Origin of the sequence: Pumilibacter intestinalis, assembly GCF_943193005.1 — a bacterium.
Classification (GTDB): Bacteria; Bacillota; Clostridia; order Christensenellales; family Pumilibacteraceae; genus Pumilibacter; species Pumilibacter intestinalis.
The window spans coordinates 1-57,671 of record NZ_CALPCH010000013.1; the positions used below are offsets into that span (position 1 = coordinate 1).

At 50.9% G+C, this 57,671-nt stretch carries 46 protein-coding genes and 1 rRNA gene (1 of these 47 running past the window's edge); 39 read left to right on the top strand and 8 right to left on the bottom strand.

Annotated elements, in window-relative coordinates:
• Nucleotides 1-65, top strand: a 16S ribosomal RNA gene (locus NFR55_RS07225); the annotation flags it as partial.
• Nucleotides 66-689: 624 nt separating this feature from the next.
• Here NFR55_RS07225 and NFR55_RS07230 read toward each other — a convergent pair.
• Complete coding sequence (locus NFR55_RS07230; protein WP_251547773.1) at nt 690-1,910, bottom strand: DUF3810 family protein; 1,221 nt, start codon at nt 1,908-1,910, stop codon at nt 690-692.
• Nucleotides 1,911-2,042: 132 nt separating this feature from the next.
• On the opposite strand from NFR55_RS07230, the gene NFR55_RS07235 reads away from it, so the two are divergent.
• From NFR55_RS07235 to NFR55_RS07310, 16 genes are all read left to right on the top strand, one after another.
• A complete protein-coding gene (locus tag NFR55_RS07235; protein ID WP_251547775.1) occupies nt 2,043-2,795 on the top strand; it encodes a lysophospholipid acyltransferase family protein in 753 nt (250 codons plus the stop codon).
• A 12-nt stretch (nt 2,796-2,807) separates the two neighbouring features.
• Nucleotides 2,808-3,509, top strand: coding sequence for a 5'-methylthioadenosine/adenosylhomocysteine nucleosidase (locus NFR55_RS07240; RefSeq protein WP_251547777.1), 702 nt, complete (start codon nt 2,808-2,810; stop codon nt 3,507-3,509).
• Between the two features lie 57 nt (nt 3,510-3,566).
• A complete protein-coding gene (locus NFR55_RS07245) occupies nt 3,567-4,262 on the top strand; it encodes a DUF421 domain-containing protein (protein WP_251547779.1) in 696 nt (231 codons plus the stop codon).
• Entirely contained in the window at nt 4,259-4,651 is a 393-nt protein-coding gene (locus NFR55_RS07250) for a DUF4363 family protein (protein WP_251547781.1), read from the top strand. Before NFR55_RS07245 ends, NFR55_RS07250 begins: the two co-directional genes overlap by 4 nt.
• 122 nt (nt 4,652-4,773) lie before the next feature.
• The gene (gene holA / locus NFR55_RS07255; protein WP_251547783.1) at nt 4,774-5,724 is read left to right on the top strand and encodes a DNA polymerase III subunit delta; all 951 of its coding nucleotides are present in this window, start codon (nt 4,774-4,776) and stop codon (nt 5,722-5,724) included.
• 134 nt (nt 5,725-5,858) lie between these two features.
• Nucleotides 5,859-6,413: a hypothetical protein gene (locus NFR55_RS07260; RefSeq protein ID WP_251547785.1), complete on the top strand. Its 555-nt coding sequence runs from the start codon at nt 5,859-5,861 to the stop codon at nt 6,411-6,413.
• On the top strand, nt 6,413-7,756 hold the full coding sequence (locus tag NFR55_RS07265; RefSeq protein ID WP_251547787.1) for a M28 family peptidase: 1,344 nt from the start codon (nt 6,413-6,415) through the stop codon (nt 7,754-7,756). The genes NFR55_RS07260 and NFR55_RS07265 overlap by 1 nt, the downstream gene beginning before the upstream one ends.
• 252 nt (nt 7,757-8,008) lie before the next feature.
• Nucleotides 8,009-8,305: a YabP/YqfC family sporulation protein gene (locus tag NFR55_RS07270; protein ID WP_251547789.1), complete on the top strand. Its 297-nt coding sequence runs from the start codon at nt 8,009-8,011 to the stop codon at nt 8,303-8,305.
• A complete protein-coding gene (locus NFR55_RS07275; protein ID WP_251547791.1) occupies nt 8,302-9,423 on the top strand; it encodes a sporulation protein YqfD in 1,122 nt (373 codons plus the stop codon). Before NFR55_RS07270 ends, NFR55_RS07275 begins: the two co-directional genes overlap by 4 nt.
• A gap of 339 nt (nt 9,424-9,762) precedes the next feature.
• Complete coding sequence (locus NFR55_RS07280) at nt 9,763-10,707, top strand: PhoH family protein (RefSeq protein WP_251547793.1); 945 nt, start codon at nt 9,763-9,765, stop codon at nt 10,705-10,707.
• A complete protein-coding gene (locus tag NFR55_RS07285) occupies nt 10,685-12,115 on the top strand; it encodes an HDIG domain-containing metalloprotein (RefSeq protein ID WP_251547795.1) in 1,431 nt (476 codons plus the stop codon). Before NFR55_RS07280 ends, NFR55_RS07285 begins: the two co-directional genes overlap by 23 nt.
• Entirely contained in the window at nt 12,115-12,591 is a 477-nt protein-coding gene (ybeY, locus tag NFR55_RS07290; RefSeq protein WP_251547797.1) for an rRNA maturation RNase YbeY, read from the top strand. The genes NFR55_RS07285 and ybeY overlap by 1 nt, the downstream gene beginning before the upstream one ends.
• Nucleotides 12,585-13,484 (top strand): GTPase Era, encoded by a 900-nt coding sequence (gene era / locus NFR55_RS07295; protein WP_251547799.1) that lies wholly within the window; start codon nt 12,585-12,587, stop codon nt 13,482-13,484. The genes ybeY and era overlap by 7 nt, the downstream gene beginning before the upstream one ends.
• 69 nt (nt 13,485-13,553) lie before the next feature.
• On the top strand, nt 13,554-13,721 hold the full coding sequence (locus NFR55_RS07300; protein ID WP_251547801.1) for a hypothetical protein: 168 nt from the start codon (nt 13,554-13,556) through the stop codon (nt 13,719-13,721).
• Between the two features lie 76 nt (nt 13,722-13,797).
• A complete protein-coding gene (recO, locus tag NFR55_RS07305; RefSeq protein WP_251547803.1) occupies nt 13,798-14,424 on the top strand; it encodes a DNA repair protein RecO in 627 nt (208 codons plus the stop codon).
• 65 nt (nt 14,425-14,489) lie between these two features.
• Nucleotides 14,490-15,407, top strand: a complete 918-nt coding sequence (locus NFR55_RS07310) for a C40 family peptidase (protein WP_251547805.1) — start codon at nt 14,490-14,492, stop codon at nt 15,405-15,407.
• Nucleotides 15,408-15,448: 41 nt separating this feature from the next.
• Here NFR55_RS07310 and proS read toward each other — a convergent pair whose 3' ends face one another.
• Both proS and NFR55_RS07320 read right to left on the bottom strand, forming a co-directional pair.
• Nucleotides 15,449-16,888 carry a proline--tRNA ligase gene (gene proS / locus NFR55_RS07315; protein ID WP_251547807.1) on the bottom strand — a complete coding sequence of 480 codons (1,440 nt, stop codon included), beginning with the start codon at nt 16,886-16,888 and terminating at the stop codon, nt 15,449-15,451.
• Nucleotides 16,889-16,996: 108 nt separating this feature from the next.
• Nucleotides 16,997-17,248, bottom strand: a complete 252-nt coding sequence (locus NFR55_RS07320) for a pro-sigmaK processing inhibitor BofA family protein (RefSeq protein WP_251547809.1) — start codon at nt 17,246-17,248, stop codon at nt 16,997-16,999.
• A gap of 109 nt (nt 17,249-17,357) precedes the next feature.
• On the opposite strand from NFR55_RS07320, the gene metK reads away from it, so the two are divergent.
• Genes metK through NFR55_RS07335 form a run of 3 tightly spaced genes read left to right on the top strand, consistent with a single transcriptional unit; the run spans nt 17,358 to nt 21,442 of the window.
• Nucleotides 17,358-18,551 (top strand): methionine adenosyltransferase, encoded by a 1,194-nt coding sequence (gene metK, locus NFR55_RS07325; RefSeq protein WP_251547811.1) that lies wholly within the window; start codon nt 17,358-17,360, stop codon nt 18,549-18,551.
• A complete protein-coding gene (recD2, locus tag NFR55_RS07330) occupies nt 18,552-20,783 on the top strand; it encodes an SF1B family DNA helicase RecD2 (RefSeq protein ID WP_251547813.1) in 2,232 nt (743 codons plus the stop codon).
• Nucleotides 20,780-21,442 carry a hypothetical protein gene (locus NFR55_RS07335; protein ID WP_251547815.1) on the top strand — a complete coding sequence of 221 codons (663 nt, stop codon included), beginning with the start codon at nt 20,780-20,782 and terminating at the stop codon, nt 21,440-21,442. Before recD2 ends, NFR55_RS07335 begins: the two co-directional genes overlap by 4 nt.
• Here NFR55_RS07335 and NFR55_RS07340 read toward each other — a convergent pair.
• A complete protein-coding gene (locus NFR55_RS07340; protein WP_251547818.1) occupies nt 21,434-22,276 on the bottom strand; it encodes a hypothetical protein in 843 nt (280 codons plus the stop codon). The genes NFR55_RS07335 and NFR55_RS07340 overlap by 9 nt on opposite strands.
• Before the next feature lie 5 nt (nt 22,277-22,281).
• Nucleotides 22,282-22,752 (bottom strand): hypothetical protein, encoded by a 471-nt coding sequence (locus NFR55_RS07345; RefSeq protein ID WP_251547820.1) that lies wholly within the window; start codon nt 22,750-22,752, stop codon nt 22,282-22,284.
• A gap of 173 nt (nt 22,753-22,925) precedes the next feature.
• Between NFR55_RS07345 and NFR55_RS07350 the strand changes: the two genes are divergently transcribed.
• From NFR55_RS07350 to NFR55_RS07400, 11 genes are all read left to right on the top strand, one after another.
• Nucleotides 22,926-23,174 carry a helix-turn-helix domain-containing protein gene (locus NFR55_RS07350; RefSeq protein WP_251547822.1) on the top strand — a complete coding sequence of 83 codons (249 nt, stop codon included), beginning with the start codon at nt 22,926-22,928 and terminating at the stop codon, nt 23,172-23,174.
• A gap of 15 nt (nt 23,175-23,189) precedes the next feature.
• On the top strand, nt 23,190-23,432 hold the full coding sequence (locus NFR55_RS07355; protein WP_251547824.1) for a helix-turn-helix domain-containing protein: 243 nt from the start codon (nt 23,190-23,192) through the stop codon (nt 23,430-23,432).
• Between the two features lie 16 nt (nt 23,433-23,448).
• Nucleotides 23,449-23,757 carry a helix-turn-helix domain-containing protein gene (locus NFR55_RS07360; RefSeq protein ID WP_251547826.1) on the top strand — a complete coding sequence of 103 codons (309 nt, stop codon included), beginning with the start codon at nt 23,449-23,451 and terminating at the stop codon, nt 23,755-23,757.
• 454 nt (nt 23,758-24,211) lie between these two features.
• Nucleotides 24,212-25,528, top strand: a complete 1,317-nt coding sequence (locus NFR55_RS07365) for a hypothetical protein (protein ID WP_251547829.1) — start codon at nt 24,212-24,214, stop codon at nt 25,526-25,528.
• Complete coding sequence (locus tag NFR55_RS07370) at nt 25,516-25,863, top strand: hypothetical protein (RefSeq protein ID WP_251547830.1); 348 nt, start codon at nt 25,516-25,518, stop codon at nt 25,861-25,863. Before NFR55_RS07365 ends, NFR55_RS07370 begins: the two co-directional genes overlap by 13 nt.
• Before the next feature lie 16 nt (nt 25,864-25,879).
• Nucleotides 25,880-27,511 (top strand): formate--tetrahydrofolate ligase, encoded by a 1,632-nt coding sequence (locus NFR55_RS07375; protein WP_251547832.1) that lies wholly within the window; start codon nt 25,880-25,882, stop codon nt 27,509-27,511.
• 3 nt (nt 27,512-27,514) lie between these two features.
• Nucleotides 27,515-29,137, top strand: coding sequence for a glutamine--tRNA ligase/YqeY domain fusion protein (locus NFR55_RS07380; RefSeq protein WP_251547834.1), 1,623 nt, complete (start codon nt 27,515-27,517; stop codon nt 29,135-29,137).
• Between the two features lie 23 nt (nt 29,138-29,160).
• The gene (locus tag NFR55_RS07385) at nt 29,161-30,042 is read left to right on the top strand and encodes an NAD-dependent epimerase/dehydratase family protein (RefSeq protein ID WP_251547836.1); all 882 of its coding nucleotides are present in this window, start codon (nt 29,161-29,163) and stop codon (nt 30,040-30,042) included.
• Nucleotides 30,035-30,673, top strand: coding sequence for an HAD family hydrolase (locus NFR55_RS07390; RefSeq protein WP_251547837.1), 639 nt, complete (start codon nt 30,035-30,037; stop codon nt 30,671-30,673). Before NFR55_RS07385 ends, NFR55_RS07390 begins: the two co-directional genes overlap by 8 nt.
• A 14-nt stretch (nt 30,674-30,687) precedes the next feature.
• The gene (locus NFR55_RS07395) at nt 30,688-32,484 is read left to right on the top strand and encodes an alanine--tRNA ligase (protein WP_251547839.1); all 1,797 of its coding nucleotides are present in this window, start codon (nt 30,688-30,690) and stop codon (nt 32,482-32,484) included.
• Nucleotides 32,481-33,191, top strand: a complete 711-nt coding sequence (locus NFR55_RS07400; protein WP_251547841.1) for a hypothetical protein — start codon at nt 32,481-32,483, stop codon at nt 33,189-33,191. Before NFR55_RS07395 ends, NFR55_RS07400 begins: the two co-directional genes overlap by 4 nt.
• 24 nt (nt 33,192-33,215) lie before the next feature.
• On the opposite strand, the gene leuS is transcribed toward NFR55_RS07400, so the two are convergent.
• On the bottom strand, nt 33,216-35,651 hold the full coding sequence (gene leuS, locus NFR55_RS07405; protein WP_251547843.1) for a leucine--tRNA ligase: 2,436 nt from the start codon (nt 35,649-35,651) through the stop codon (nt 33,216-33,218).
• A gap of 152 nt (nt 35,652-35,803) precedes the next feature.
• Here leuS and NFR55_RS07410 point away from each other — a divergent pair, with 152 nt between their 5' ends.
• Complete coding sequence (locus NFR55_RS07410; RefSeq protein WP_251547845.1) at nt 35,804-37,207, top strand: hypothetical protein; 1,404 nt, start codon at nt 35,804-35,806, stop codon at nt 37,205-37,207.
• A 23-nt stretch (nt 37,208-37,230) separates the two neighbouring features.
• On the opposite strand, the gene nrdD is transcribed toward NFR55_RS07410, so the two are convergent.
• Nucleotides 37,231-37,497: an anaerobic ribonucleoside-triphosphate reductase gene (gene nrdD, locus NFR55_RS07415; protein ID WP_251547847.1), complete on the bottom strand. Its 267-nt coding sequence runs from the start codon at nt 37,495-37,497 to the stop codon at nt 37,231-37,233.
• Between the two features lie 260 nt (nt 37,498-37,757).
• Between nrdD and NFR55_RS07420 the strand changes: the two genes are divergently transcribed.
• Genes NFR55_RS07420 through NFR55_RS07430 form a run of 3 tightly spaced genes read left to right on the top strand, consistent with a single transcriptional unit; the run spans nt 37,758 to nt 52,397 of the window.
• The gene (locus NFR55_RS07420; RefSeq protein WP_251547849.1) at nt 37,758-37,988 is read left to right on the top strand and encodes a hypothetical protein; all 231 of its coding nucleotides are present in this window, start codon (nt 37,758-37,760) and stop codon (nt 37,986-37,988) included.
• 28 nt (nt 37,989-38,016) lie between these two features.
• Complete coding sequence (locus NFR55_RS07425; protein ID WP_251547851.1) at nt 38,017-50,964, top strand: hypothetical protein; 12,948 nt, start codon at nt 38,017-38,019, stop codon at nt 50,962-50,964.
• Complete coding sequence (locus NFR55_RS07430) at nt 50,961-52,397, top strand: hypothetical protein (RefSeq protein WP_251547853.1); 1,437 nt, start codon at nt 50,961-50,963, stop codon at nt 52,395-52,397. Before NFR55_RS07425 ends, NFR55_RS07430 begins: the two co-directional genes overlap by 4 nt.
• Here NFR55_RS07430 and NFR55_RS07435 read toward each other — a convergent pair.
• Nucleotides 52,386-53,330 carry an AEC family transporter gene (locus tag NFR55_RS07435; protein ID WP_251547855.1) on the bottom strand — a complete coding sequence of 315 codons (945 nt, stop codon included), beginning with the start codon at nt 53,328-53,330 and terminating at the stop codon, nt 52,386-52,388. The genes NFR55_RS07430 and NFR55_RS07435 overlap by 12 nt on opposite strands.
• A gap of 219 nt (nt 53,331-53,549) precedes the next feature.
• On the opposite strand from NFR55_RS07435, the gene NFR55_RS07440 reads away from it, so the two are divergent.
• The 4 genes from NFR55_RS07440 to NFR55_RS07455 all read left to right on the top strand — a co-directional run.
• Complete coding sequence (locus tag NFR55_RS07440; protein WP_251547857.1) at nt 53,550-55,211, top strand: Na/Pi cotransporter family protein; 1,662 nt, start codon at nt 53,550-53,552, stop codon at nt 55,209-55,211.
• A 132-nt stretch (nt 55,212-55,343) separates the two neighbouring features.
• On the top strand, nt 55,344-56,375 hold the full coding sequence (locus NFR55_RS07445; RefSeq protein WP_251547859.1) for a hypothetical protein: 1,032 nt from the start codon (nt 55,344-55,346) through the stop codon (nt 56,373-56,375).
• Between the two features lie 13 nt (nt 56,376-56,388).
• Nucleotides 56,389-56,808 carry a hypothetical protein gene (locus NFR55_RS07450; protein WP_251547861.1) on the top strand — a complete coding sequence of 140 codons (420 nt, stop codon included), beginning with the start codon at nt 56,389-56,391 and terminating at the stop codon, nt 56,806-56,808.
• A gap of 80 nt (nt 56,809-56,888) precedes the next feature.
• Nucleotides 56,889-57,671: the start of a hypothetical protein gene (locus NFR55_RS07455; RefSeq protein ID WP_251547862.1), read on the top strand. 2,358 nt of this gene lie beyond the right edge of the window; the window shows 783 of its 3,141 coding nt (coding positions 1-783); it begins with the start codon at nt 56,889-56,891; its stop codon lies beyond the right edge, outside the window.

Below are 57,671 nucleotides of genomic sequence, written 5' to 3' on the forward strand. Positions count from 1 at the left end.
CGATGACTGGGGTGAAGTCGTAACAAGGTAGCCGTATCGGAAGGTGCGGCTGGATCACCTCCTTTTAAGGAACTCGCGAATAGAGCGAGTATACTTCAAGAAGAGAGGTTGGGGAAAGATAAAGTTGTTTAAGCCCAACCGAGTGTCAATTTGGTTTGCAAGAAATTTATTTCGTAAGTGTGCTTAAGTAAAGAGGACTGTCTGTTAACCGCGACAGTCCTCTTTTTTTGTGTTTTATGATTTGGTATGAGATTGCCGCGGGTGCAAGCACCCTCGCAATGACATATATTCTGCCGTATGAGATTGCCGCGGGCACACAGTGCCCTCGCAATGACATTGTGACCGCCCGTCATTGCGAGGAAACTTGTTTCCGAAGCAATCCCCTGCATGAGAAAACAAACAACACTTGTTCCATGACTGAGATTGCCGCGGGCACACAGTGCCCTCGCAATGACAGTGCGCTCGGCTAAGGACAATGTTTACCCGTCATTGCGAGCGTAGCGAAGCAATCTCCTGCATGAGAAAACAAACAACACTTGTTCCATGACTGAGATTGCCACGGGTGCAAGCACCCTCGCAATGACATATATTCTGCCGTATGAGATTGCCGCGTCGGGCAAAGCCCTCGCAATGACAGTGCGCTCGGCTAAGGACAAGGTTATCAATAAATGCCCTTGCAATGACGGCAATCAGCGCATTTCGTATATTGCGAAAAACATTTTTTGTACGCTCGAGTATTTCACGTCGTATATTATTTCTCCGGTGTCGGGATTGGTTTGACCCGTGTCCGATACCGAACCGTCGGTTACTTTGTCGGTGTAGCTGCCGCTTCCGTTTTCCGCGCCGTTGCTCTTTAAGAACAGGTCGTTTATAAAACCGCCTATCTTTTCAAAGGTGCGGTTGAGCCAACCGGCAAAACCGGGTTGCGCCGATTTGTCGTTCCAAAACTTAAAGGCGTTGCGTTGCTCGGTGAGTATTTGCGGCGCGAGGCTCTTTCTTATTTCCTCGTAGTCGGTCTTTATGCTCGAGTTTGCGTTCACGGCGGGGAGCAGTGCGGAAAAGCAAGAGAAATACCCGCAATATCTGAGGTAGTCGTCGTCCGACGAAAGCAGTATGTAATACGCTACGAAATTGGCTTCGCCCTCGCGCATAACGCCTTTGGCGTGCGCCATTTCGTGCGCCATGGTTTGCGCTATATCGCTGGGCGGAATATCTTTGTTAACCGTGGGTTCGCCGAGCGGCACGAAAGTTATGCCCGAAATGTTGTTGAGCGTTAAAAACCAACTGTTTATTAAGCCTTTGGCTTTTGGGGTGTAGGAGTAAAAATATTCGCCGTCCAGCCGCTTGTATTCGTTTTGCAGTTTTTCGCTTAGCTCGCGCACGGAGTAGGGCGAAATCACGTTGCCCGCGGAGTCGCGTTCGAATTTCAGGGCGAGCGCGTTGTAGTCGTTCGCAAAACAGCGCACCATTTCGGTTACGTCTTGCGGCTCGTACTCGGTTTGACTTTGCGGCACCGGCGCGGCGGGGCGGTAGTAGGGAAATCCCACCGTGAGAGTATAGAAATTAAACACCGAAAGGGCGCATATCACGGTTACGCACATCCATTTGAGCACAGCCGCGCACTTATTGCGAATAAGCGATTTTATCATGAGCACGAACAGCGCAATCGCGGCGATTATAACGGCTATCACGCAGAACTCGAAGAGTGAAAAAGGCAACGCCGAAGTTATGTGCCCTATAATAAAAATCCACGGTCGGGAAACGTAGCGGCACACGAAATCGGAAAAAGAAGACGAGAGCGTGCGTATCCACATAAGGAGAATAAGCGTGACAATAAGCCCGCCCGCAACGCTCGCCAAAACAATGAGTTCTTTTTTCTTTTTGCGCTCCATAAGATAAGTATACCGCATAAACGGCGCAATTGTAAAGAATTAGTATGAAATTTTCATGAAATGTTCGCTTTTCTATTGCCAAAGCATGTATAAGGTGTTATACTAAACTTAACTGTGCATATTCGATGCGCAGGTTGTAAGGGGAAGGTCATGCAAGAAAATAACGAGCAAACGCAGTCCGAGCAAAAGCAAGAATACGTTTGCAAATTGAAAACCAAAAAGCATTCGGTAGATTACACAACTTATAAATACTATAACAAAGACAGGTCGTTTAGACTGTTGAAATTTATGCACAGGGCAGTGTCTAACGTGTTTTTACGCGCATACCTGAAATGCTTTCACAGAGTAAAAGTTATAGGCAAACAAAACGTGGCGGCTCTCAAACGAAGGGGCGCGGTGATTGTGTCTAACCATATTCACCCGCTCGATATTCAGATGATATCCACGTTCGTGTTCGGAATGCGACCGGTGCACTGGCTCACGCTTTCGCGCAATATGGATTTGTCGGTGCGTTTCTTTATACAAAACAGCGGCGGTGTGCCCATACCCGACGACCGCGACCAAAAGAAGAGATGTTTTGCCGAAATGGGCGAGCTGTTGCGCGACGGCGGACTGTTGCACATTTGCCCCGAGGGCAGTTTGGTGGAACTGTGCGACGATATCCGACCTTTCAAAGACGGCGCGTTTAGGTTCGCGTTCGAAAATCGCGTGCCGCTCGTTCCCGTAACGCTCAGATTTGTGGCGTATAACCCCAAAGGCAAGAAATACAAATTTCCGCGCTTTATAATTGACGTTGCCGAGCCTATTTATCCCACCGTTCCGCAAGACGTGATGAAGCGCAAAGCGGAGCGCATAATGCGCGGCAAATGCAACAGGCTCATAGTAAAGCCCGAAAACGTATAACGGAGAAACGATTTGAAAACTTTGATAATGGGCGCGCTCGACGAGGAAATCGACGGCATATACGCCGCAATGAAAGACAGGCGCGAGCTTAAGGCGGGCGCGTTTACCGTGTATGGCGGCAAACTGTACAAAGAGGAAATACTGCTGTGCCGTTGCGGCATAGGCAAGGTGAATTCCGCGGCGGCTACGAGCGCGGCGCTTTCGGTAATAGGCGGCGTAAACCGAGTAATAAACACAGGCGTTGCCGGCGGCATAGGCAAGGGAATTAAGCGCGGCGACGTGGTGCTCGGCACGCGCACCGTTCAGCATGATTTCGACGCAACCGCCGACGGAAAACGCAAAGGGCAGATTGAAGGGTTCGACAGCGAATTTTTCGACGGCGATACATACATGCTTGAAAAAATGGAGCGCGCTCTCTCCGCCGAAAATATCCCTTATCACAAGGGCATAATAGCAAGCGGCGACAAATTCATTGCCGACAACGCGGTTGCCGGCTCTTTGAACGCAGAGTTCGGCGCGATATCGTGCGAAATGGAGAGCGCGGCAATTGCGCAGGTGTGCGCGCTCTACAAAGTGCCGTATCTTGCCATGCGTGCAATATCAGATAACGGCGACGAAGAAGCGGTGGAAAGTTTTTACGAGTTTGTACATAAAGCGGCGAACAACAACGCCCGAGCCATAAACAAGTTTTTCCGCACCGAGGCGGGATTGTAAAAGCGTTTTAACGCTTATTGTAATATTTACGGGAAAGATACGCAAACTACCGATATTATGTTGGTAGTTTTTATCAAATCTCTCATCACTTTCTTTTTGGTACTCATAGTGGTGCGGCTTATGGGCAAACGCCAGCTCGGTGAAATGCAGCCGTTCGAGCTTGTAATCACCTTTATTATAGCCGAGGTTGCTTGCATACCCATGAACGACCCGTATATTCCTTTTTACTACGGCATAGTGCCCATAATCACGCTCGGCGTGTTGCACCTCGTGCTCAGCGTGCTTGCGAGAAAGAGCATACTCGCACGCAAGATAATAAGCGGCAGGAGCGTTATCGCCATAGACAAAAACGGGATAAACTACGAAAATCTCAAGAAGATGAACGTGAACGTAAACGACCTTATCGAAGCGGTGCGCAGCAGCGGTTACATGGATTTTGCCGATATAGAGTACGCCATATTCGAAACCAACGGCAAAGTCTGCGTTGTGGAAAAGGAGTGCGACCCCACCCAACCCAAACCCGCGTATTTGCCGCTGAGCCTACTCGTGGACGGCAAGTTCGATAAAGAAAATCTCGAGCTTGCGGGCGCAACGGAACAAAAGATAACCGAGGTTTTTCTCAAAAACGGCATTAAAAATCCCAAAGAGGTGCTGTATACCGACGTTCGGCAGGACGGCACGCTATACGTAAGCCCCAAATACAAGAAATGTTTTACGCAGAAAATTTCCATAAAGGGCGGTGAAAACTGGTGAAAAAGCTGTTAATCATACTCGGATTTTTTGCGGTAATGATGGGATTTGCCGTTTGGGAAATAGTGGCTACGACCAACTTTTACAAAGAAACGGTGAGCATACTCGGCGAAATCGAGAGCAGTTTCACCGTGTATGCCGACTCGCTCGACTGCGAAGAAAATCTCGAAACGGTGCGCAAACTCGAAAAACATTGGGAGAGCGGTCGCCGACTCGTTCTCATGTTCGGCAATCACACCGTGGTGAGAAACGCCGACGAGCGAATAACCGCGCTCGGGGAATTCGCGCGGCAGAACGAGCACAGCGACGCCATGGTGAGCCTTAGGCAGGCGCAACGGTATATATCCGACTTAATGCAAGACGTTTACCCCGGAGCTACGAATTTATTGTAGCGATAACGCGAAAATTGCGGAAAACCTTTGTGAATAAACCGCAAGACTCCGAAAACGCCGCCAAAACGTTTGCAAAATTTTTTGCAATGGGTTACAATTAAAGGCAACGGGAGACGGAGAAATTGCTTTTCAGCGAATTAAAAAAACATTTGCGCACTGAGGATATTAAATCCGCTTATTACGTAACCGGCGAAGACGCATTTTTGACGCAGTCTGCGCTCAAACTTTTCCGTGCGCTCGCCGAGCCCGTGCCCGACTTTAATCTCGGCGAAATGGTTGCGCCGCAGTCCGCGGTTGCGATAGCGGAGGCTTGCGAGGGTTTGCCGCTCGGCGGCGACAGAAGGGTGGTCATAGTTACCGAGTTTGCCAAAACCGATATGACAGCATTACATAAATATCTCGACAATCCCTGCCCGAGCACCGTGCTCGTGTTTTGTTCCGAAAAGCCCGAAAACAACATGTCGAAACTTATGAGCAAGCTCGCCATAGTTGACTGCTCCAAACTCGACAGGCGAACGGTGCTCAGCTGGATAGCGGTAAGGTCGCGCGAGTACGGCTCGAGCATAACCGAGAGCGCGGCTCAAATGCTCATAGATTACTGCGCGGGCGATATGTCGCGCGTGTCGGCGGAACTCGGCAAACTGTGCTCGTACCGCTTAGACGGAGTTATAAGCGAAGACGACGTTGCCGCGCTTACCGCGCCCACGCTGGATTTCAAGATATTCGCGCTAAGCGAGGCTGTGGCGGCTCGCGACAGTAAGAAAGCCGCCGTTGTGCTCAAAAGTCTTACCGAAAGCGGAGCTTCGCCGGTAATGCTCATAGGAATGCTTTATTCGCATTTCCGCAGACTGCTTTACACGGCTATAACGCCGCAGTACGACCGCATGCCCGCCGACCTCGGAGTAAAGGAGTTCGCCGTTCGCAAAGGCAAAGAGCAGGCGGGAAAGTTCACGCCAAAAAAACTTAAGAAGATTTGCGACGGCTTGCAGGAAACCGACTTCGATATTAAGTCGGGCAGAATAACCGATAAAGTCGCGCTCGAGCTTACCGTGCTTCGTGCGCTTGCAATGTAATATCACGGGTTTTGTGTCAGAGATTGCCGCGTCGTCCTGCGGACTCCTCGCAATGACAATCTCATGCTGTAGACCCAAACGTCATTGCGAGCGAGTTAAACGAGCGTGGCAATCCCATCCATGAGAAAGGAGAGGTGAAAAATTTGGATTTTATAGACAAGAAAAAAATCAATAAGTATGTGGTGATACTTTTGCTCTTTTTGTCGTTCGGGTTTGCGCAGTGGCAACCGTCGCGCGGCATGCTCGCGTATATGTCTTATACATATCCCGAGCTCGGGCAACCCGCTTGGATATTCAACGATATCGTAGCGATTTTGCTCGGAGGAATTATTCCGCTTATCGTATACGAGGTTGTAACGGCGTTTGCGGCGCGTTTCGTTGCCGCGAAGAACGGCGGAGCGTCCGACGAAATGAAATACGCTCTCCGGTTTTTCTTTATAGCGGCAAATTTGATAATAGGCGCGGTTAAATTCGTGTACTACGTTTCTCCGCTCGTTACTGTGTGGGGAAACATAATAATAGATTTCGTAATCACTACAGCGTTTTTCTGCCTGTATTTGTGGTATTGCGCGCGCAGATACGTGCCCAACACCCGCTGGGGCGCGATGCTCTTGAGCGTGGGCGGCACTTATCTTATAGTGGAAGCAATACTCACCGTATTCGGTCTTGTTACGGGGGTGTTGCTGTAATGAAAAAGTTTGTTGCGATACTTTCGGTTTTCGTTTTGGCGGCATTCGTGCTTTGCGGGTGCGGCGGAAGCTTTACGGGCGGCGGCGCAAGCGAGAAGAAAACGCTTGTGAGCAGCGAAGATATAACTAAAAACATAGAGGAATTTTTGGGCGTGAGCGCGGGCGAACCCGACGGCAACGTGGGCAATCGCAAATCCACGAGCGAGTCGGAGCGAAAAGCCGCGGAAAGGCTGTACGAAAAGTATGCCAACGGCTCGGAGTATTCCGCGCTCGGCGTAACCGTGCTTTCCGAAACGGAATTCGAGCTTAAAATAAGCGGGCAGGATTACGCCTCGCAAAACGTGGAAATCGTTTGGGAAAATCCCAACGGCAAAGGCAAGCAGGTAATAATCGGCGCGAGTTACGACGGTAGTTACGGTCCTTACGACGAAAGCTCCTTAAAGCAAAAGGCGACGGGCGCGTTCGAGAGCGCAACGGGTGTGGCAACGCTCATGAGCGTTATAGACTACGTTGCGGCGAACGAAGCCGAGCTTTCGGCAAAAATCGATTTCGATATATCGTTTGTGTTCTTCGGTTGCGGCGCGTACAACTCATACGGAGCTTCGGTTTACGTTAACAAATATCTTTCGGCAAACGACCGACTCGACACCCTCGTTATGTTCGATATAGACCGTTTGGGCGGCGAAAACATGTATATGTATTCGGACGAAACCAAAACGGAGCACGAGAACTTTTTGCGCAACGTTGCGGACTCGTGCGGGCTTGCGTTCGGCACGCTTCCCGCAAACATGCCCATAATAGAGGGCGTGTATATAGAGGACGTGCATTACGCGCATTTCGGAATGTTCGGCGACCAAGCGCCCTTTTTCCAAAAGGATATTCCCGCGATTAAATTCTTCAGCGGCTATTACGGCGGCTTCAATCTTTCCGACCTCGAAATGAGCGGCACGGTCAACATTGGCGGCACGGAACAAGACACATACACAAATCTCAAAGCCGAACGCCCGAAATACGCTGAGCAGGGGAGCGATACCGCCACGCTTATTATAGAGAGCATGCTTTCGAGCGGCTTTGCCGATACCATGACGGCGGCTCGCGCCTCTAAGTCCGATTACACGTTTTGGACCAAACCGCTTTGGGCTTATCTCACCGTAATATTCGCGATAATCGCGCTGTGCGTTTTGTTAATCGTGATTGTGAAACATTTCGAGAAAAAGTATCCGTTCGTGCCGCAGGTTAAGCGCATGAAAATAGCCGTGTTCGGCATGGATTACGAAACCAAAAACGACGAAGATATATTCATAGACATAAAAAAGACGGGCAACCCTTTCGACGGATACTGAGAGTTTCCCGTGTCATTGCGAGGGCACGCAGTGCCCGTGGCAATCTCTTGCATGGAACAGGTAAAGCCCCTATTGCTTTCTCATGAATGGGATTGCTTCGCTACGCTCGCAGTGACAATGTTGTCCCCGTGTCATTGCGAGGGCATTTATGCCCGCGGCAATCTCTTGCATGGAACGGGTAAAGCCCCTATTCCTTTCTCATCCCATATAAAGGAATGGCATACAACCCTAACCGAAACCATACAATAGAGTATGAGTTTTTTCGGTGAAATGGCAAGTGCGCTCGGGTTCGACGAAGCGCGGCTTGCTCTCGGTTACAATTACATAGTTTACAACGGCGAAGCGGTTTATATAGAGGGCGTAAAGCGTATTTTGCGCATAGACGAAAACGAAACCGCTTTTTCGGTGGCGGGCGGCGTGCTGTACGTGAGCGGAAAATCGCTAAACGTGGCGGATATATGCGGCGGAAGCGTAACTGTGCGCGGCGAGATATTTGCGGTGTACACCTCCAAAGCTCTCGAAAAGCAAAACGGCGGTGAAAAGCAATGAAACCCAACACCGTGCGCATAAAAGCCGAAGGATTTAACCGAACGCGTTTACTCGACGCGCTCGCGGGCAAAAATATAGAGATATTCGATTTTGCGAGCGGCGCAGAGTACCGCGAATTCGAGTTTTCGGTACGTAAAAAAGACCTATCGAAAACTTTTGCTATTTTGCAAGAACTGTGCTATAATTATAAAGTACAGGGTTTTTCGCGGTACGCGGCTATAGGCAAAAAACTGCTTTCGCGCCTCGGTCTTATCGTTGCGCTTGCGGTGTTTTGCACGCTTGCGGCGTTTTCGCGACTGTACGTTTGGCGCGTGGAAATCACGGGGAACGCCGCAGTTCCCGATAAAGTGATAGAAAACGTGTTGCGCGAGCACAATATAGCCGTTGGGAAAAGGCTTTCGAATTTCGATTCGGGAGAGCTTGAAAGCGCGGTGCGGAGCATAGAGGGCGTAAAGCTCGCTTCCGTCAGCCTTGTGGGAGCAACGGTTTGCGTGGAGGTGTTCGAGAGCGAACCCGTTTCTCCTCCGCTCGCTTACTCCGATACCGATATTTTATCGGAGTACGACGCCACCGTTACGCGCATAGTAACCCGCGAGGGCACCGCGCTCGTAGAGCCCGGCCGGCACGTGTTTGCGGGTGCGCCGCTCATAGGCGCGTACCGCACGGACGAGGAGGGCAACAAGATACCTTCGCGAGCGAGCGGCACGGTTTACGGCAAAGTGGCGTTTACAAAGAGCGTTGTGGTTGCCACGGAGCGTTACGAGCAAACTGCGGTTAAAACCGAGGAGTATGCTCTTATAGAGTTTTTCGGTCTTACCGTAGGCAAAAAGCCGCCGAGCGGCGCGGGCGTAATCATAACCGAACGCACCGAAAAGCTCAACGTGTTTTTGCCCGTTTCGATTAAGCGCGTTACCGTTACGCAAACCGAAATGCGCAAAGTTACCGTGCCCGCGGAAGAACTTGCTCAAAGAGTCGAAGACGAGTTTGTGTCGGAATTTATACACAGCCGCGTGTCTTCGGGGCTTACGGTTTCGCGCTCGGTACGCGAACTCGGCGGCGGCACGTACAGGGTGAGCGTATTTATTACCGCCGAAACGGTAATTTCAGGCGGCGCATAACCTACGTCTGCGCACTACGTGCTCAAGTGGGAGATTGGGCTGCTCACTGCGTTCGCTCGCAATGACAGGGGCACGTAACCGTCATTGCGAGGAGCATAAGCTCCGAAGCAATCCCATGCATTAGGAAAGTACAGTAACTGTACATGTTCCATGCCTGAGATTGCCACGCTCACTGCGTTCGCTCGCAATGACAGGAAAACGTAACCGTCATTGCGAGGAGTTGGGTTCTAATGTCATTGCGAGGAAACTTGTTTCCGAAGCAATCCCAAACATGAGAAAGATAAAAGAGGAAAAATATTTACGGCTAAAGTAAGCAAACAAATCGAATTCAATGCGGACGTGGCGTCGCTGTTCGGCGAGCTTGACGAAAACGCGCGTTTCATAGAAAAGGAATGCGGCGTATCGGTGGGGCTGGAGAACGGTTTCGTTACATTGAGCGGCGAGCGTGAAGGAGTTGACACGGCGGCGCGGCTGATAAACGCGCTCGGCGTTTTGGCGGGCAGGGGCGAGGAGATAGACCGCAGAGTTGTGGCGCACACGCTTTCGCTCGTTGAGAGCGGACAAGCCGACAACATAGACGAGGTGTACGGAGCGGTTGCGGCGGTTACGAACCGCGGCAAAAAGGTGCGGGTAAAGTCGCCCGGTCAACTCGGTTACCTTAAAGCCATTAAAGAAAACACCGTGGTTATAGCCATAGGACCCGCGGGCACGGGCAAGACTTTTTTGGCGGTTGCGCGGGCTGTGAGCGCACTCAGAGCCGGCGAGGTGCAAAAGATAATTCTTACGCGCCCCGCGATAGAGGCGGGCGAAAAGCTCGGCTATCTGCCCGGCGACTTGCAGATGAAAGTAGACCCCTATTTGCGCCCGCTGTACGACGCGCTCGAGGAGTTTATGGGCGAAAGCTATTTGCGCCTAATCGAGCGAGGCATACTCGAGATAGCTCCGCTTGCGTACATGCGCGGCAGAACGCTCAAGTCGGCGTTTGTGATACTCGACGAAGCGCAAAACACCACGCCCGAGCAAATGAAAATGTTTCTTACGCGTTTGGGCGAAGGAAGCAAGATGGTTGTTGAGGGCGACTCGACGCAGATAGACCTGCCCGCGGGGCGCAAAAGCGGACTGCTCGACGCCGCCGACAAGTTAACGGGCATAGACAAAATAGCGATTGTGCGGCTGGGCGGCACCGACGTAGTGCGCCACGAGCTTGTGCAAAAGATAGTAACGGCATACGAAAAAGCCGACAAAGGAGAAATTAAAGAAGATGGACAAAGCAATATCGGCTAAAAAGTCCCGAAGGGGCGCGATAGCGCGAGCGTTTTGCATCTATTTCGCCGCCTCCGCGGTGATAGTTACGGCAACGGTTTTGAAATTCGCCCTTATAGAACACATAAGAGACGATTTCTCCGTTCTCTCGTATATGCTGTTTTCGGCGGTTATAGCGATAATACTTTTGGGACACTTTTTGTACGTTGTGTGCTCGCGCCGCAAGTTGCTCGAAAATCGCCGCGAGTTCGGCGCGATATATGCGGCTATGGCGTTTACCGTAATAGCCAACGTGTACCTTGAAACGATAAATTCGTTCCTTATGCCCGCAATGTTGGCGGCGTTCGTTATATCGGCGTTGTCTAACGGGCGCGACGCCTTTTGCGCCAACATATTCACAAACGTGTTGATACTCTTTATCCTGCTTACGCAAAACCGCTTGACGGGCTCGGAAAACTACTACACCATAGTTTCCAAATTCGCGCAAGGACTCACGGCGGGCACTATAGTTGCTTACTGGCTCAGCGGCGAAACGCGCCGTTTCGGATTTATAATCAAAGGACTTATAGTGGCGGTGCTGTCGGTTGTGGCGGTGTTCGCGGTGGTTGCGGCGTTCGGAGAGCACACGCTCACCCTTGCCGATATCGCCTATCTTTCGGGCGGCACGCTCGGGCAGGTGTTCCTCGCCGTGGTGCTTCAGCCCATATTCGAAGCGATTTTCAATCTCGTTACAGATATGCGGCTCGTGGAACTTACCGACCACAACGCTCCGCTCGTAAAGCGGCTCAAAGAGGAAGCCCCGGGCACGTTCATACACAGCCTTGCCGTGGCGAACTTTGCCGAGGTGTGCGCCTCGGCGATAGGCGAGAACCCCTATCTCGCGCGTGCTTGCGCTTATTATCACGACGTGGGCAAGCTCATGAACCCGTTGCACTTTAAGGAGAACCAACCCGACGGCAACCCGCACGACGGACTGTTGCCCGAGGTGAGTGCGGAAATAATCCGCAGTCACTCCACCGAGGGCAAAAAACTGTGCGACGAATACCGCATACCGCCCGAGGTGTCGGACGTTACGGTAGAGCACCACGGCACTTTGCCCATTTACGTGTTTTATAACAAGGCGAAACAGCTCACCGACGGCGATGTGAACATAGAGGACTACAGCTATCACGGGCACACTCCCGTGTCTAAAATCGCGGCTATAATAATGCTGTGCGACAGCGGCGAGGCGGCGATACGCGCAATGGACAACCCCGACGCCGAGCGCGTAGACAACCTTTTGCGCAAGCTGATTTCGGACAGAATAAACGCGGGGCAGTTCGACGACTGCGATATCACTTTGCGCGACCTCGACGTTATACGCCGCACCATAATCGCCGCCTACGGCGGGCAGTTCCACAAGCGCATCAAGTACGGCGGGTTGAGCTGATGGGCGTTATATCTGTTAGCGGCGCGGAAGGAATATTCGAGCGCATAGCCGACGCGGCGAGCGACTATTTTTCGCTCGAGGGCGGTGCGGAAGCGGAGCTTGTTTTTTGCGACGAAGCCCGAATTCGCGAGCTTAACGCGAGCACGCGCGGCGTTGATAAAGTAACCGACGTGTTGAGTTATCCGCTCCTAACGCTCGAATGCGGGCGTTACGCGAGCTTTACGCAAAGCAATTTCCCGCTCGACACAAATCCCGAGAGCGGGAGAGTATCGCTCGGAAGCATAGTGATATGCGACTCGGTTGCGAAAAAACAGGCGGAAGAATACGGTCACGGCGAGGAGCGAGAACGGGGCTATTTGTTTTTACACGGGCTTTTGCATTTGCTCGGATACGACCACATAAAAGACGAAGACAAAGCTGCTATGCGCAAAGCGGAAGAAGACGTGCTGTTTAAGGCGGGAATAGAAAAATGTTAAGCGGATTTATAGCTATACTCGGCAAACCCAACGTGGGCAAATCGAGCCTTATGAACGCGCTCGTGGGCGAAAAGATATCCATAGTAACGCCAAAAGCGCAAACCACGCGCGACAAAATTCTCGGCATAGTAACCGACGAAAATTCGCAGATGATTTTCGTCGACACGCCGGGCGTGCACAAGTCCGAAACTCGGCTGGATAACTACATGAACAAGTGCATATCGTCCGCCGCCGAAGACGTGGACGCGGTTGTCATAGTGCTCGACGCGTCGAAGAGAATTACCGATTCCGACACGGCGTTTATAGAGAACAGGTTGCGTTCCGCCGTGCCCGTGTACGTGGTGCTCAACAAAACCGACCTCGCGCCGTACGAAAAGATTTATCCCGTGCTCGAGAAACTTTCATATCTTACTAAGGCGGACTCGAGTCGCAACGCGGTAAAAGAAATAATTCCCACCTCTTGCCGCAAGGGCAAAAACATAGACCTATTGAAAAGCTATCTCAAAAGCGAGCTAAAAGAGGGCGCGTGCTATTTCGAGCCCGACGATATCACCGACAAAAGCGAACGCTACATGATATGCGAGATAATCCGCGAAAAGGCGTTGCTGTTTTTGCAAGACGAGATACCGCACGGCATAGGGGTGTGTATTCAAACAATGACCGTATCGGGCGGCAGGGCGGAAATAGAAGCCGACGTTATTTGCGAAAAGGACAGCCACAAAGCCATAGTGATAGGCGAAAAGGGCGGCAAACTCAAAACCATAGGCGAGAGCGCGCGTAAGGATATAGAAAAACTGCTCGGCGCGAAAGTTTTCTTAAAACTGTTCGTGAAAGTGCGCGAGGATTGGCGCAACAAACAAAACGTGCTCAACGATATAGGTTACGGCATATAGGCTGCGGCGGCGCGTAACACGCATATTCGCGATATTATAAAGCCATACTAAAAGCGGAGGTAAGATATCGTGAATTCAATGGAAGACGAAGAACGCGACGTTATAATCGCTCCCGCAATCGTGCCGCCCGCGTCCGGCATAGCATGGCAGATGTTTACTCAAACGGGTTTGCCCGCTTATTACCTGCTTTACAGGGATATAGAGACGGGCGGGGAGGAACGCTCGCCGCTCGACTGACGGGCTTTAAGTAAGGGATTGCTTCGCTCACTGCGTTCGCTCGCAATGACATTTACACATAAAAAAGGGCAAACGAATGGAAGAAAAACAACTCGGCGGTATTTGCGTGGGTACGCGCGTTTGGAAAGACAGCGACAAAATGCTCGCTGTTTTTTGCGAGGACGGTTTTGTGTACAGCGTGCTTGCCCGCGGCGCACTCAAACCCAAATACAAACTTAAGTTTGCGGCGCAGTTGTTTTCGGCGTGCGATTACTTTTTGTGCGCGGGTAAAGCGGGATATCATATTTTGAGCGGCGCGACTTTCGGCGAACTGTCGTTGCTCGGCATATCGTCCGACCCCGAGGCGTATGCGGCGGCGTGCGTTGTGTGCGAGGCGGTGCAAAAAAGCGTGCTTTCCGAAAACAAGCGCATGTACGCCGAAACCGTGGCGGCACTCGGCGAGCTTGCGGCGGGTGGTTCTCGCTCCGATATCATAGTGTTGCGCGTGCTTATTGCGGCGTTTGTTTCAAACGGATTGGGCGCGGCGTTTCCCGAGGGAAGCAGGGGAGAACTGTGCAAAAGCGTTGCAACCGCGCAGGCGGGAAACTTATCCGAGCTTGATTGCGACAAAACCGAAATACGTGCGCTTATCAAGCAATACGCCCGCAAATTCGCCCTGCAGTTCGGTAAATTGAACAGTTTGGGCTTTTATCTGGGCGAATAAGATACATATATTTCCAAAGGGCGCGGGTATTGACACGCGCCCTTTTCATATGTTACAATCGCATCATGAAAAACAAATTGCTTTGCGTAATGATGTGTGTGTTTCTCAGCCTACCCGTTGCCGCATGCAAAGACGTTTCGAGCGGCACGAACATGCCCGACAAAATTCCCGACGATATAGTTACTCCCGTTATTCCCGACGAACCTCAAACTCCCGATATTCCCGCCGAGCCGGAAAATCCCGACGAACCCGACCTTCCCCAAAATCCTCCCGCGGCAAACCTGCCGAGCGTGCCCGAAGAACCGAACGTTCCCACGGTTACGCCGCCGGCACCGCAACCCGAAATTCCCGATTTAGACAAACTCGTGGTTTCAACGGTAAACGGATTGAATATACGTTCGGGCGCGGGCACGGGATACAAATCCATAGGAACGCTCGATAAATCGGATATGGCGATGCCCGTAAAAAAATCCGGTTCGTGGTACGAAATCCGCTACAAAAACACGGTAGGGTACGTATCCGAAAAGTACGTGGAACACAGGAGCTTTTCTCTCGGGTCGGATACTATCGAAAGAGTGATAGACGAGGGCAAAAAACTTCTCGGATTGCCTTATGTGTTCGGCGCACAGCGTTACCATTGGGGCAACGGAGTGAAAAACACAAACTACGACGGACTGAGTTACGACTGTTCCTCGCTCATGCAGTACATATTCAAAATCGGAGCAAACGTAAACTTGGCGATGACCTCTCGCGAACAGAGCGTGCAGGGCACGGCGGTATCCAAACAAAATATTCGCAGAGGCGACCTGTTGTTCTTCACCAACGCGTCGCGCGTAAACAAAACGGGAATTGAGCGCATAGGTCATGTGGCTCTTTACCTCGGTGACAACATAATACTTCATACCGCTTCCGACCACGCGGTGATAGAACCAATTTCTTCCACCCGTTGGGGCTACTACATAAACGCGAGAAGAGTGGTTTAATTGAAAAAAGGAACGCTTTGCGTTCCTTTTGCTTTCGGTTTTTAATATGCGCGTCCCCAGTATATTTTGTGTTTCGCTTTCTTGCCGCAACAAACGCATTTGTCGCCGACGGGGGATTGGTCGAACGGCATGTTCCTGCTCGAAGCCTGATACGTTTCTTTTATCTTGTCTTCGCAAGCTCTGTCGCCGCACCACATGGAAAGCGCGAAATTTTGGTTTTGCACGGCGTTGCCGAGTTCTTCCATGGTTTGCACCGTTTTTATGTGACTGTTGCGGAATTCGAGCGCGGCGGCGTACATGCTTTCGTGCACCTCGTCCAAAAGTTTTGCCACGGAGTCGGCAAGGTTATCTATGGAAACGGTGAACTTTTCGCCCGCCTTATCTCTGCGAGAAACTGTTACAACGCCGTTTTCTATGTCGCGCGGGCCTACCTCTATGCGGAGCGGTACGCCCTTCATTTCGTATTCGTTGAATTTCCAACCGGGGCTGTTGTCGGTATCGTCGAGTTTAACTCTTACGCCCGCTTTTGCGAGTTGAGTTTTGAGTTCCTCGGCTTTTTCCGTAACGCCGGGTTTGTGCGCGGCAATGGGGATTATAACGGCTTGAACGGGCGCAACGCGGGGCGGGAGCTTGAGTCCGCGTTCGTCGCCGTGTGCCATTATCACCGCGCCTATAAGGCGGGTGGAAACGCCCCAGCTCGATTGATGGGGGTGCTTGAGAACGCCGTCTTTATCGAGGAACTTTATATCGAACGCGCGGGCAAAGTTGTCGGTGAGGTAGTGGGAGGTTCCCGCCTGCAAACTCTTGCCGTCGAGCATCATAGCTTCTATGGAGTATGTGGCTTCCGCGCCCGCAAACTTTTCTTTCTCGCTCTTTTTGCCGGTAAGCATGGGAATGGCGAGCACGTTTTTGGCGAACTCGTCGTACACGTTGAGCATCTTTATAGTTTCTTCTTTGGCTTCTTCGGGCGAGGCGTGCACGGTGTGACCTTCCTGCCACAAAAACTCGCTCGTGCGCAAGAACGGGCGGGTGGTTTTCTCCCAACGCACTACGTTCGCCCACTGATTGATTAGCACGGGCAAGTCGCGGTAAGACTGTATCCACTTAGCGTACATATCGCCTATTATAGTTTCGCTTGTGGGGCGTATAACGAGTTTTTCGGGAAGCTCGTTTTCTCCCACGTGCGTTACGAGCGCAACCTCGGGCGCAAAGCCCTCCACGTGCTCGGCTTCTTTCATTAAAAAGCCGTAGGGGATAAGCATGGGGAAATAGGCGTTTTCGTGACCCGTTTCCTTAAACCGCTTGTCAAGCTCGCGCTGTATGTTTTCCCAAACGGCGTAACCGTAAGGGCGTATCACCATAGTGCCTTTTACCGGTCCGTAGTCTACGAGCTTTGTTTTCAAAACTACGTCGGTGTACCATTGGGGGAAGTTCTCGTGAATATCGGCTATTTCTTTTACGAATTCGTTAGCCTTTGCCATACCGTTTATGCTCCTTTTGCGCACAGTGCTTTTTTTGCGTTTATTTATATCGTATAAAACGATTATACTCAAAAAGCGGCGCGGTTGTCAAGCGAAGGGCGGAGGCTGTCACAAAAACAAAACTATTGCTATCACGAGCGCGGCTCCCGGTATGCCGAGCATGCCTACGATAAGCGCGTTAAACGGGTTGAGCGGAATATCGAGCGGCGTGAACACGGAGAGCATAACGAGCAAAAACGCGCCCGCGGCGGTGTTGAGCATAATGCGGAAAATACCCTTGATTTTGAGAGAGAACAGCCAGCCGCAGAAGAGCACGGCAAGCGCGCCTATAAAATAAGATAAAACGGTTTCGTAACTCATAATAAAGCTATATGCACGGCTTGTCTTAAAAAGTCCGCACGTGATAATATTTGTTGACGAAAATATATAAAAGTGATATCATATATCGGAAAAGGAGAGAATTGTTTTTATGGAAACCAAGTATAAACTCATAACCTCGGAGAGCGTAACCGAAGGACACCCCGACAAAGTGTGCGACCTCATAGCCGACACTATTTTGGACTGTGCGCTCGAACAAGACCCCGAGAGCCGCATTGCGTGCGAGGTTTGTTGCACCACCGGTCTTGTTATGGTGCTCGGCGAGTTTACAACCAACGGCTACATAGATATCCCCGCCGTTGTGCGCCGCACGGTTTCCGATATCGGCTACAATAACGCCGATTTCGGCTTCGATTCCAAGACCTGCGCGGTGGTAACGAGCATAAAGGAGCAGAGCGTCGATATATCCGCGGGAGTAACCGAAGCTCTCGAAAAGCGGCGCGACAGCCGCGACCCCGCCGACACGGTGGGCGCGGGCGACCAGGGCATGATGTTCGGCTACGCCACGAGCGAAACCGAAGAGCTTATGCCGCTTCCCATAACTTTGGCGCACAAACTCACCAAAGCCCTTTCCGACGCGAGAAGGAACGGAGATTTGCCGTATCTGCGCCCCGACGGCAAAGCGCAGGTAACGGTTGCGTACGACGGAAACAAACCCGTGTACGTTGATACCGTGGTGCTTTCCACACAGCACGACGAAAACGTAGAGCACGACGCTTTGGAAGAGGACGTGATAGAAAAGATAATAAAGCCCACGATAGGCGGAAAATACGTCACGCCCAAAACCAAATATTTCATAAATCCCACGGGCAGGTTCGTTATAGGCGGACCTGCGGGCGACAGCGGCGTTACCGGCAGAAAGATAATAGTTGATACCTACGGCGGCGTTTGCCCGCACGGCGGCGGCGCGTTCTCGGGCAAAGACCCCACAAAGGTGGATAGAAGCGCGTGCTACTACGCCCGCTACGTTTGCAAAAACATGGTTGCGGCGGGCGCGGCGGAGAAAATGGAGCTTCAGGTTGCATACGCCATAGGCAAGGCGCGACCCGTAAGCCTTTCCATAAACACGTTCGGAACGTCGGCATATTCGGACGAAGACCTTATAAATATAATAAACGAACTGTTCGATTTCCGCCCCTTGAGCATAATAGAAAACCTCGAACTTAAAAAGCCTATATACCGCTTTACCACCATAGGCGGGCATTTCGGCAAAAACGATATGACTTGGGAACGCACCGATAAGGCGGACAAAATTCGCGCCCGCTTAAAAGAAATAATATTGTAAATGATAATTTCGGGCGAGATAGACGAAGTACGTTTCCGAAACGAAGAAAACGGTTATACCATTGCCGTGCTCGATTGCGAGGGCGAGCCGCTCGTGTGCGTGGGGGCGTTTCCTCCCGTGTCCGAGGGCGAGTATCTCTCGCTCGAGGGCGATTTTACCGTGCACCCCAAATTCGGAAAGCAGTTCAAAGTTACGGCGGTGCAAGCTGTTCGCCCCGACACGCTCGACGGTATTGTGCGCTATCTCGGAAGCGGACTCATAAAGGGGATAGGGCCCAAAACCGCGCTTGCCATAGTGGACAAGTTCGGCAAAGAAACTTTTAACGTGATTACGCAAAACCCGCAAAGGCTCGCGTCTGTAAAGGGCATAAGCAAGCAAAAGGCGGACGAGATAGCGCAAAGTTATCTCAAGATAGAAAACATGCGGCAGGCAATGGTGTTTTTGCAGGGGCACGGCATACCGCTCGGAACGTCGCTCAAAATATTCAAACGCTACGGCGACGACACCGTGAACGCGCTTACGCAAAACCCGTATCGCCTTGTGGAAGACGTAGACGGCATAGGATTTATAACAGCCGACAAAATAGCCGCGAAACTCGGCGTGGAGCGCGACAGCGAGTACCGACTCCGCGCGGGAATTTTATATACCCTTAAAGAAGCGGCGGACAAATCGGGCAACACGTTTTTGCCGTACGGCACGCTCATATCCGAGGCTGCCGCGCTTTTGGGCGCGGACGAAAAGAACATAGAGAACACACTCGATACGCTCGCGGTGAGTCGGGCGGTAAAAACGGTGGAAACGGACGAGGGCGAAACCGCCGTTATGCTGTTGTCGGCGTACAGGGCGGAATACGGCGCGGCGCAAAAGCTCGTTACTTTGCTTTCGTCGGGGGATATGACCGAGCGCGACTGTTCGGAAGATATAGCCGAGTTCGAACGCGCAGAGAACATCAAACTGCACGAAACTCAGCGCAAGGCAATCGAGCTTGCGGCGGGCGGAAGCGTTGCGGTTATCACCGGCGGACCGGGCACGGGCAAAACCACGATAGTGAAATGTATACTTTCGGTGCTCGACAAGCGCGGAATTAAAACCGCGCTCATGGCTCCCACGGGCAGAGCGGCAAAGCGCATGAGCGAAAGTTGCGGCAGAGAGGCGAGCACCATACACCGTGCGCTCATGATAGGGCGCGAGGGCGACGGCTCGGACGAACCCGTAAGCGCGGGCGCGGTTATTGTAGACGAATTTTCCATGGTGGACGTTTACCTATTCAACACGCTAATCAAGCGTATTCAGCCGTCGGTAAAGCTCATACTCGTGGGCGACTCCGACCAGTTGCCCAGCGTGGGCGCGGGAAACGTGCTCAAAGACGTTATTTCGTCGGGAGTAGTGCCCGTGGTGCGGCTCGAACGCATATACAGGCAGAGCGGAGAGAGTCTTATAGTGGAAAACGCGCACCGCATAAACGCGGGCAAAATGCCCGAGCTCGGCAGTAAAAACGAAGATTTTTTCTTTGTTCGAGCAGGCACTCCGCAGGAGATAGCCGACGCCGCCGTGGGGCTTGCCGCCGAGCGTATCCCCAAATTTTTGGGCGTGGAGCCGTATAGGGTGCAAGTGCTGTGCCCGCTAAAGAGCGGAGTCGCAGGCTCGGTGAACGTAAACAAGCAGTTGCAAAAGCGGCTTAACGCGGGCGGCGCGTATATCGAAACCGAGGACTACCGCTATATAGAGGGCGACAAAGTAATGCACGTTGCCAACAATTATAACCTCGAGTGGCGCAAGTTCGCGGGCGGCATAGCCGAAAGCGGCGAGGGCGTTTTTAACGGCGACCTCGGAGTTATAGCCGAAATACGAACGCAGTCGGGCGAAATAGACGTAAGGTTCGAAGACGGCAGGTTCGTTACTTACACCGCCGACGTAAGGCATCAGCTTGTGCCCGCCTACGCCATAACGGTGCATAAGAGCCAAGGGAGCGAGTTCGACGCCGTTATAATTCCCGTGTACGGCGGCAATCCCATGATAATGACGCGCAACCTTTTGTATACCGCGGTTACCCGCGCAAAGCGGCTTGTGGTGATAGTGGGCGAGCAATACACCGTAAAACGAATGGTGGAAAACGATTATATCGCGCTCAGATACAGTATGATGAAAAAGTTTCTTCAAGACGCTTCGGCACGCGAAACGCTGTTGTTTTCGGGCGGGCGGTTACGGCGGGAGAACGGAGAAAAGGCATGAAAAAGTATTCCAAAAAGACTTTGATTATCACGAGGAGCATTATGTTCGCGCTCGGCGCGGCTCTCGGCTTTCTCGCCATGTACGGAATGCTTTCCGCCTATCCCGATTTGTCGCCGAAAGGCTTTGCGTATGTGTATTGCGCGGGCACGGGCTTGCTCGTGGGGCTTGTACTGCTGCTCTCGTCGTCCTCCGCGCTGTGGCTCGTTTTCACTGTGTGCGGCGGCGTTAAGAGTTTGTTTGCGGGCAAACGCGCGGACTCCAAAGAACTTTCGCGCCTGCAGATTTGCGAAGAAAATTCCGAGTGCGAGGACGAAAAAATACGTAACGGAAACGGCGGCTATCTGCTCACCGCCTCGGCTCTCATGTGCGGCGGCATAGACAAATTTTGCCGCGATTGGCTCATAGGCGGCGCGGCTGTGCTCGATATCACCGTAAGCAAACTTATAGAACTCGGCGAGAGCGGAGAGCACGCGCTCAAAGCCTACAAAACACTGCTCGACTGCGGCTGCGCCTATACCGCGGCGGTGGGAAAGGGCGAAGAAAGCGAACAGGCAATTCTCTACGCTCAAAAGCACGGCTTGCGTATTATCGCCGCCACCTCGTCCGAACTCGGCGATTGCGCTTCGCCCGTGCTCGGCTTCGAGGAAATTTCAGGCTGAATAACACGAATTTATTAAGGTTTCGTGCAGTTCGTTGGGAAAGTAAACAAAATCGAATGAATTTATAAGATAAGGCAGGATTGCCGTTTTGTTTTGCGAATAAGCCTCCGAAACAACTATTTTACTCTTTTTTATTTCTATCAAAGAGGGAATATGTTCCATATTGTTTATGGTATCTATATTTCCGAACGTATTCTTTTTATCGGCAAAATAACGGGTAACGTCGTCGCCGGGCTTAATAATACCGTTTATTAAAGCTCTTATTAACTTACACCATGATTTGAGTTGTAAGCGTAATATAATTCGGAAATTTTGTATATATATCGTTTGTATTGTGTTCGGTACTCTGATTTCCGTTTTAAGTAAACTTTCCGCCAACTCGTTGAATAATCGCAACGTGTCGGTTGCGTAGGCTTCGCGCGTAACGTACCGTTTTATGTAGGCATTGAAAATTTCGCTTTTGATATTTTCCGTGTTTTGAACCGAATATTCTTCATATATATATTTATCGCCCAAAAACGCTACGGAAGGAAATTCGTATATTTCCCCTTGCGGCGGTATCAAGCGTACCAACTCGGAAATTAAGTACGGCTTTAATTTGTTTATCGAGTTTTCGTTAATAAAAATATCCAAATCTTTTATAGTAAAATATTCTTTGCCTATTTCGTTTATTTGCTTTGCATAGGCAATTGATTCGTTTATTTCCTCCTCGGAAATAGCGCAGTTGCGTAAAGAAACAAAACGCGTATTTCGGTTTATAAGCAAATAGCCGAAAATCGTTGAAATAAAACTGTCGGCATAACATTCTTGAGAGGTTATTAAATCTTCGTTCATTGCAATTATAGCTCCTTAAAAATATTACAAATCGGTTTTTTCTTTTTTGCGGCGTATTCCACGGATATTTCGGTTCCGCTCGCTCTGTTTTTGAGTCGGTATCTCTCGTTATAATACACAACAAGTTTATCGCACATATCAATCATAACTTTATTGCGTTTTACGTATGCTCTGTAACCCGCGTTATGCACCTCTACAGGATAGAAAGTGTCTTCATATAAAGTGAGCAGATAGTTGCGGTAATCGTCGTGAATATACTCGTATTCGCCGCGTACATATATTCGTTTGATATGCGGGTACTTGTTTTTCAGTAGCGTAACGGTTTCGTAGCAGATATCGTTAAATTCGCTTTTACTCCCGAATAAAAACGTATCGGCTTTTTCGTTTACGATAAGCGACTCGATTGTTTCAAGCAATCGAGTTTTTAATTGTGGCGTAATATCGGTATATCTATGACCTATAAATGCAACTATCATTTTAGACCTCAAAAGCATTATAGCATGAAGAACAAAATAAGGCAATCAAATATGTATTTATAAATACATAAAATAAATGCGCATTTAATAGAATGTAATTGAAAGGCGTATTTTTAATGGGTATATCGTTTATAATACATATGTAAAAGACATAAAGTAACAATATAGAGGTAATGAAATTGACAACTAATGATGCTGTTGCTGCGAGAATAAAAAAATTATTAAAAGAGCGAGGCATTACATTATATAGACTTGAACAAAAGTCAGGAGTATATCACGGTGTTATGGATAGAATAATGAAAGGCATAAATCATACCATTGAACTATCTACAACTTTCAAACTTGCTCGTGGTTTTAATATGGGGATTTGTGAATTTTTGAATGATGACGTTTTTCGTTCTGAAGACTTAGAAATTGATTGATTATAGGAAAAGAAGATGACGACAAATGATGCAGTGGCAAAAAGAATATCCAAACTTTTGAAAGAAAAGGATATAACTATATATCGGCTTGAGCAAAAGTCTGGAGTGTATCATGGGGCAATGGATAGGATAATGAAGGGTAAAAATCGTTCAATTGTCTTATCGACAATATATAAACTTGCGCGAGGATTTAATATAAGTATTTATGAATTTTTGGACGATGATGTTTTTCGTTCCGAAGATTTAGAGATTGACTGATTATAGGCAAAACTTTATGACTGAAAAAGAACGTATAGACATGCTTAGAATTGAACGCGGTTGGACTATAAATAAATTGGCTGAAGAAATCGGGATTTCGAATAAGGCAGTTTATTCTTGGTATCAAAAGAACGGTAATAATCCGAGTGCTAAGTCAATTGCGAAAGCATGTGAAGCATTTAAGATGTCAATGACGGAGTTTTATTCAGGCGTTGATGCGGGCGATAAGTCGCAAAATGAAATTTTGTTGATAGATACTTTTCGTAAAGTGCCGCTTGACGAGCAAGATAAAGTTTTACAAATAGTAAAAATCTTTACAAAATAGCGTTTGCGTTTCTCATGAATGGGATTGCTTCGGAAACGAGTTTCCTCGCAATGACAAGTGAGCCGAGGGGGATTGTGTCGGAACTAAAGTTCCTCGCAAGGACAAGCATTATCGAACCGTCATTGCGAGCGAGTGTAACGAGCGCGGCAATCTCGGGCATGAGGACGGTATAGTTGCTGTTGTTTTCTCATGAATGGGATTGCTTCGGAAACAAGTTTCCTCGCAATGACAAGTGAGCCGAGGGGGATTGCTTCGGGAACTAAAGTTCCTCGCAATGACAATGTGCATACCCGTCATTGCGGTTTCCATGTCATTGCGAGGAGGGCGTAGCCCGACGTGGCAATCCCCTGCATGGAACACGTAAGGCGGCTGTTGCGAAAATAAAACAAACATTATTTTCATGTTGCCCGAAAAGCGATTGACGAAAGCATGGCAAAAGGTATAAAATAATAGCGTGTCTACAGGCAAAGGACAAAAAAAGGCCGTGCCGACCGCAGGCAAAATTCTTTACGGAGCGGGCGGGCTTGCGTTTTCCACGGAAATCGCATTTTTGCTGTTGTTCCCGTTTTTGTTTTCGCACGTAAATACCGTGTTGCTTTTGGCGTGCGTTCCCGCAGGTATCATTCTTTCGGTGCTCGTAATGCCGCTGTGCTACGCGTTCGTGAACGGCAACACCGCCATAGGCACGGGCAGATATCATCTTGCGCTCGCGCTTTCGTCGGCAGTGTGTTCGATTTCGTTCGTGCTTATGTACGGTATAGGAGATTGGCACTACGTGGCGCACGCGTTTGCCGTTGTGGGCTTGGTGTTTTTGCACTCGGCGGCGGCACAGATATTCGCTTACACGTTTTTTGCGGTGGGCATAAGGTTCGACAGGAGCGGCACTGCGGTAACGCTCAAAACCGCTTTCGCGCTCGGAAGCTCTCTGTTGATTGCCGCCGCGGTGTTTTTACTGTTCGACGGCTCGCGCGAGAGAGTGGGGGCGATTGCGGCGTGTTCGGCTATAGTTTCCATGCTGTCGCTCGCGTCGGTGTATTTCTCCACCGTGCGCTCCATGCCCGCGTTTATAAGGCTCGAGCCAAAGCACAAGCGCAGTTTTAAGCGAAACTACACGCGGTTCGTTTCGCCGCTCAAATTCGGAGCGGTTAAGCTGTTTGCGCTCGGTACGTTTTTCGTATACGCCGCCGTTGCGTTTTGCGCCGCGGCTTTGCCCACGTTTTTACTGTCGGCTTATTGGCGGGGTTACTCGTTTTGGTTGGGCGTTGTGATATCCGCCGCGCTTGCCGTAGCCGCGTGCGTGGCGCTTTCCAAACTCAAAAATTTCGGAGCGGGAAAGTGCTCCGTTTGGTTTATTTCGATTTCCGCATTGCTGTTCGCGCTTTCGGCGGGGCTTTCGGTGATTTTAATTCTCGGCGCGTTGCCTGCCGCCGTTGCGCCCATGTTGTACGCGCACTCGGTTGTGTGCGGCTTGAGCATAGGCTTGGGCATTAAGAGTTGTGCAATGAGCGACTCCGCGGCTCGCGAGGTTTCGGGGTGCACGCCCGGCAAATATTACACTCTCGTAAACTGCATAAAGTCGTTGGGGCTCGGCGCGGGCGTTGCGTTTTGTTGCGCGGTTATGCTTATAGCAAGCCGCGTGCCCGCGGCGGTTGCGGCGGCTATAGTTTGTTGCGTTACCGCGGCGTTTTTCACGGCGGCGGCGGTACTCGTTAAAGTAGGTTGCGGCGCGAGCGCGGCGAACAATGAGGAGGACGAGCAGTGTTTACGGTAAAAGAATATTACGCCGAACATGCGCGGGAAATATGCCGCAAGCTGGGTGCGGAAGCGAGCGAGTTCGACAGGGTGTTCGTGCTCGACGAGGACGGCCCCAAAGCCGCGGGAATACTTTCGCTCGCGGGTGCAAAGGTGCTTATCAAGGGCGTATACGGCGATATAAGCGAAAGCTATCGCGACGTAATGAACCGCTCGATACTGCACGTGTGCCGTTGCATGAACCCCATTACGGTGCGGGTGGAAAGCGCGAGCGAGTACTGGAAAAAGTTCGGCTTTGCAGAGGCGGACGGCGGCATGGAAATAAAGAGCGACGAAATAAATTTCAAATGCTGAGGAGGCAGGTTAGAATATGAAAACCGATATAGAGATAGCGAGCGAAGCCGAACTTAAGCCCATAGAAGAGGTTGCGAAGTCTATAGGCATAGAGCGAAAGGACTTGCACCTTTACGGCGACTACATGGCAAAAGTAAAGCCGCAAAAGGGCAACGGCAAAGTGGTGCTCGTAACGGCTATAAATCCCACCGCGGCGGGCGAGGGCAAAACTACGGTGAGCATAGGGCTTGCCGACGCAATGAAGCAAATCGGGCTCAAAGTATGCCTTGCGCTTCGCGAGCCGTCGCTCGGACCGGTATTCGGAATTAAGGGCGGAGCAACGGGCGGCGGGTACGCGCAGATTGCGCCCATGGACGATATCAATCTGCACTTTACGGGCGACCTGCACGCCATAACCGCCGCAAATAATCTGCTTGCCGCAATGATAGACAATCACATGTATTTCGGCAACGAGCTCGGCATAGAGCGTGTAACCTTTCACCGCTGTTTGGATATGAACGACCGTGCGCTGAGATTTATTCGTTGCGGACTCAAATACAACGACCGCGACGACTCGTTTGACATAACCGCCGCAAGCGAGGTAATGGCGGCTCTTTGCTTAAGTAACGATATATCCGACCTCAAGCGCAGATTGGGCAACATAATCGTGGGCTACGACAAAGAGGACAAGCCCGTATACTGCCGCGACTTAAAGGCGGAAGAGGCGATGACCATACTGCTCAAAGACGCGGTTTCGCCCAACCTCGTGCAAACTCTCGAGGGAGTGCCCGCGTTTGTGCACGGCGGACCGTTTGCGAACATTGCGCACGGGTGCAACAGCATTACGGCTACGCGCACGGCTATGCACTACGCCGACTACGTTGTTACCGAGGCGGGTTTCGGCGCGGACCTCGGAGCGGAAAAGTTCCTCGATATAAAGTGCCGCGCGGCGGGGATTAAGCCCGAAGCGGTGGTGGTGGTTGCAACCGTTCGCGCTCTCAAGTGCGCGGGCGGCAAGAGCAAAGAAACTCTGTCCGAGCGCGACGACGAGGCTTTGCGTTCGGGACTCGGCAACCTGATAAAGCACGTTGAAAACATAAAGCAAATTTACTCGCGCAAGTGCGTTGTGGCAATAAACCGCTTTGTTTCGGATACCGACGAAGAGGTGGAAATAGTGAAACGGGCGTGCTTAAAGCTCGGCGCGGACGTAGTTTGCGTAACGGTGTGGGGCGAGGGCGGCAAAGGCGGCATAGAGCTTGCCCGAAAGGTAAAAGAGCTGTGCGCCATGCCCGACAAAGAATTTACTTACTGCTACGAGCTTTCCGACTCTACGGAAGAAAAGATACGCAAAGTGGCTAAGCGGGTGTACGGCGCGAAAGACGCGGAGTTCGAGCCTGCGGCGCAAGCCGTGCTGAAGAAGATAAAGGGCACGGAGTGGGAACGCTATCCCGTGTGCATAGCGAAAACGCAGTATTCTCTTTCGGACGACGCGAAACTTTTGGGCAGACCCGAAAACTTTACAATCAGAGTGCGCGACTTAACTGTGCGTTCGGGCGCGGAGTTCATAGTTGCGCTCGCGGGCGATATTCTGCTTATGCCGGGGCTTAGCAAAACGCCCAACGCGCAAAACATGAGCATAAACAACGGTATCATAAAAGGACTCTTTTAGAATATGGCGAACTTTATAGAAGAAATAATCGAAGCCGACCTTGCGCATGGGCGCGAAACCGAAATTACAACTCGCTTTCCGCCCGAGCCTAACGGATATTTGCACATAGGGCACGCTAAGGCGATATGCTTAAACGTGGGCTTGGCACGCAAATACGGCGGCAAATGCAATCTTCGTTTCGACGACACAAATCCCGTTAAAGAAGAAGACGAATACGTGCAGTCCATAATAGAGGACGCGCGGTGGCTGGGGTGGGACGGTGAAATATTTTTCGCGTCCGACTATTTCGAGGTGATGTATCGCGCGGCTGTAACGCTCATAGAGCGCGGCAAAGCGTATATAGACGATATTTCGCCCGAAGATATGAAAAAGATGCGCGGAACGCTCACCGAGCCGGGCGTAGAAAGCAAATACCGCAATCGTCCCGTTGCCGAAAGCCTCGCGCTTTTCGAAGATATGCGGGCGGGCAAGATAGCCGACGGCGCACTTGTGCTCAGAGCAAAGATTGATATGGCGAGTCCCAACATAAACATGCGCGACCCCATAATTTACCGCGTGCTCAAGGCGCGTCATCACCGTCAGGGCGACAAATGGTGCGTGTATCCCATGTACGATTTCGCGCACCCCATAGAGGACGCGGTTGAAAACATAAGCCACAGCGTTTGCACGCTCGAGTTCGAGGACCACCGCCCGCTTTACGATTGGGTGCTCCGCGAATGCGGCGATATGTTCCCGCATCCGCCGCATCAGTACGAGTTTGCGCGGCTCAACATAGAGCGCATGATAATGAGCAAACGCTATCTCAAAAAACTGGTAGACGAAGGGTTTGTTTCGGGCTGGGACGACCCCCGCATGCCGACGATTGCGGGACTGCGCAGGCGGGGATACACTCCAGCGTCGATTCGCGAATTTTGCGAGCGCATAGGCGTAGCCAAAGCCAACAGCGAGGTGGAGGTGGGGCAGCTCGAGAGTTGCATACGCGAAGAGCTTAACGCAACCGCTCCGCGAGCAATGGCGGTGCTCGACCCGCTCGAACTCGTTTTGGACAACGTGCCCGAAGATTTTTGCGAAAAGCTGGATTTCGAAATAAATCAGTTCGAGCCGGATAAAGGAAGCCGCACAATCGAGCTTACCAAGCATATATTTATAGAGCGCGGCGATTTCGAGGTTGTTCCTCCGCCCAAATACAAGCGGCTCACTCCGGGCGGCACGGTGCGCCTTAAGAGCGGATATATAATAAAGTGCACCGGTTACGACGGCACGCCCGAAAACGTGGAGCGCGTGCACGCCGAAATAATAGAGGGCACTCGCAGCGGCGAAGACAACAGCGGCATAAAGGTTAAAGGCGTGATACATTGGGTGAACTGTAAAGCCGTTAAAGCCGAACTCAGGCTTTACGACTATCTGCTCATCGCCGACGACACCGCGCCCGACTTTAACGATAGGCTCAACCCCGAGTCGCTCGTGGTAAAACACGGATATGCGGAAGAGTATCTTGCGAGCGCGAAAAAGGGCGACTCGTACCAGTTTATGCGGCAGGGATACTTTTGCCGCGACTCTAAAGAAGACGGACTTGTGTTCAATCGTATAGTAGGGCTTAAGGACGCATACAACAAGAAGAAGTAAAACGATTTTCAAGGAGCGAAGCTATGAAAAAGATACTTGTAACGGGCGGCGGATTTATAGGCGCGGAATTCGTAAAGACTTATAAAAAGAAATACGATATCGTTGCGCCCGCCTCGGAAGAAATCGATTTTTCGGTTTACGAAGAAGTATCCGAACTTTTCTCGCAAAATAAATTCGACGCGGTTTTGCACCTTGCGGCAAAGCACAAAGTTCTCTGCGAAAACACGGATGCGGCAGACGACCTAATCGCTTTCAAAAACATTCAGCATGCCGCGGCGAGAAGCGGAGTGAAAAAGCTCATAGCGGTAAGCGACTGCTCCGACGCCGCGCCGCGCGGCTGTGCCGAAAACTACCGCGAAGACGATTTCGAGAAATGCGCGCCCGTGTTCGGCAACGGCTTGGGCAGATATCTCGTGAACTCGCTCGCGAGCAAAGACAATATGAGCACCGTTTTGCGGCTGTTCGGCGCGTTCGGAGCGGGCGCGTTGCGTGCCGACAACGCCATTACCGAAATACTCGCGCCTGCGGTTGCGGGCAAGAAAAAGCAGATAACTTTACGCGGAGATAAGACGGTATCGGTCATTTACTCCGAAGACGTTTGCAAGATAATCGCGCTTTTCATAAACAACGACTACCCGCGCGGAATATACAACGTAGCCTCGCCCGTAGCGGCTCGGCTGTCGGATTTTGCGAAGAAAGCCAAAGCCTACGCCAAAAAGAACGACCGCGATATAATCGTGGAAATAGGCAAAGACGAGCAAAAAGAACTCACCGCCGACGTAAGCAAACTCTTGGGCGAGATAGGGCAGTTCAAGTTCACCGCTTTGAGCACTGCTATTAACAAAACGCTCGACTATTACAAAACTCACAAATCCGAACTCAAAGAGGAAAAACAGCATGACTAAACGCTGCGTTATATTCGATTTCGACGGAACTCTTTTCGATACTGGCGAGGGCATACGCGACACCGCCCGTTACGCTCTCGATAAACTCGGGGTGAAAGATTTTCCCGACGAAAAGATGAATTTGTTTATAGGACCGTCGCTGTTCTACGCCTTTAACGAGATTGTGGGCTTGGACGAAGAGCGGTCTAAGCTGGGGGTGGAGTTGTACCGCGAACGCTACAAAAGCGTAGGCATAGACAAGTCTTGCCCGTACGGCGGCATGAAAGAGCTTTTGGACAAGCTCAAAGCCGACGGATACGTTCTTACCATAGCTTCGAGCAAACCGCTCGAAATGGTGCGCTATCTTTTGCGCAAGCACGATTTGAGCGGCTATTTCGATAAAGTGTGCGCGGCGGATTTTACCACGGTAAGTTGCGACAAGGCGGATTTTATAACCGCGGCGTCGCTCGGGGATAGCAACGTAATGGTGGGAGATACCCGCTTCGATATAGAGGGCGGGCACAAAGCGGGAGTAAAAGTTATTGCGGCGGCGTACGGTTTCGGCGCGAGCGAAACGCTTTCGGAAGCGGAGTATAAAGCCGACAGTCCCGCCGAAGTTTACTTGAAAATAAAAGAAGTTTTTACGATATAAAAGAGGATACTTACATGAAAAACAGGAAAGATATCACGTCTGACGATTTGCGCGAAATGTGGCTCGATTTCTACCGCGAAAAGGGACACGCCGTAATTCCTTCGGCGTCTCTTATTCCCGAGAACGACCCCACGGTGCTCTTTACCACCGCGGGCATGCACCCGCTCGTGCCCTATCTTTTGGGCGAACCTCATCCCGCGGGCAAACGCCTTGCCGACGTGCAAAAGTGCGTTCGCACGGGCGATATAGACGAGGTGGGCGACAGCAGCCACTGCACGTTTTTCGAAATGCTCGGCAATTGGAGCTTGGGAGATTATTTCAAGCAGGATATGATACGCTGGAGTTACGAGTTCCTAACGAGCGAAAAATATCTCGGGCTCGACCCCGACAGGCTTGCCGTATCGGTGTTTGCGGGCAACGAGGACTGCCCGCGCGACGACGAGAGCGCGAAAATATGGATTGAGTGCGGAATAAAACCCGAGCGCGTGTTCTTCCTTCCCAAAGAAAACAATTGGTGGGGACCCGCCGGCAAAACCGGACCTTGCGGACCCGACACCGAGATGTTTATACTGCGCGGCGAGCCGTGCGGGGCGGACTGCTCACCTGCGTGCGACTGCGGGCACTATCTCGAAATTTGGAACGACGTGTTCATGCAATACAATAAAACCGCCGAAGGAAAGTTCGAGCCGCTTGCCCGCAAGAACGTGGATACGGGCATGGGACTCGAGCGCACGCTTTGCATTTTGCAAGGCAAAAAGAGCGTGTACGAAACCGATTTGTTCGTGCCCGTTATAGCCCGAATAGAAAAACTCGCCGCAAAAAAGTACGGCGAGAACGAAGCCGACACCCGCGCAATGCGCATAATAGCCGACCACGTGCGCACGTCGGTGTTTATGATAGGCGACGAAAAGGGCATAACCTGCTCCAACGTGGACCAAGGCTACATTTTGCGCCGCCTTTTGCGCAGAGCCATACGCTATATAAAACAGCTCGGCATGAACAAAGGGGATATAACCGAGGTTGCGGCGGCTGTGATAAAGCGATACGAAAAAGCCTATCCCGAACTTACAGCGGCGGCGGATAAAATAAGAGAAGAGATATCGCACGAAGAAGAACGCTTCGAAAAAACGCTTACCTCTGGTATTCGCGAGTTCGAAAAACTGTGCGGCTATCTTGTGGGCGACACCGTTTCGGGCAAGGCGTGCTTTAAGCTGTACGACACGTACGGATTTCCCATAGAGATGACCGAGGAGCTTGCCGCCGAGCGCGGACTCAAGATAAACCGCGCCGATTTCGAAAAGCTGTTCGAGGAACACAGACTCAAGAGTCAGGCGGGCGCGGAACAGCGTTTCAAGGGCGGACTTGCCGACAACACCGAAGCCACGGCACGCCTTCACACCGCCACGCACCTTATGCACCGCGCGCTCAAAACCGTGCTTAACGACGAGAACGTAAACCAAAAGGGGAGCAACATAACCGCGGAGCGTTTGCGCTTCGATTTCACGTTCGGTCGCGCACTCACGCCCGAGGAGTTGGCGGAGGTGGAAAAGCTCGTTAACGAGGCGATACAAGCCGACGTGCCCGTAGTGTGCGAGGAGATGACTGTAGACGAGGCGAAAGCCGCGGGCGCGGTGGGACTGTTTGCGAGCAAGTACGGCGAGAAAGTAAAAGTTTACACAATGGGCAAATTCAGCAAGGAAATTTGCGGCGGACCTCACGCCGCCCGCACGGGCGAGCTCGGGCGTTTCCGCATTGTGAAAGAGCAATCTTCTTCCGCGGGAGTGCGCCGTATCAAGGCGGTACTCGAGTGATACTCGTTATATTTTCGTACGTTAAGAGCGCGATAGTATTTTCGTTTATGACCCTTGCGGTTGCGGCGGGCATTGCGGCAACCTGTCTTTACACTCAAGCCACAGTCGATTTCGTTTTGAGAATTGCGGGGCTGTGCGTGCTCTTTATCGCTTCATACGCCGCATCTTGCGCCTACGCCGTAAAGCTCGTAGACTCGCAGTGCGAAAGGATGGGGAATAACGAGTGCAAAATCGAAGAGCTGTCGGTAAGGCTGCGCAAACTCGCAAAGAGGGCGTATTTCGGAAGCGTGCGCGGCATGATTTCGGTGCAGTACGCATACGCGCTTTTGTGCCTTGGCAAATACCGCGAAGCCGAAATCGCCGCATCCGACGCCATAGTCGCGGCGGGCGACGGAGCGAAAGCCGACGCTTCGATACTGTTTTGCAAGGCGTACTACATGCTCGGCGACGAAAAGTATTTCGAAATAAATTACCCTAAGGCAATTAACGCTCTCGAAAAATATTGCGAGAGCAAAAACAAATCCGTAAGTGATTCGGCGTGCGCGAGCCGAGCGGCGATAGAGGCTATGCGCCTGTCGCTCTCTGGCGATAACGACGCCGCGCTCGACCGCCTGAACGGCTTTTGCGCTGAAAACATGCCGCCGCTGTTGCAAAGAAATATCATAGAACTTAAAAAGCACATGCAATCAAAAAAGGACGCCGCTTGAGCGTCCTTTTAGATTATGCCGTAATTATACTATCAAGTTAAGCAGTCTGCCTTTTATATAGATTGCTTTTTTTACCGTTTTGCCGTCGAGCGCGGCAATTACGTCGGCGTTTGCGAGCGCGATTGCTTTTGCCTGTTCGTCGGCGGCGTCTGCGGGCACGTTTATGCGAGCTTTGAGCTTGCTGTTGATTTGCACCGCGATTTCCGCTTGGTCTTTTATAAGGGCGCGTTCGTCGCACTCGGGATAGCTTTCCGAGAATACGGTGCCTTTGCCGCCGCGTTTTTCGTGCAGTTCTTCCGCAACGTGCGGGCAAAAGGGAGCAAGCAGTTTAACGAGTTCGCCCGAAACGTATTCGAGATAAGAGTAGTCGCACGCCTTGTCGCTCTCGAACTTGTACATTGCGTTCACAAGTTCCATGAGCCTTGCAATCGCGGTGTTGAACGAGAACGCGTCCAAATCGGAGCGAACGGCTTTGATGCAGTAGTTGAGCGCGTAGGCGAGTTCCTTTTCGGCGGGAGTTTGAGCGTTGCGACTGCTCTTTTTGGCGGACTCGTGCGACTTGAGCACAATGCGCTCCACGCGGTCGAGGAATTTGGCTATCGGCTTTATGCCGTCGTCGCTCCACGCTCCGCCCTCGGTGAACGCAAAGCGGAACATAAGGAACATGCGGAACACGTCCGAACCGTATTCGTCCACGTAAATATCGGGGTTTATTACGTTGCCGCGGTTTTTGCTCATCTTGTAGCCGTCCGGTCCGAGTATAAGCCCTTGGTGTACGAGCGAGGTAAACGGCTCGTCGAATTTAACGTAACCCATATCGCGCAACGCCTTTGTGATGAACCGCGCGTAAAGCAGGTGCATGCAAGCGTGCTCCGCGCCGCCTATATATTTATCTACGGGCAACATCTTGTTTATAAGCTCGGTGTCGAACGCCGCTTTGTCGTTCTTGTTGTCGGGGTAGCGGAGATAGTACCAACTCGAGCACACGAAGGTGTCGAGCGTGTCGGGGTCGCGCCGCGCGGGCTTGCCGCAAACGGGGCAAACCGCGTTCATGTATTCTTCGCTCTTTCTCAGCGGCGACGCGCCGTCGGGCGTGAAATTCACGTTATAGGGGAGAGTTACGGGCAGGTCTTTTTCGGGCACGCAAACCGCGCCGTGCTCGGGGCAGTATATAACGGGTATGGGAGTGCCCCAATAACGCTGGCGCGATACCGACCAGTCGCGCAAACGGTAGTTTACCTTTTTGCCGCCTTTGCCCTGCTCCGAAAGATATTTTTGTATCGCGCTTATTGCTTTGAGCGTACCGAGCCCGTCGAATTGTCCGCTGTTTTCGGTAACGCCGTATTCGCAGTAGGGGAGTTCCGTATTTTCTCCGTTTGCCGCCTTTATCACGCGCTTAACTTTTAGCCCGTATTTTTTCGCAAACGCAAAATCGCGTTCGTCGTGCGCGGGCACGCCCATTACCGCGCCCGTGCCGTATGTGCCTAAGCAGTAGTCCGCTATCCATACGGGTATTTTTTCGCCGCTTACGGGGTGTATGCAGTACGCGCCCGTGAACACGCCCGTTTTTTCACGCGCGGAAGAAAGGCGGTCTATATCGCTCGCCTTGCTCGTTTCTTCGCGGTACTTTTCAACGGCGGCTTTTTGCTCGGGCGAGGTTATTTTCGTTACTATATCTTTTTCGGGCGCGACTACCACGTACGATACGCCCATTAGAGTGTCGGCTCGCGTGGTAAATACCGTTAAGCCCTCTTTTACGCCCTCGAGTCCGAAAGTTATCTCCGTGCCCTCGCTTCTGCCTATCCAGTTGCGTTGCATGGTTTTTGTCTTTTCGGGCCAGTCGATTTTGTCCAGCCCGTTCAAAAGTTCTTCGGCGTATTCGGTTATCTTAAAGAACCACTGAGTCATCTCTTTGCGCACAACCGCAGTGCCGCAACGCTCGCAACAGCCCTCCACAACCTGCTCGTTGGCTATAACGGTGTTGCAAGACGAGCACCAATTCACTGGAGCTTTCTTTTGGTAGGCAAGCCCGTGCTTGTAAAGCTCGGTAAAAAGCCACTGAGTCCAGCGGTAGTATTCGGGTAAGCAGGTGCTCACCTCGTGCTCCCAATCGTATGTTGCGCCCATATCGCGCAACTGCCGCTCCATGGTAACTATGTTTTTGAGCGTGTTGTCTTTGGGGTGCGTGCCCGTTTTAATGGCGAAATTTTCGGCGGGCAGTCCGAACGCGTCGAAACCCATGGGGTGAAACAGTTCGTAACCGCTCATCTTCTTAAAGCGCGCGAAAGTGTCTGCGGGCGCAAAGTTGAACCAGTGCCCGAGGTGCAGATTTGCGCCCGAGGGGTACGGCCACATTTCGAGCGAGTAGTATTTTTTGTCCGCGTTCTTTTTGTTAAATCCGTAACAGCGGTTGTTTTCCCAATAAGCGTTCCATTTTTTATCGAGCTGCTTGTAGTCCATTTTGTTTTCTCCTATTTCAAACTATTATAACGCATACAAAGTTATAAGTCAAGTGCCCGCCCGAATTTGAACGGTATCGAAAATTTCGGGTATTGACATTCGGGCGTTTTTGAGTTATAATTAAAGAAAGGTATGTAAAGATGACGGCAAGGGTGAAAAAGTATATCGTATTCGCGTTTATCGCGGCTGTAACGGCGGCGCTGTGTTTGTTGCCGCGCGCGTTCCTTGCGCTTGCCAATTCCGCCGACAGATACTGGCACAGCGAGTCGGAGAGCGCGGGCGTTTTGCATAGGGGCGACTGCCCGCTCGAGGTAACGCACGAAAAACTTACTTTTGATATTCCGTCGTTTCCCGATTATTTTTCGGGTGAGGAAGAGTTCGAAAAGTACGACTCCTCGGTTACCGCCGAATATACCTTTTTCAATCCTACCGAACATGCCGTTACCGCGCGACTGGCGTTTCCGTTCGGAAAACCGAGCGAATTCGGAAACGACTTAAAGTGGGACGATACCGAGCGATACGACGTTTGCGTAAACGGTGCGGCTGTGGAAAAGAGATTGCGCCACACATACTGCTCGCGGTATTACGGCGACGATTTCAACGCGGAAAATGAACTGGAAAAATTGTGCGACGAAAAAATTTCGCGTTGGTTTTTTACGCCTCAAACCGCGGTTACTTACTATACGTACCGAGTGCACGGTATTGCGAGCGAGGGCGGCAACGATTGGTCGCCGTATGCCTCTGCTACTCTGCCCAAAAGCGACACCCGCAGAATAGTAATGAGCGAATACGACGGCTGCGAAACTTTGAGCGATAGATTGAAAGCGGGGTTTTGGGCGGAAAACGGCAAAGAAATTTGCGTTTACACGGTAGGCGAACCATTACCAAAGCCGCCCGAGTGGACTTTGTATTCGAACGGCTCGCAACTAAAATGTATAGACGGCAAAGTAGAGCTTGTAAATACGGGCGAGACGTCGTTTTACGAGTTCGCAACGAGCAAATTGCCCGAAAGCGGCAATATTATGCCCGACGACTGGTACAACGCCGTTACGGAAGCCTTTTGCGCCGAAATTGCGTATTACGTGCACGGCATAGACTACGTATTAAACCCCGCCGACCGCCTTATGCGGTGGTATGAATATTCCCTCGTTGTGCCCGCGGGCGCGACGGTTACAAACTCGGTCTGCGCGCCGCTGTATCCCTCTATAGACGGCTGGTATGAACCGCCCGTATACGATTATGAATATTTGCTTTCTCCAGCGAAGCGTTGGAGCGCGTTCGGCTCGCTCGATATCGAAATCGTTACGCTGCGGTATTTAACGGACGCCAACGGTTTCGGCTTTGAAAAGACCGAAAGGGGATACGCGCTTTCGTTAAACGGATTGCCCGAAAGCGACCTGCGATTTTCGCTGTGCGAGGTGCAAAACCCCAAGTCGGTACACAACTACGGTTCGCCGCTTTGGGTGATTATACCGATAGCCGTTACCGTTTTGATTGCTTTGCCGTGCGTTTTTGCATTAGCTGTGTTGTTACGCTATAAAAAAACGCCGCAGTAAGCGGCGTTTTTCGCTTGTTTTCGTTAACGTGCCAATCCGTGTTTAACGCGCTCGCGTTCTTCGGCGGCTTTGGCGTTGTTGAAACGGTCGAGCGTTCCCACGAGATAACCCGTGATGCGGCGTATGCGCTCGAAAGGGCGTTTGTGGGTGTAATACTTAACGTCTACATACTCGCCGTTGGGCGTAAGTTCCACTTTGTATATGTCTTCTCCCGCGTGTTTTTCGCCGAGCATTTCGAGCACCGCGGCTTCTTCCGCTTCGTTTACGTCTCCGTTTTTGATGATTTCCATGATAATACCTCCGTTACTATATATAGTGCCTGCGACAATAGTCGCAAATCTTTTTAACACTATATATAGTTTAGCATATTATATGAAATTTGGCAACGGTTTTGCATGAAATTTTAGTTAAAAAGCTAAATTTTATGTTTTTACTATATATTTCTTATTGCAATTTTGTTCGATTTGTGATAGAATTATTTTACCGTAATCGAAAAGGCTTTGCGCGTTTTTGGCGTTGCCGCTGTTTTTAAGGAGTGAGATGATACAAAATGTCTAAAAAAGGCGAATTGAAACGGGATATACGCGACAGCGAAAGGGAAATAGAGGAGCTTGAAAAAAAGCGTACTCGCAGTCAGTCGGTGTTGCTCGAAGCCGTGGTAGACGGTGAAAAGCCCAATCCCGTAGACGTGGAGTATTTCAAAACGTTTACAAAGCTGATAGAGATAGAACGTGCAAATCTCAAAAAACTGCATGAGGAGCTTGCCAAACTCGGCAAGTAGCTTATAAAGCTATTCGGGAGGAAGAATAATGAAATTCTTACGTAGTCTTACGGGAAAACACAAACCGCTCGCGGCGGTATGTGTGTTTTTGTGTTGTATGGCTTTATCGCTGTTTATGCTGTTGCCGAGCTTATCTTACGGCGCGAGCGCGGCGGACGGCGATATATCGGGCGGCGCAAACGGAGTTCCCGCACAAGCGCGTCCGCTCAAGTCGTATACGAACATGAACGCAGTAGTTCCGAGCGGCATGGTTATTTACAAAGGCTTAACCACCGTAGCCGACGTTAAAAACAATATTTCGGTAACGGGCGATTACGCGGGCGGAACCGTGGAACTCGAGGCTTCGGAGTTCTCGATATCGCTCGACGGCGTAATGCTTGCCGACGGCGACTTTGTGGTGAGCGACGGCGACGACGTTCCCGCCGTTCAGCTCGACGTGGAGTGCGGCAGTCTGCTCGTAAGTCTTTCTACGCTTAACGTGGCGGAGCAAGACGAAATCCCGCAGTATACGTTATTCGAGCTTAAAGACCCGCCCGTGTTCGTCGAGTCCGACCATACGGGCGAAACTCTCAAAAAATTGCTTACCGTGTGCGGCAAACTCGCCGCAGACGGCACTCCCGAGGTGATTGCCAACAAAGAACTCTACACCGTGGAAATTGCGGGGGGGGGTACGCTTAGTTCAACCAACAACAAAATCAAAGTAAAATTTCGCGGCGGCAAAGAATCGGACGAAATCGCGCTTACGGTTAAGAACGCCGAAATCAAAGGCATTTTCGTAACCGTAAACAAAGATTTGAAACTCGTTGACGGCTACTACAAAACCAACGAACTTATAGAGGGCACGTCCGAATATTACAGCGCATTTGTAACGGGAATGCTTTCCGACGATATAATTCCGAGCCTGTCGGTTTATATCCAATACTCAAACCACCGCAAGCTCGCAACCGAACAGGACGGCTATATAAAAAACACGAATATAATAGACAATACCATAACGGTAACATGGAGTCCGTCGGGAAGCTCTAAGGATTATACCGACTCTCTTTCCGTTCCTTTCGAGGCGGAGAAAGTTGTGGGGATTTCCGCCGTTTCCAATTTATCGGGCGAATTGTATTCGTATACCGATATAAATAGCGGTTCTTCGTTTACGGTAAAAGCAAAGTATAACAACAAAAACAAGGCGGAAAACGAGATAGCGGAATATTCCGTAGACAGCTCGTTGGTTTATAATAACGAAGTTTTAAGCGGCGCGACAGGTTCTCAAACCTATACCAAGGTTGTTAAAATAAGCTATACGAATAATCCCAACATTACGGCAAGCGTTGAAATTCCCAATGTTCGTTATGTTGCGGATTATAATGTGGTTGATATATCGGGCGCGGCAACGCGGCAAACTTTGGGTGCTGATTTTGACTTTAGGGGATTGTTTGCCGTGGTGGTTTACGGCGATAACGGTGAACATATCACTAACATCAAGTTTGACGAATACAAAGAAAAATTCGCAAGCGGCACCGAATTTAAGATAGAGTATTTTAATAATCCGTATGCTACGGGTACTCCGATAGCAAGCGGAATTAAAGTTCCAACCGAGAGATTTCAATCGGTAAAAATAACCCATGGGGGCGTTTTTAATAAGTTTACTGTAACTAATCTTAACCCCGCAAAATTAGATAAGCCGATTGTGGATACTCGCGATATCAATTATCGCGACGGAATATATAAAACTATTTCGGGACTTGATTTGATGAATGTGCCCGCCGCGTTTACCGTGACCGTAAGCGAAAAGGTTGCAAGCGGCGACGAGAAGATTGTTACGGCAGAGTACGCGCCGAATACGGATTGCAATATTTCGGTACATCAAACAAACCCGGGAGTTACTTATACCGCCGACGGAAAAATAGTTTTCATGCGCGGCGGCGAGTTCGTCGTTAACTTTGCGTTGAAAGACGGCGTAAACGGCAGCTACGGTTGGGCGAAAACGAACGACTACAACACCGAATACGACTACACGCTGTCATACGCGATAAAGGTAAACAAGGGCGAACTCGACGTTCGGATTAAAAACAAGAACGATAATACCGCTACGCTCGAGGTGGAATACGGCTCTAAGCAAGACCTGAAGAACAAAATAGAAAACGCGCTTACCGTAGAATATTACACCTACGGCGGTTCTCCCATTCCCGAGTTGCAAAAGCCCGACGCCTACACTCTCAAATACTACGGCTTTACGGCAAACGGCGTTACGTATACGTACACCAATCTTTCGGATAGCGTTCCCGAGGAGGCGGGCGTAAACTACAAAATAGTGGCGGTCACCCAAGAAACGGACGCGTACAAGGCTTCCACCACTTTGCTTGCAAGCGCAGTGACTCTTGAAATTACACCTAAAAAAGTCAAAATAGCCTCGGTTGCGCCCGATAAATATTACGAGCGCAAAGAGCAATCGGGCGGCACGAAAGGGTGGAAAGCGGACGAGTTGGTTACCATACCCGCCGACTTTTTGGATAGAGATAAACCCTCGAGCGGCAGTATAGTAACTATAGAGGACGCTCGCGAAGATAAAACCGCGCCCATTTTGCACGCGGGAACGTATCCCATAAAACTTACGATAAACAGCAAAAACTACGAGTGGGACAGTACCGAAGCCGCGCTTAACGCCGACGGCTACAGCGAAATAACAACCGATTTTACCATACTTAAGCGTGATACGTCGGGCATAACTATTACCTCGCCCGATAGCTTTACATACGGCGATAGCGACGGTTTTTCCGCGAGCGCGGATAAGAGTAACGCAGCCGATACGTACTTTTATCCTACGCTTAACACAGAGGTTGAATATTATTCCGCCGAGTATTACGAGAGCCTTACCGCAGACTCCTCGGGCTATAAGTATCCCGATAAAACAAAGGCTATAACGGCGGAGTTGAAGTCGTGGGACGCGGGCAAGTATTACGTGTATTTCCGCACCGAATTGCCTACCGATAACGGGTGGGACGAAACCGCCGAAGATTACACGTTGCCCGCGGCGGCAAAGGCAATTACCGTGCTTAAAAAGCAGGTTGCAAACGCGGAGCTCTCGGGCGCGAACGGACTTACCTATAAAGGCGCAGACCATACCGTTACAATTGCTAATTTCCTCCCCGATATAATGGAATATTCTGTAACGTACTACCGAATAGGGGCAACCGAAGAGGTCGACGGCGTTACCGGTACGGGCGGCACGTTTACTGCGTTGCATGCGGGCGATTACACCGTTACCGTAAAGTTTAACGATACGGCAAAGAAAAACTACAGCTGGACGACTCCCGAAATTGCGGAATTGTCGCTTACTTTCACCGTAAACAAGTTTACGCTTGCGGTTTCGAGTTGGGGCGAAAGCACTTTCGAATACGACGGCAAAAATCACAAACCCGAGGTTGCGTTTACGCTTGCGGGTAGCGACGAACTGTCTGCCGTGGGCGTAACGCTTACCGTTTATGCAAGCAAAAGCGCGAGCGGAGAATTCGGCGACGAGGTTGCGGATAGTTTAGGACCTACCGCGGCGGGCGAATATTGGAACGTGATTACCGCGATAACCTCGCCCGATTACGCAATGCCCGCAGACTATTTCAAATCGTTTACCATAGGCAAAGCGGATATTTTGTTGCCCGACGCTACGGGCGTGTTTTTGAGCGAGATAGGCGCAGAAGACGGCGTTTCGTATACCACGGACGGAGTTACGGGCGATATACTCGCAAAACTTATGGCTACTTACCGCGGCGCGGAATTTGCGGTGCAAAGGTATTTCAATGACTATAACGACAGAGTTACGGTCACTTTGGAGAGCGGCGACTCATTGAAAAACGCGGGCACGTACATCGTGTTTATCACGCCCGGCAATAACTACAAGTGGCAGGGCGTAGCCGACGGCGTTTCGCAGACTGCAAGAAAAATTTCGTTTGTAATAGAAAAAGCAACTATAACGCTTAAGTGGAACACAAAAGACTCAAACGGAAACGCCTATGTATACAGCGGCAGTGCGCACACTCCGAAGGTAACCGCGGGCGAACTGTTCGCGGGCGATAGCGTAAACGTATCGTTTGAGATTAAGCAGGGGAGCGACGTAGTGCCGGCTATAAATGCGGGCAAATATACGGTAACGGCAACCTCGCCGCTCGATAATAATAATTACCGACTGCCCGCCGATGAAACGGTAAGCGCGGAGTTCGAAATACTCAAAAAAGGCGTTGCCGCGCCCCAAATAGCGGCCGACAGCAAGGTTGTGTTCGGCGGCTCGGCGTTGCCCGAATTTACGGCGGTTACCGACTGGGCGGCGATATATGCTACTAACGCGACCGTAAACATCGCGTGGAGCAACCCGTGGCATAGCGCCAACTCGAACGAGGCAAGCAGTAGCGGAAATTTCCAAATCACCGCAAACGGATTTAATTTTACGTATACCGACGCGGGCACGTACACCGTAACTTTCACGTTGCCCAAAAACGGTGATATTTCAAACTACCGTTTCGGAACAAACGGTAATACCGAAAAGCTCACTGCGAGCATAGATATTACCGTTAACCGCAAACTTATAACCGTTAGCGGGTTCGGCGACCGTCAGCTTACTTACGGTCAGGGTATAAAGCTTAATATAGGCAAGTGGGATATTACCGATATTACGCCCTCGGTGACTTACGGAAAAGTAAAAATCGGAAAGGACGAAAGCGGCGCGATAACGGGCGTTAGCAGAGATGCGTTTGAAAGCGAGCCTTATTTGACCGACCGCGGAGTGTACTGCGTAAAATATACTCTTGCGAGTGCGGGCGATAGCCCTAACCAAAACCCGTATAACTACGAATGGGATACGGAGAGTCTTGAGCTTACCGACACCGCCGTAATAGCTTTGCTCGGCGGCTCGGATAAGTACATAGAATTCGACGAGCAGAGTTTCAGCCTGTACGTGCATTACGCCGTAACTTCCGCCATGCTCAGAATTGAAACACAGTTCGATTCCTACACATACGGAGAAAACGCTCAAAATATTCTTTCCAAGATTTTCAAAGTTACGGGCACTGACGCCGACCTTGCGGCACTGGCGAGCGACAGCAAGGCAGACGGCAAATTTACGCTTACGGTAAGATTTACGGACAAAAAAACAAACGGACTTGTCGGCGGATTTACTTTTAAGTCGGGCGGCAGTACTCTAACCGTGCTTACGGGGAGCGACCTCGAAAACTATCTGCCCTGGAACGCGGGCGAATATTATGTGAATTTCAACTGGAAGTTCGACGAAAAAGTATCCGACTATTTCATACAAAATCCCGAGCAGAACTCCGTTACGCTTACCGTAAACAAGTTGGCGGTGAGCGCGGACAGCGTGGTATGGAAATACGGCGAAACCGTCGTTACCGAACTTGAACATGAAATAACGTACGACGGGCAAAGCCATAATTTCACGGCTGCCGTTAAGAACTCGAGCGTGCCGCAACGCGATGGAAAAACGCTTGCCGCGCCTACGCTTAAAGTTGCGCTGAACTCCGCGGGGGATAAGCCCAAAGCCGTTAAATACGACGATAATGCCGTTATAGCGCATACTATGTATGTAATAGAAACGGATAACGATAACTTTACGTGCAAAAACGCAAGCGGCGAATTTATCTATTCCAAAGGTCTTAAAATTCAGCCTAAAACGGTTAAGGTAAAGGGTAAAGATAAAACGCACGTATACGGCGAAAATCTTACCGTTACGGCGGCGGATTGGTGCGCCTATTCGGCGGTGGGCTCCGACGAGTTCTGCTCGCCCGATACTATTGCCGATTTAATAAATATTGCGATATACGGCGAAACTGCGGTTACTCCGAATAATTTGCTTGCTTATAAAGAGGGCGGCTATACCGTTACGCCCGAGCTTAAGAACAAAACGGGCAACTACGTTTTGGAGGTTACTCAAAGCGGCACGCTCACCGTGATTAAACGCGCAATCACCGTAACCGTAGAAAGCGGACTTACAAGCGAATACGGCGACGCGCCCGTGGATATAATGGACGGGCGTTATTCGGTTACCGTTTCGAACGGAACGGGCGACGCGCTTCCCGAAGCCGTTTCGAACGTGTTCTCGCTCGCGGCAAAATGCGGCTCTGCGGCTGTGAGCGAAACCACAGGCTTCGGCGAGTACAACATAGAGATAGACAAAAACAAGTCGAACAGCAACAATTACGATATTACGTTTACTGCCGAGAAATATTCTATTACACGAGCAACGCTCAAAGTATCGGTAAATTTCAAAATTTATTTCGGCGAGGGTGCGCCCGATAACTATAACGGCGGATGCTATAACTTGAACTTGCAAGATACCGCTATGTACGCCGTTTCGGGTTTTAAGCAAAACGCCAACAACGACGAAAGCAGTTTCTATAAGGATAAGATAACCGCAGGCTTCGGCTATGCCGTATCGGGTTACAACGTTGGCGATATCGGAGAGTTCGATATCACGTTTAACGGCAGCGGACTTATTTGGGGTAACTACAAGTTTGAGAACGACGCCGAAAACGCGGGCAAACTCACCGTAAAAAAGTTGCCCGTAACCGTTACCGTAAACGACCAAACCGCGCAGTATTTCAGTCCGCTTAACGCACTTACTTTTACCGCCGTTGCAAGCGCAAAATCGTCTTACGATAATGCCGCAGACATTGCGGTGCTCGTGGGTACGGAGTTTAGCGATTACGACAAAATTTTCGCCCTTTCGGTGGCCAATCTTGTTTTAAGCAACGACGGCACGACAGTTACCAATCCCGTGGGCACGTACGATATAGTAGGCGCGGCAAACGACTCGACGAACGCCGCAAACTTTTACGATATTACGTTTGTGCGCAATGGGCACGCAGACCAAAGCCGCGGCGAGTACGCCATTACTCCCGCCGAGTTCTCGGTTACGGCGACGGCTAAAACGGGTCTTGCGTTTACGGGCAACGAACAAAATCCTCTCGACGGCGACAAAATTTCCGTTACCGCGGCAGACGGGTCTACGCCCGCGGTGCAATACTATTTGTCGGTTTCGCAAATTGCCGACCCCGCGAATATAAGCGGTTGGGGAGCGGACGGAGCAGTGCCGGCGGCTTTGCACGCGCACGGCGGCTACTATTTGTATTATAAGGTTTCCGATAAAAACGCGACTCCTAATTTCAATCAACTAATAGGTTTCGTTACGTTCGATATCGATACGGCAACGAACGTAATAAATCAGTCGTTTAACTATAACGATAAGGCGTTTGCAAACCTTTCCGCGGAAATGGACTCGGCGTGGACTTACGGCGGGTTTACTCAAGGCATGAACGGCTTTATCACGCCGAGCGCGAAATTCACCTCGGGCGGAACGAAATTTACCGTAACGGTTAAGTTCTCGCGCGAGCTTAGCGGCAACGCTTTGTTAGGCGAGCAAACTTTGCTTAGCGGCGCAACGCTAAACGGCGATATCGTCGGTTTGCTCGATAGCGTGTTCGATAACAATAAATTCGGTGCGGGATATTATTCGGTTGAATACTCCATGCCCGAGTACGTTCATAGCGGCTATAACAAGCCCGACTACTCGGCGATATCTGCCGAGAGCCGTTATTTTAAGGTGGCTAAAAAAGAGCTTACCGTTACGCCCAAAAACGACAGCGTACAGTACGGCGACGGTTACGTGTTTGCAAGCGATTTCGATACGAACACGGAGTTTGCGGGCTTTGTATACGGTGAGGACCGCACCGCGCTCGATATTGCGTTTAATTGGCAAACCTCTTACGCGGCGGGCGACGATGCGGCAAGCGCGCAGACGATATATATAGACAACGCAAGCAATTACGTTGCGGATAACTATTCGTTTAAGTTCGTAGCGGGAGCTCTCACCGTAACCAAGCGCACGGTGAGCATAACTATAGCAAACAAAAGCAATCATTTCGACTTGATACAGGGCGAGGGGAGAGAAGAAGCCGCTTCGCTCGAATATTCGGTTATCAGAGGTACTTTCTACAATAATATCGTTCCGTTCGAGCTTAAAACCGAAGCTCTCACGCCGTATGACGGAAAGAACACCAACCACGTGGGCGATTATCCTATATATGCAGTGTGGAAAGAAAGCGACGGCACGCCGTATGCCCATAATTACGAGATAGCGTTTGTTGACTGCAAAAACTCCTTTAATGGAGATAACGTAATCGGGGAAACCGAAAACGCTGGCACGTTCACCATAGAAAGCGCACTTTTGAACATAAACATTACTACGCCGCACTCAACGGTATACAAATTCGGCGAAAAGAAAGTTTACAGTGCGCAGAGCACGTCGGGAGTGCTTTTCGACTCCGTGTATTATTCGAGAAAGGGTAACGAATTGACCGAGCTTAACGACGCGCCCGTAAACGTGGGAGATTATCGCGTTAAATTCGTGTACACCTCTTCCGACGGCTACGAGAATTACAAAGCACCCGAAAACGTGGCGAACGATTTCAAGATAACTCCGCAGAGCCTGTTCGTGAAAGTGGACGACGTAAACATTCAGTACGGCACAGCCGTAGCTAACGATAAAACGGCTTTGAACCCGTCGGCAAACCGTTTCCCCGGATATACCGTTAGTTTTATTATCGGCAATCAGCAAAACGGCGATATTATTACCGAAAGCGAATTGAAAACTCAGGAAGGCGACAAGATAAGCGGCTTGGACTCTTACGCGTTCGTAACCGCTTACAAATCGAATTCGCCCGCGGTTGTGAACGGCAGAACGAATACGTTTGACGTTTCGGTTAGCGGAATTTCGGCGGATAATTACGCAATCGAGTTTGTAAAGGGTACTATATCGGTAATACCGCGCAATATTTCCGTAACGGTGAAAGGCGCGGAGCAAAGCGTTGAGCTTGCAAAAAGCGTATATACGGGATACGAGCAAAGAACCGATTTGGAAAAGCTGTTTAAGAGCGGGCAAAACTATATCGCCACGGCTCAAACTCTCAACGCGTTTTTTGCCATAACCGATACCGATTGGGCGGGGAGTTCGGGCAACGGTATAGCCGATTTGAAATTTTTCCTCACCATAGACGGCGGCTCGAAAGACGTTGGAAAATACAATTTGATACCCTCTTACGACAACTCCGACTATGCGGTTACGTTTGACGGAAAAGACCAAAGCGGCTATGTGAGCGCGGTATTCGAGATAACCCCCGCGACTCTCACCGTTTCGGTATGGGGAATAAGCAGTGCCGACGTAACGAAAAGACCTCAACAAAACTTTGAAATAACCTACGGCGAAATTCCCGAATTCGCGCCTAATTACGCGGGCTTTAAGGGCGGCGACAGTATCGAGAATTTGAACGGCACGAGTTATATGTCGGGTAAACTCGATACCGATAATTCGTCTATTTGCCCTACGTATACCGCATGGAGCAGTTCGGTGGGGAACTATACCACAAAGTATAGCGGCGATTTGCAATTTAAGAACTACACCGTTAAATATGCCGACTGCGGCTTTAAGGTTGTGCCCCGTCTTGTAACCGCGGATATCGCGGATAAAAACGTGTTCCAAAAATACGCCTACAACGAGGGCAACGCCGTTATTCCCGTAATCACGTTTGCCGACGGTTTTTCGTCCGAAGACGAAAAAGTCATTGAGCTGTTGCTTAGTCCCGATAAGTTCACGCTTTCTTATACGGCAAGCGGCACGGGCGGACTTACCCCCGACGGTAAGCCCAAATTTGCGGGCGACTACAACGTGACGGTCACGCTTACAAACAATAACTTTACGCTCGGTAGCGATACCGAACTTCCGTTTACCGTTGAAAAGAAAATTATCGAGATTGCGTGGGACGAAACCTCGCTGTCGCTCGATGATACTCCCGCAGACGAGCACAAGCGTTTTGTGAATGCGTTCCGCAACGATATAATGGAAATAGAATATTTCCGTTTGCTTGCGGGTAATGACGAAACCGAAATTGCGTGGAGTGCGGCTAACATAGGCGGCGACGGAAAAATATTCTCTTATGTTCCTACCGTTGCGGGAAGATATACTATTCGCATTAAACTTAAAGACGAGCACAACTATATGTTGTCTAACGCGCTCTCTGATATTTTGACGGGCGGCAAAGATAAAACGTATGTAATTCTCACGCTTACGGTTACAAGCAAAAAAGTTACGCTGTCGGTAAGCATAGAGGGTTGGACTTTTGGCAGTTACAATGAGGGAGTGAACAGCCCTAAACCCAACGCGGGAAATCCCGACGCGGCGGGTACGATTTCGTTCTACTACGCAAAAACCACGCTTTCGTCGCTCGACGGGCTTTCGGACGAATTGAAAGCGAGTTTTAATGACATAGACAATTTGTTTGAGTTCGGCATAAACGGACTTGCGGCGTTCGGCGCGGGAGTGCCTACCGACGCGGGCGTGTATCTCGTTCGCGCATACGCGAGCGGCTCGGGCACGAACGCGTTCAAAGCATTCGTGATAATGCCCAAAGAGATAGACGCGCCCGTATTTGCGCCGAGCGGTTACGAATATAACGGCAATAGGCAGGAATACGAAATAGCGTTATCCGACTCGGCGGCGATAAACGTACTGTCGGTAGGGTGCGGCGTGCGCAGGGACAACGGCAAAGTTTACGTTTACGCAACCGACGCCAACGAAAGCGGATATGAAATCACATTCCGTTTAAGCTCGGGCAACTACGTGTGGAAGGGCAAAACGGGCGACGACTCAACCGCAGACATAACGGGCAACAAGTGGATAATAAGGAAAGCCGCCGACGAAATCACGTTTGCCGCAGACACAGTCGCGCTTGCAAACGGCGTTGAGTACGGAGTGGATTACACGCCCGACGCCGAGGCGAAATTCCGCGGTCAGGTTTATTATTTCTACTTTAAGGGCGACGGCAAGCCTGCCGCAGGCGACGCGGGGTGGAGCAACGTAAAACCCGTAAACGCGGGTAACTATTGGATTAAAGCTACTACCTCGAGCACCGCCAACTACAACGGCGGCACGGCTATAGTAAAACTCGTTATCACTCCCGCCGTGCTCGTTGCCACGCCGTTCGGCACAATGACTTACGGCGACGATTTCCTATCCGCGACTCAAACGAGCGCGTTCGGCTACACCCTTAGCGGATTTGTGCGCGGCGACAATTCGAGCAACACGCAACCTACGCAAAACAATGCAACATACTCGTGTTCGGAAACTCTCACCGCGGGCGAACACGCGCTTACCATTGGCGTAAACGGCATAAAGTTTGCAAACTACGTGGTCACGGCGGAGAGAGGCACGCTCACCGTTGCCAAAAAGACGGTGCGCGTAACGGTAAACAGCAGGTCGTCGCAGTACGGCTTGCCCCTCGTTCTTACCGGAGGAATAACTTCGGACGACGGCACGGTGAACATAGACGAGCTGGGCATAACTCTCGGTCTTGCGGGAGTGAGCGCGGGCGCAATTCCGAGCGTGGGCAGTTACACAATTACGGCGGCGTGCTCGAGTCCCAACCATGCGGTGAACGTAACGAGCGGAACTTATACCGTGCTTGCCCGCAAACTGCGCATAGACCTCAAATCGGGCGCAAAACTCGGCGGCAACGTGGGCGACGTAACCGCCGCGAGCAAAGAGCATTTCGACCTGTTTTACGATAACGACGGCAATGCGGGCGACAGGGTTACGAGCGCGGAAATATATAACGCGTTGAATTTCGTGTACAGCACTCAAAACGGCGCAGTGCCCTCCGCAATGGGCAACTACTTTGTTACGGCGTCCGTGGTGCTTATGCCGCAAAACTACGAAATAACGGGGCAGAACACGTTCGCGTTCATAGTGGAACGCGGCGTTATAGACGGTAGCAAAATAACGGTAAGCATAGCCAAATACACGGGCGGAAAAATCGTGCCCGTGATAGATTTCGGCGATTACGAAAGCATAAAAGACTATTTCGAGGTTATTACCGACAGTTCTTACGACTACGAAAACGTGGGCACTCACATTTTCCATATCAGAATAAAAGACAGTCAGTTTGCAAACGTGAAGTGGCAATCTTACGAAGACGCCGACCGCCCGTACGCGCTAATCATTGAGCGAAGCGAGAACAGCGTTGTAAAACTCGAAATAGAAAACTGGACTTACGGCGAAAGCTCGAGCGTTCCCGTTGCGGGCGCAACTTTCGGCGAGGAGAGCGAATTCGTTTACACCTACTACCGCAAAGAGGGCGCAAGCTACGTTAATCTCGGCGGCGTGCCCACCGAGGCGGGAACGTATTACGTGCGCGTATCCGTGCCGCAGTCGGCTAACTGGCTTGCCTGCGTGAGCGACTACATAGAGTTCACAGTGGCGCGTGCGAGCAAAGCCGTGCCCTCGCTCCAAATTAACCCGGGCGTGAACGATACCTACACGGGCGATTTCCTGTGGGCGCAGGTGAGCGGATTTGCTTTCGAAGATATGAGCATAATTTACGGCGGCGTATCCAACATAAGCGGCAACTCGCTTATGCTTCAGGCTTTTGGCGCGGGCACGTACTCTATAAAATTCGTGCTCAAAAACCAAAACTACGCTTGGGCGGATAACGGCGACGTGCAGTTCGATTCCGAGGGCAATCCCGTGCTCAATTGGACTGTGGCTCGCAAAAAGATAGCCAAACCCACGCATAACACAAACTCGTTTATAGTGAGCGGCAAAATACTCGAATATTTCCCGTTCGGGTTCGATTCTTCCATAATGTCTATAACGGGTAACGAGTCGGGATACGGCGGCACGTTTACGGCAACGGTAAAACTGCTCGATACCGACAACTACGAATGGGAAGACGGCACCGCGGGCGAGCTAACGTTCGAGTGGAAGATAGTGGGCGTGCACACCGTGTTCGCCGCGATTATGGGCACGCTGGGCGGCGCGGCGGGCGTTGCGGCGGCGGTTGCGGCGGTGCAGTTCGTGCTGTATCGCAAAAAGAAACGCGCGGAGCGCAGAGAGCTTGCGCGGCTTAACGGCGAGGAGGAAGCGGCATGAACACCACATTTATATCGGCGGGACTGTTCTCGCCCGCGCAGATAACTGGCATAGTGCTTATAAGCGTACTGCTTGCGGCTGTGCTCGCGCTCAACGGCTACCTCGGCTATCTTCTCCACAAGCGCGGCGCGCGCAGACTGCAAACGCAAAAACTCCACTTGCAACGAAACGCCCTGCTTGCCAAGCTCGAGGCGATGCGAGCGGGCGCGACTCCCGAGGACGTTGCGGCTATGGGCGCAACCGAAACCGAGCAAGAGCCCGAAGAGGAAGAGAGCGAAGAAGCGGAGATAGAGGTTGAAGAATTCGGTGACGGCGAGGACGAAGAAATATTCGAGCCCGAGGTTACCGCCGAGGGCAACGTGGTGCGCTATAACCGCAGTTTTACGGCGCGTATAACTCAGGCGGACAACGACTTAAAGGGGCGTTATTCCGAGCTTAAAAACTATATTATGGCGTTTCGCGGCATACGCTCGCGCATGAGTTGGAAGCGCGAAACTTTCCATATGGGAAGAAAGAGCGTGGCGAGCTTTGTTGTGCGCGGCAAAACGCTTTGCCTGTGTTTGGCAACCGACCCGCAAATATTCGACGGCAGCAAATACAAGGTAGACGATATTTCGGGGCGCAACAACAAAAACAAGATGCCGTGCATGTTCCGCATACGAAGCGACCGCCGAATGGGATACGCGAAAGAGCTTACCGATATAGTAATGGCGGGTTTCGGGCTTGAGAAAAACGCCGACTACAAGGCGGACGATTTCACGCTTCCGTATAAGTCAACCGAGGTGCTCATCAAAAAGCGGCTCATAAAGGTGGTGAGCGGCGTTCGCGACTCCGAAAAAGAGGACGCGCTCGCGGCGGCGAAGGGCATACGCTACAATCGCAGTTTCGAAGCGCGTATAATTCAAGCCGACGATTCGCTCAAAGCCAACTATTCAAAGCTGAAAAACCATATTACGGCGTACAAAGAAATAATCGCGGCTTTCAGTTGGAAACGCGAAACTTTCCGCAAAGGCAGAACATGCGTTGCTACGTTTATGATACGCGGCAAAACTTTGTGTCTGTGCCTTGCCGCAAATCCCGCGCAGTACGAAAACACCAAATACAAGGTGGAAGATTTATCGAAGCGCAGTAAAAAGACCAAAACGCCGCTACTGTACCGCGTTAAAAACGAAAGGCGCATAAACTACGCAATGCAACTTATAGACCGCGTGTTTGCCGAGCACGGCATAGAAAAAGGCGACGGCGAATACGTGAATTACGCCGTGCCCTTTACGGCAACCGACACGCTTGTGCGCAGAGGTCTTATACGCGTGATTACGGGCGCGACTCCGCAGTTCGGGCAGTTCAAAGCCGAGCCGCAAGCCGATACTCAATCACAAGCCGAGCCGCTCAAAGAGGTTGCGGCAACCGAACGGTCAAAATCAAATGAGTAGCGCGAGCAGGGGCAGAGTGGCGATAGACGAGAGCGTTCCGAGCAAAACGGTGTTTGCGGCTACGTCTTGCCCCTCGCCGAGTATTTCGGCGTAGTTTTGCACCACCGAAGCCACGGGGCACGCGCACATAACGAACATGCACATCGTAAGCTCGGAGTTTACGCGCAAAAGCATTAAAAGCCCCAACGCGCACAGCGGAAACACGATTTGATTTATAGCCACGGCAAAGTATTGCAAAGGATTGATAAACAGGTTTTTGGGTTTGATTGTGGCGAGTCGCATGCCCATTATAAGCATGCACAGCGGCGCGGTCATTTTGCCGAGTATGTTTATCATGTTTTCAATCTGCCCGAGCGCCTGCCCGTTTTGCGAGCTTATCTTAAATCCCGTAATAAAGAAGGGCAGGGAAAGCGCGATGGAAATAGTTGCGGGGTTTATAAACATTTTCTTCGCGCTTATGTATTTTTTGTCGCGCGTGATTATCGCCGATATCAAAGTCCAGCCGAGCAGGTTCATGGAAAGAAAGTACATCATGGAGTATGCCGCCACGTTGGGCGAGTCGGGGAAAATCGCCTCGAGTATAGGCACGCCCAAAAACGAACAGTTGGAAAGAGTGGTTGCAGTCGTAGCTACGCGATATTTCACGTCGTCGAACTTTTTGCGGAAAATAAATCCGAACAAACCGATAAACAGCAATTGCAACGCGGTAATAATTCCGAAGAATATCAAAAGATTTATGCCGAGCTCGCGACTGAAATCCGCCTTGTTGAACGAATAGAGCGTGAGAGCGGGTTGGCACACGTACATGAGCACGCGTGAAAAAGCCGAAATGCTGTCGGGCTTTATCGCTTTTGCCTTTATGAGTATGTAGCCGGGCACGGCGTAGGCGAGCATTATGCCCACCGTAATGAGTGTTGTTGTAAATTCGCGCATACCGCATTATTATACAACTTATTTTTTCAAAAAGCAATTTTTTAACGCACAAATATAATTTCGGCGTTTTTTGTTTGACAGCCGCGCACCGAATAAGTTATAATATATATGTGGAAATTTGTTGTTCCGTGCTCAATTGTTCGAGACTTTTACCGAAAGTTTTTTTCGGTAGAGGTCTTTTATTTTTTTAAGAGCAGACTATTAACGGAGATATAAAGTATGGATACTGTACAAATCATAACGAGCTTGCTCGGTCTTGTTGCGGGCGTAGGCGTGTTTTTAATCGCGTGCAACATGATGAGCTCCAACCTCGAAGCTCTCGGGAGCGGCAGACTCAAGCGGCTGTTTGCCAAAACCTCCGAAAACAAGCTCGTGGGCGTAGGCGTGGGCGCGGCGGCAACCGCGGCGATACAAAGCTCGAGCGCAACCTCGGTAATGGTTATAGGCTTCGTGAACGCGGGCATAATGACTCTTACGCAAGCCGCAACGGTTATATTCGGCGCAAACATAGGAACTACGATAACGGGTCAGCTCGTTGCGCTCGGCATGTTCGGCAACTCGGTTTCCACCTCGGTTATATTCGCGGCTTTGGCGGGTGTGGGCGCGTTTGTGTGCACCTTTGCCAAAAAGGACGCAACCCAAAAGGCGGGCGGCATTATGGCGGGCTTCGGCATGCTGTTCGTGGGTCTGGATATGATGAGCGGGGCAATGAGCTACTTTTCCGCTCTCGACTCGGTAAAAAACTTTCTCGCGCTTTTCCGCAATCCGTTTCTGCTCGTGCTCACCGGCGCGCTCATAACGGCGGTGGTGCAAAGCTCGTCGGTTATGACCTCCATGACCATAACAATGGTGGTTACGGGACTGATTTCGCTCAATCAAGGCGTGTACTTAACCATGGGCGCAAACGTGGGCACTTGCGTTACCGCGCTTATCGCGGGACTTACAAGCACGGTGAACGCAAAGCGCACCGCCCTTATACACATAATATTCAACGTGAGCGGCGTTGCGGTGTTTTTGATAGCCGGGCTTGTTATGGAACTGTTCGGCGTGAATTACGGGCGACTGTTTGCGGCTATGTTTCCGCACGCGCCGCAGTTGCAGCTCGCCATGTTCCACACGCTGTTCAACGTGGCAACCGTTGCAATGGTTTTGCCGCTCACCAAACTGCTCGTTAAAGTCGTTATAAAAATAATCCCCGAGAAAAAGACGAAATCCGAAAACGCGCTCTCGCTCAGGTTCGCCGAGGAGCACATGCTCAAAACCCCGCCCGTTGCCGTTCAGCAAACCAAGCGCGAAATATTGGATATGGCAAGTACCGCAATCCGCAATTTCGAAATATCTTGCGATATAATTTGTTCGCTTAATTACGGTAATATAGAAGAATTTCGCGCAAACGAAAACCGCCTCAATTTCGTAAATCACGAGCTTGCAAAATTCGTGGCAAAACTGCTCAAAGCCGACCTCGGCGAAAAAGACCGCATATATCTTTCCACCGTGTTTCGTTCGGTAACCGACCTCGAGCGCGTGGGCGATTACGCCGAAAACATCATAGAATACGCCGATAAACTAAAGGAAGCCGACTTGAGCTTTTCGCCCGAAGCCGTAGGCGAAATATCCGAGCTTAAGATGCTCGTGCGCGACTTGTTCGACAACGCCGTAACGGCGTACGCGGACTTAGACCGCAAGGCTCTCCGCGAAGCTCTCGCAATAGAGGAGAGGGTAGACGAAATAACCGAGGGTATGACCGAAAAGCACGTTGCACGCATGCGCGACGGCGTTTGTTCTCCCGAGGTGGGCACGCAGTATCTCTCGCTGACTGCCAACGCCGAACGCGTGGCGGACCACTTAATAAACGTTGCAAAAACCATAAAAGCCCTTTAAGGTTAACGAAAGTGTAATTTTTTGTCGAAAAAATTATTCGATATACTTGCAAATGTGTGTGTATTGTGATATAATTTGCATACTGATATAATGTGGGCTTCAATGGGAATAAGTTTTTAAGGAGGTGCGGCAGTGCTTTTTTTACGTAAACACGGCGCGAAAATGTTTTTTGCGATTGCGTGCGTGCTTTTTGCCGTATCTCTTTGTTTTTCCGCGTATTCGCTCGCGCAGTTCGTGTCGCACGCCGAGATAGACGGCGGCGCGGGTGCGGCGGGCATAAACTGCGGCTACACGGTGAATAAGGGCGGCGGCACGTTTATAAACGCCCCGTTTATGCTCAAAGTATCCGAGGAAACCGAAGCCGTGCGCATGAACGACTGGGCGGAGTCGGAAATTACGGTATACAACAACGGAAAAGTCGGGCTTAAGTACGAGTTCAGTTTCGTGCTGTATTTGCCGCGCTCTTTGGCGGAATGCGCAATGTTTCAGCTTGTGGAACTCGAGGAGGGAAGCGAGGTGCAAACGGGCGGCATACAGCGCGTTTATCCGGCAGTTCGCGCGAGCAAGCTGTATATGATAGATACAGACGGCTCTCTGAAAGTTACCGACAGAACCGCGCCCAATGCTTACGCGCCGAACGGAGTGGAAATTCAAAACGACTACGCCGACTACATAGACCGAAACAAAGAGATAACCGTGGAAACGGGCAAGCCCGCGGCGTTTTCGGCGGGCGTTCAGCCGAGTAACGTAACGCGCACATATACAACGTATTCCGCCGAGCAGGCGGCTCGCTACGTGTGCCCCATAACTCTTACCGAAACGGAGGAAATCGAGTTTATACGCGTTACTCTCAATATAAGCGCGAAGGAAAGCCCGAGCGACTATGTGCTCGACGAAACCGAAAACGCCTCGAAACGGTTTTTGCTCCGCCTTTCGCTACGCGCGGCGGTGGACGAAAAAAACTTTGCGGGCGCGTGGGGAGATAACGACAAACACGCGGGGCACGACGTAACCGTGCCCGATAAATACGGCGTTAGGTGGAACGGCAACGTGCTCGAAATAAAAGAGCCGGGCACGGACGAGTTCAAGCCCGTTACCGTGCAAACCTGCATGGGGCTTATTTCGCCGAGCAGAATGAGCGTTGTGTTCACTCAAAAATTGTAGTTAAGGAAACGTAATGACCGAGAAGAAAAACAAGACCAATAACGGAACGTATAAAATACTGTCGGCGGCGCTCGTAATCGCGTCGGCGGTATTGGTCGCGCTTTCTTTCGTCGCGTTTTCTTACGCGAAATACGTAACCGAAATAAGCGGCGGCGATTTGCCCTACGAGGTGCAAACTCCGTTCAGCGTAAAATCTCAGCAGGAGTTGTTCAACGCAATCGCGAGCGGCTACGGTTACGTGCGCCTTTCCAACGAGCTTGACGCGCCCATTATCATGACGGGCGACTCTCTCGACTTAAAATCCAATCTCACCATAGATTTGAACGGCAAAGAAATACAGCGCAACAGCCGCGACAGCCTTTTGAGCGTGCCCGCGGGTACTACCTTTACGGTCGTTGATACCGCGGGGGGGGTGCTCTTTATAATCCTATAGGGAGCGTTCTCACGCTTTCGGGCGGAGATATAAACGTATACGGCGGAATATTCGAGAGCGGACCTCGACCCTCCGAATATTTGGGAAATCTTTCGTCGTTTGCGAGCGAACTCAAAGCGCAGTCGGTAATAATCGAAAAGTGCGCCGATAATACGATAACACAGGGAAACATGCCCATTCTCACCATGCGCGGGAATGATGTTTCGCGATTGAAAAAAACGGGCAACGTGTATTTCGACAGCGCGTTTTCGCGCGACGGCAGCGGCACGGATTGCACCGTTACAGTACCCGAAGACACCTACTGCTACATGATTACGAGCGACTCTACGGGCGACTCCATGGGCGCGTTCGACACCTCCAAAACCGACTTTGTTTACAGCTATTACGTGAATAAAGCCACGGGTGAGTACGCGGGCGCGGAAAAACCCGCAAGCGGCGAGTACTCGCAGGTTAAAGTTTTCGGCTATACCAAAGATATAGAAAAATCGCTCGAGCCGCAAACGGACGAAAGCGGCAACGTGGTTGCCGCCGCGCCCTACTATTCCGCCGTGTATATGGACGGCGGCGTTCTCAACGTAGACGTAACTGCGGCGTCGGACGTTGCCGACGGCAGCTTTTATTCGTATTTCGGCACCTGGTACAGCTCGTGCGTGTATATAAAATCGGGCACTATGACGGTGAGCACCTCGGGCGAGTTCGCAACGGTAAATCCGCAGGATTTGTCGGCGCACGTTAAAACCTATGGCAAGCCGACCAACTCCGCGCGATACGGCGAAGGCGCGTGCATTCTCGCCTCGGGCGGCGTGCTCGACGTTCAAAAGGTTCGCGCGGCAACCTCGTATAACGGTAGCATTATTTCCGTA

What these genes read in the sequence shown, in the direction of transcription:
- NFR55_RS07230 (WP_251547773.1), bottom strand. Translation starts at nt 1,910, where the DNA reads ATGCGGTATACTTATCTTATGGAGCGCAAAAAGAAAAAAGAACTCATT.
- NFR55_RS07235 (WP_251547775.1), top strand. Translation starts at nt 2,043, where the DNA reads ATGCAAGAAAATAACGAGCAAACGCAGTCCGAGCAAAAGCAAGAATAC.
- NFR55_RS07245 (WP_251547779.1), top strand. Translation starts at nt 3,567, where the DNA reads ATGTTGGTAGTTTTTATCAAATCTCTCATCACTTTCTTTTTGGTACTC.
- NFR55_RS07265 (WP_251547787.1), top strand. Translation starts at nt 6,413, where the DNA reads ATGAAAAAGTTTGTTGCGATACTTTCGGTTTTCGTTTTGGCGGCATTC.
- NFR55_RS07270 (WP_251547789.1), top strand. Translation starts at nt 8,009, where the DNA reads ATGAGTTTTTTCGGTGAAATGGCAAGTGCGCTCGGGTTCGACGAAGCG.
- NFR55_RS07275 (WP_251547791.1), top strand. Translation starts at nt 8,302, where the DNA reads ATGAAACCCAACACCGTGCGCATAAAAGCCGAAGGATTTAACCGAACG.
- NFR55_RS07285 (WP_251547795.1), top strand. Translation starts at nt 10,685, where the DNA reads ATGGACAAAGCAATATCGGCTAAAAAGTCCCGAAGGGGCGCGATAGCG.
- ybeY (WP_251547797.1), top strand. Translation starts at nt 12,115, where the DNA reads ATGGGCGTTATATCTGTTAGCGGCGCGGAAGGAATATTCGAGCGCATA.
- era (WP_251547799.1), top strand. Translation starts at nt 12,585, where the DNA reads ATGTTAAGCGGATTTATAGCTATACTCGGCAAACCCAACGTGGGCAAA.
- recO (WP_251547803.1), top strand. Translation starts at nt 13,798, where the DNA reads ATGGAAGAAAAACAACTCGGCGGTATTTGCGTGGGTACGCGCGTTTGG.
- NFR55_RS07310 (WP_251547805.1), top strand. Translation starts at nt 14,490, where the DNA reads ATGAAAAACAAATTGCTTTGCGTAATGATGTGTGTGTTTCTCAGCCTA.
- proS (WP_251547807.1), bottom strand. Translation starts at nt 16,888, where the DNA reads ATGGCAAAGGCTAACGAATTCGTAAAAGAAATAGCCGATATTCACGAG.
- NFR55_RS07320 (WP_251547809.1), bottom strand. Translation starts at nt 17,248, where the DNA reads ATGAGTTACGAAACCGTTTTATCTTATTTTATAGGCGCGCTTGCCGTG.
- metK (WP_251547811.1), top strand. Translation starts at nt 17,358, where the DNA reads ATGGAAACCAAGTATAAACTCATAACCTCGGAGAGCGTAACCGAAGGA.
- recD2 (WP_251547813.1), top strand. Translation starts at nt 18,552, where the DNA reads ATGATAATTTCGGGCGAGATAGACGAAGTACGTTTCCGAAACGAAGAA.
- NFR55_RS07335 (WP_251547815.1), top strand. Translation starts at nt 20,780, where the DNA reads ATGAAAAAGTATTCCAAAAAGACTTTGATTATCACGAGGAGCATTATG.
- NFR55_RS07340 (WP_251547818.1), bottom strand. Translation starts at nt 22,276, where the DNA reads ATGAACGAAGATTTAATAACCTCTCAAGAATGTTATGCCGACAGTTTT.
- NFR55_RS07345 (WP_251547820.1), bottom strand. Translation starts at nt 22,752, where the DNA reads ATGATAGTTGCATTTATAGGTCATAGATATACCGATATTACGCCACAA.
- NFR55_RS07350 (WP_251547822.1), top strand. Translation starts at nt 22,926, where the DNA reads ATGAAATTGACAACTAATGATGCTGTTGCTGCGAGAATAAAAAAATTA.
- NFR55_RS07355 (WP_251547824.1), top strand. Translation starts at nt 23,190, where the DNA reads ATGACGACAAATGATGCAGTGGCAAAAAGAATATCCAAACTTTTGAAA.
- NFR55_RS07360 (WP_251547826.1), top strand. Translation starts at nt 23,449, where the DNA reads ATGACTGAAAAAGAACGTATAGACATGCTTAGAATTGAACGCGGTTGG.
- NFR55_RS07375 (WP_251547832.1), top strand. Translation starts at nt 25,880, where the DNA reads ATGAAAACCGATATAGAGATAGCGAGCGAAGCCGAACTTAAGCCCATA.
- NFR55_RS07380 (WP_251547834.1), top strand. Translation starts at nt 27,515, where the DNA reads ATGGCGAACTTTATAGAAGAAATAATCGAAGCCGACCTTGCGCATGGG.
- NFR55_RS07385 (WP_251547836.1), top strand. Translation starts at nt 29,161, where the DNA reads ATGAAAAAGATACTTGTAACGGGCGGCGGATTTATAGGCGCGGAATTC.
- NFR55_RS07390 (WP_251547837.1), top strand. Translation starts at nt 30,035, where the DNA reads ATGACTAAACGCTGCGTTATATTCGATTTCGACGGAACTCTTTTCGAT.
- NFR55_RS07395 (WP_251547839.1), top strand. Translation starts at nt 30,688, where the DNA reads ATGAAAAACAGGAAAGATATCACGTCTGACGATTTGCGCGAAATGTGG.
- leuS (WP_251547843.1), bottom strand. Translation starts at nt 35,651, where the DNA reads ATGGACTACAAGCAGCTCGATAAAAAATGGAACGCTTATTGGGAAAAC.
- nrdD (WP_251547847.1), bottom strand. Translation starts at nt 37,497, where the DNA reads ATGGAAATCATCAAAAACGGAGACGTAAACGAAGCGGAAGAAGCCGCG.
- NFR55_RS07420 (WP_251547849.1), top strand. Translation starts at nt 37,758, where the DNA reads ATGTCTAAAAAAGGCGAATTGAAACGGGATATACGCGACAGCGAAAGG.
- NFR55_RS07425 (WP_251547851.1), top strand. Translation starts at nt 38,017, where the DNA reads ATGAAATTCTTACGTAGTCTTACGGGAAAACACAAACCGCTCGCGGCG.
- NFR55_RS07430 (WP_251547853.1), top strand. Translation starts at nt 50,961, where the DNA reads ATGAACACCACATTTATATCGGCGGGACTGTTCTCGCCCGCGCAGATA.
- NFR55_RS07435 (WP_251547855.1), bottom strand. Translation starts at nt 53,330, where the DNA reads ATGCGCGAATTTACAACAACACTCATTACGGTGGGCATAATGCTCGCC.
- NFR55_RS07440 (WP_251547857.1), top strand. Translation starts at nt 53,550, where the DNA reads ATGGATACTGTACAAATCATAACGAGCTTGCTCGGTCTTGTTGCGGGC.
- NFR55_RS07450 (WP_251547861.1), top strand. Translation starts at nt 56,389, where the DNA reads ATGACCGAGAAGAAAAACAAGACCAATAACGGAACGTATAAAATACTG.